This window comes from Streptomyces sp. NPDC037100 (assembly GCF_055606225.1).
On the sequence record NZ_JBVJSX010000022.1, the window covers coordinates 1 to 51,813 of the forward strand.

Consider the following 51,813-nt stretch of genomic DNA (forward strand, 5'->3'; position numbering starts at 1 on the left):
CGGCTCGATCCGGTCCCACATCGCATCAGTGATCACTAATCGGACAGGCACATCAGATCAACTGATGAGCCCACCAAAGAGACACGCTCTAGACGCCCTGCGCAGTCTGACCGCCGTGGCCGACTGCGGCGGCTTCCACCGTGCCGCCCGGGCGCTGGCACTGAGCCAGTCGGCGGTGAGCCAGCACGTGCGCAAGCTGGAGAAGATCCTGGGGCGGCCGGTCGTCGAGCGTGAGGGGCGCGGCATGCGCTTCACCGCGGACGGCCACCGGCTGCTGGAACAGGCCCGGCGCATCCTCGCGGTGCACGACGAAGCCGTGCGCTCCCTGCTCGACGGCGACACCGGCACGGTCACCATCGGCGCGACCGAGCACGCCGCCGACCAGTTCCTGCCCCGGCTGACCGCCGCCGTCCAGGACGTGCGCCCCGGCTGCCGGGTCCGCTACCGCATCGACCGCTCCGCCCGACTCGTCGAGGCCGTGGACCGCGGCGGCGTCGACATCGCCGTCTACGTCACCGAGGCCGCGGCCACCGAGGGAACCCCCGTCGGCGGCCTGCCGCTGACCTGGTACGCGGTGCCCGGCTGGCAGCCGCCACCCGATCCGGCCCCCGTGCCGCTGATCGCCGTCGAGGACCCCTGCGCGATCCGCCGCCGGGCCATCGCGACGCTCGCCGCGCACGGCGTGCCCGCCCAGGTGGTGGGGGACGCCGGCTATCTCGCGGGCGTCCTCGACATCGCCCGCACCGGTCAGGGCGTGGCCCTGCTCGCGGCGGTCGGCTCCGCCCCCGACGGGCTCACCGCCTGTCCGTCACTGCCCCCGGTCACCCCCATACCGATGAGCGCCCTCGCCCGCTCCGGGGCGGACCCGGCGACCGTCGCGGCCGCGGTCGAGGCGGTGCGGGACCTGCTGCGACAGGACACCCCCGTGGAAGCGTGACGCTCCGGCCTGCCAGTCGGTGGGGCTGTCCCGCCCGGCGTGGGGGTGTGTCCGTCCCGCGGTGGGGCTGTCCCGCCCGGCGTGGGGGTGTGTCGGTCCCGCGGTGGGGCTGTCCCGCCCGGCGTGGGGGTGTGTCGGTCCCGCGGTGGGGCTGTCCCGCCCGGCGTGGGGGTGTGTCGGTCCCGTGGTCGGGCATGCGCTCGCCGTCGGGTTCTGTCCGCCTCGGGGTCGGTCATGCGTCCCCGTGTCGGGTTCTGTCCGTCCCGCGGTGGGGTTGTCCCCTTCCCGGCGTGGGGGTGTGTCGGTCCCGTGGTCGGGCATGCGCTCGCCGTCGGGTTCTGTCCGCCTCGGGGTCGGTCATGCGTCCCCGTGTCGGGTTCTGTCCGTCCCGCGGTGAGGTTGTCCCCTTCCCGGCGTCGGGGTGTGTCCGTCCCGTGGTCGGGCATGCGCCCGCCGTCGGGCTCTGTCCGCCTCGCGGTCGGCCATGCGCCCCGCGTCCAGGGCTATCGGTCGCGCGGTGGGGTTGTTTCGCCCAGCGCCCGGGTCAGCGCCGCCCGCTGCAGCGGCAGCACCTGCGCGTGCAGGTCACGGCCCTTGGGCGTGAGGGCGACCCATACGCCCCGCCGGTCCTCCGCGCACACCGACCGCGTCACCAGACCGTCCTTCTCCAGTCGGGCGATCAGCCGGGACAGCGCGCTCTGGCTGAGATGGACCCGCCCCACGAGGTTCTGCACCCGGCACTGCTCGCCCTCCTCGGGCGCCGCGGTCGCGAGGATGTCCAGGACCTCGAAGTCGGAGGCGCCGAGACCGTGCGGATGCAACGCCCGGTCGATCTCGCACATCGTGCGCGCGTGAGCGGAAAGGATGTCCCGCCACCGTTCCTCGAGCTGTCCACCAGCCGTTCTCGCCGCCATAGGGGAACGGTAACACCGGTGCAGGGTTCAATGACCGTGCATGGATCACGCCCGAGGGTCCCTACGCGGACTCCCGCTTCACCAGCTCCGTCGGCAGGATCACCGCCGCCGGATCCTCGCCCCCGATCTGCGCGAGCAACACCCGCACCATCTCGTTGCTGATGCGGTCCCAGGGCTGCCGGATGGTCGTCAGCCCGGGACTGGAGGCCACGGCCGCCGGCGAATCGTCGAAGCCGCCGAGCGCCACGTCCTGCGGCACCCGCCGCCCGGCCCGCCGCAGTGCCGTGAGCGCCCCCTGCGCCATGAGGTCGGAGGCCACGAACACCGCGTCGATGTCCGGGGCCTGCGCCAGCAGCCGCTCGGCTCCCGCCTCGCCGCTCGCCCTGCTGTAGTCACCGGAGACGACCAGCCGCTCGTCGAACTCCAGGCCCGCCTCCGCCAGCACCTCTTCGTAACCGGCGAGGCGCTCGACACCGCCGGGTGTGTCCAGCGGCCCGGTCACCGTGCCCACCCTGCGCCGCCCGAGCGACAGCAGGTGGCGCACCATGTCGCGGGCCCCGTCGCGGTCGTCGGCGGCCACGTAACTCACCTTGGAGGCCAGCCCGATCGGCTTCCCGCACGCGACCAGCGGCACCCCCGCCTCGCGCAGTCGCTCCGCCACGGGGTCGCCGGAGTGGCTGGAGACGAGCAGCACCCCGTCGACGTGCCCGGCGGTGATGTACCGCGTGATGCGGCGCCGTTCGTCGTCGGTGCCCGCCAGCATCAGCAGCAGCGGGATGTCGTGCGCCGCGAGCGCCTGGGTGCAGCCGCGCAGCAGGACGTTGAAGTTGGGGTCCTCGAAGAACCGCTCCTGCGGCTCGGTGAGCAGGAAGCCGATCGAGTCGGACCGCCCGGTGATCAGGGAGCGGGCGTGCCGGTTGACCACGTAACCCGTTCTGCGGATGGCCGCGTTGACCGCCTCCTGGGCGGCCGGGCTGACGTAGTGGCCGCCGTTGAGCACGCGCGAGACGGTGCCGCGTGAGACCCCCGCCTCGCGCGCCACGTCGTGGATCGTGGGCGGCCTGCGCCTGCCTCCCGCACCGTTCATGGTCATGACTTTACGGCTCCGGAGAGCAGATCCAGACTCCAGAAGCGCTGGATGACCAGGAAGAGGGCGACCAGCGGGAGCACCGCGAGGAACGCGCCCGTGATCACCAGGGTGTACAGCGCCGGGGTGTTCGCGCCCTGTTCCAGCAACGTGAACAGACCGAGCGTGATCGGGAACCTCTCGTCGTCGCTGAGCATGATGTACGGGAGCAGGAAGTTGTTCCAGATCGCCACGAACTGGAACAGGAACACCGTCACCATCCCGGGGATCATCATCGGCAGCGCGATCCGCGTGAAGATCCGCCATTCGCTCGCCCCGTCCATCCGCCCCGCCTCGACCACGTCGGCGGGCACCGCGGCGGCGGCGTAGATGCGCGCGAGGTAGACGCCGTACGGGAAGAGGACCTGCGGCAGCAGGACGGACAGGTACGAGTCGGTGAGGTCGGCCTTCGCCAGCAGCAGGTACTGCGGGATGGCCAGGATCACCGGCGGCATCAGCACACCCGCGAGCAGCACGTTGAAGATCGTCTCGCGGCCGCGGAAGCGGTAGACCGCCAGCGCGTAGCCGCTGCAGGCCGACACACACGTCGACAGCAGGGCCCCGAGACCGGCGTAGAGCGCGGAGTTGCCCATCCACTGCCAATAGACGCCGTCACGGTAGGCGCTCAGCTCCCGGACGTTGGCGGCGAAGCCCGTGCCCGGCAGGAAGGTGAACGTCGAGAACAGCTCACGCCCGGACTTGGTGGCTGCGATGACCACCCAGGCGACCGGAAGCAGGCAGTAGAGCGCACCCAGCAGCAGGGTGACCGTGGGGATCAGGGAGATCCGGCGGCGCAGCGGAGGGCGGCGGTCCTGGGCGGTGCCGGGCCTGCTGTCCGCCCTCGGCTCGGCCTGGGGGACGGCGAGGGAGCTCATCGGGCGGTCTCCTGCTTCTGACGACGGTTCGCGGCCCGCAGGAAGCCGAAGGAGAGAAGGAGCGTGGCGAAGGCGATGATCACGGCCTGCGCCGCGGCCCCGTGGATGTCTCCCTCACCGAAGGCGTCCCGGTACACCTTCATCAGCGGGCTCCACGTGGTGGACACGGAGTTGGTGAGCGGTTTGAGGGTGGTCGGCTCGTTGAAGACCTGGATCGTCGCGATGATCGAGAAGAAGAAGGTCAGCACCAGCGAGGGCGCCACCATCGGGATCTTGATCCGCAGCGCGATCTGCAGCGGTGTGGCGCCGTCCAGCTTCGCGGCCTCGTACACCTCCGCGGGGATCGCCTGGAGCGAGGTGTAGATGACGATCATGTTGAAGCCGGTGCCGCCCCACACCGCGATGTTCGACAGGGCCAGATACAGCGGCCCGCCGTCCAGCAGGTCCGGCTGCGGCATCCCGAGCTTGCCGAGCACGAAGTAGAAGGGGCTGACGTCCGGCAGATAGAGGAAACCCCACAGCAGGGCGGCCACCACACCGGGGATGGCGTACGGCAGGAAGATCGCGAGCCGGGTGAAGGGAGCGAGCCGCACCTTGTCCGAGTCGAGCATCAGCGCGAACAGCAGGGCCAGGCCGAGCATGACGGGCACGACGATGCACCCGTAGCCGAGCACGCGCAGGGTGCCGTTGAGCAGCTCGCTGTCGGAGAGGGCGTCGGTGTAGTTCTCCAGGCCGGCCCAGACCTCCTTGCGGGCGCCGGAGCCGAGGCCCAGGCCGGACACCTTCACCTTGCGGAAGCTGAGCCAGAGCGCGTAGCCGATGGGCAGGGCGAAGAACAGCGCGAACAGGACCGTCGCGGGGACAAGGAAGAGATAGGGGGCGCTTCGCGCTCGTCTGAGGGTGGTGGGGGGTGACGGGTGGGCGTACGGGGCGCCCTTCACCCCGTACACCCGCCGGCGTGCCGTGCTTTTCACCGAGCGACCCCGAAGCCCTGCTTCTTCATGTCGGCGACGGTGTCGTCCTGCATCTTCTTCAGAGCGGCGCCGAAGTCGGACTTGTTCTTCGCGGCGGCGCCGAAGGCGTCCTTGAAGGTGGTGTAGGCGACGTTCACGTTCGGGCCCCAGGCGGACGGTGCGGTGGTCTCCGCGATGTCGGCGGCCTTGGAGTAGAAGTCGGCCTGGTTGGAGAAGTAGGCGGGCGGCTTGAGGAAGGCGCCGCTGATCTGGGCGTTGCTGGCGGCCGGGTAGATGCCGCTCTCCTTGGCCAGCGCGTTCAGGGCGTCGCTGTCGGTGTTCAGCCAGGCGGCGAACTTCGCGGCGGCGGCCCGGTGCTCGGAGTCGGTGGTCACGGCGGTGGAGGAGCCACCCCAGCTGCCGGTGCTGTTCTCGCTCGCGGACCACTGGGGGAGCGGGGCCATGGCCCACTTGCCCTTGGTGTCGGGAGCGGCGGTGGTGAGCGTGCCCGGTGCCCACACGGCGCTGACCCAGGCGATCTGCTTGCCGGTGTTGAGCGCCTTGTTCCAGGCCGGGGTGTACATCGGCTGGTTGTCGATGGCACCCTCCTTGACCAGGCCGCCCCAGAACTTCGCGACCTTCTGCGTCGCCGCGTCGTCGATGGCGACCTTCCACTGGTCGCCGGAGGTGGTCCACCACTTGGCACCGGCCTGCTGGGCGAGGCCCGCGAAGAGTCCGGAGTCGTTGGCGGAGAAGGTGGTGAGGTCCTTGCCGGGGGCCGCCTTCTTCAGCTTGCGGGCGGTCTCCGCGAACTCGTCCCAGGTCGTCGGCACCGTGAGGCCGTACTGCTTGAAGAGGTCCTCGCGGTAGTAGAACATCATCGGCCCGATGTCCTGCGGGACCGCGTAGACCGCGTCGGTGCCGAGCGTCGTCTGCTGCCAGACTCCGTCGGCGAACTCGTCCTTCACCTCGCCCACGTTCTCCGCTATGTCGGCGAGCGCGTCGTTGCTGACCAGTGTGGGCAGCGCCTGGTACTCCGCCTGTACGAGGTCGGGGGCCTTGCCCGCCTTGTGCGCGGTGAGGATCTTGGTGACGAGCGTGTCACCGGAGGCCTGCTTCTTCACCGTGACGGTGATCCGGTCCTTCTTGCCCGGCCCCTTGTTCCACAGGTCCACGACCTTGTCCATGCCGGGCGTCCAGGTCCAGTACGTCAGCGACGCCGGACCCGACTCGGTCCCACTGTCCGAGGACTCCGTGCCGCAGGCGGCGAGAGTGGTGGCGCCGAGGGCGACGGCGACGGCGGTTCTCACGAGGCGGCGGCGCTTCGTGTACGGCATGGATCTCTCCCCTGACCTGGGGTCCTCGCCTGCTGCGAGAACCTGCCATGCTTCTGTGAGCGTTCACAGTAGAGAAACATCCCGGACCCTTGTCAATGGTTGTTGCTGTGCGGTTATGTTGGGCTTCGCGGCGCCGCCGCTGTGTGTGCACGTTCCCAATTGATCGATCGACCGGGAGACCTTCCATGCCGGAGACCACCCCCAGGGGCCTCACCAGGCTCGCCTTCGGTGGGGACTACAACCCCGAGCAGTGGCCGGAGGGCGTCTGGCAGGAGGACGTCCGGCTCATGCGGGAGGCCGGCGTCACGATGGTGAGCGTCGGGATCTTCTCCTGGGCGCTGCTGGAACCCTCACCCGGCCGTTACGACTTCGGCTGGCTGGACCGGCTCCTGGACCTGCTGCACGAGCACGGCGTCCGCGTCGACCTCGGCACCCCCACCGTCGTACCGCCCGTCTGGTTCTACCGGGCCCACCCCGAAGCGCTGCCGGTGACCGCCGAGGGCGTGCGCTACGCCTTCGGCTCCCGGGCGGCCATCTGCCACAGCAACGCCGACTACCGCCGGGCCGCGGCCTCCATCACGCGGAAACTCGCCGAGCGCTACGGCGACCACCCGGCGCTGGCGATGTGGCACGTCCACAACGAGTACGGCGTCCCCGTCTCCGCCTGCTACTGCGAGTCCTGCGCCGCCCACTTCCGCCGCTGGCTGGAGACCACGTACGGCACCGTCGACGCGGTCAACGAGGCCTGGGGCACGGCCTTCTGGGGCCAGCGCTACGGCGGCTTCGAGGACATCAGCCCGCCCCGGCTCACCCCCGCGGCCGTCAACCCCGGCCAGGCGCTCGACTACAAGCGGTTCGCCGACGCCACCATGCGCGAGAACTTCGTCGCGGAGCGGGACATCCTGCACCGCCTCTCGCCGGGCGTCCCGGTCACCACCAACTTCATGACGGCGCTGAGCCAGTGCGACTCCGTCGACTACTGGGCCTGGGGCCGCGAGGTCGACCTCGTCACCAACGACCACTACCTGATCACCGACGGCCGCCGCACCCACGTCAACCTGGCGATGGCCGCGGACCTCACCCGGTCCGTCGCGGGCGGCGCCCCCTGGCTGCTGCTGGAGCACTCCACCTCGGGCGTCAACTGGCAGCCCCGCAACCCGGCCAAGGCTCCCGGCCAGATGGCCCGCAACTCCCTCGCCCATGTGGCGCGCGGCTCCGAGGGCGCCCTGTTCTTCCAGTGGCGCCAGTCCCGGCGCGGCGCCGAGAAGTTCCACTCGGCGATGGTCCCGCACGGCGGCACCGACACCCGTGTATGGCGCGAGGTCGTCGAACTCGGGGCCTCCGTCGATGCGTTGAGCGAGATCCGCGGCACCCGCACCGAGGCCGACGTGGCCGTGCTGTGGGACTGGCACTCCTGGTGGGCGCAGAACCTGGACTGGCGTCCCAGCATCGACCACGAGGCCCGTGAGCGCGCCGATGCCTTCTACGAGGTCCTCTACGACCGTCACCTCACCGTCGACTTCGCCCACCCGGAAGCCGACTTGTCGAGATATCCCCTTGTCGTCGTACCGGCCCTGTACCTGATGACGGAGGCGGCAGGACGCAACCTCACGGCGTACGTCGAGAACGGCGGCACGCTCGTCGTGTCGTACTTCTCCGGCATCGTCGACGAGCACGACGCCGTCCACGAGGGCGCCTACCCGGGCCCGCTGCGGGATGTCCTCGGTCTCACCGTCGAAGAGTTCTCCCCGCTGCTGCCCGGCGAACGGGTGCGCGTCACGGGCCCCGACGGGAGCGAACTGACCGCCGACGTGTGGACGGAGTTCGTGGTGCCGCGCGGCGCCGAGACCGTCCTGACCTACGCCGACGGTCTCACCGCCGGTCTGCCCGCCGTCACCCGGCACCGCCTCGGCGAGGGCACCGCCTGGTACGTCTCCACCCGGCTCGCCGCCGACGGCCTCGACGCGCTGCTCGGCTTGGCGGGCGAGGACGCGCGGCTCGCCCCGCGCACCGACCTGCCCCGGGACGTCGAAGTCGTCCGCCGCACCGGCGCGTCGGGCACCTACCTGTTCGCCCTCAACCACACCGGCTCGGACACCAAGGTGCCACTGGAGGTCCCCGGCACCGAACTGCTGACAGGAGACCGCGCCGCCGGACGCCTGGCGGTCCCGGCCGGAGCCGTCCGGGTCGTCCGGCTCGACGGCTGAACCGACTCCCTCCGCCCGCGCGAGCCACGAGCCGCGGGCGGAGGGACCACACCCGCCTCCTCCGCGAGCGAGGCACTCCCCGGCACTCCCCAACCCCCACGTCGAAGGGACGACGGACGACGATGTTCCATCCCAGACGGACCCTCAGGGCCCTGCTGCTCCCGCTCACCGCGGGCCTCGCCCTCACCGCCCTGCCCGCCACCCCGGCACACGCCGCGAGCACGCTGACCAACGGCGGTTTCGAGGCCGGCGGCGCGGGCGCCGCGACCCCGAGCGGCTGGTCCGAGTACGGCGACACCGGCGCCTCGTTCACCGAGTCCGGCGGCCACGGCGGCAGCTACCGCCTCAGCCACTGGTCCGCGTCGGCCTACAAGGTAGAGACGTACCAGTACCTGTCCGGACTCACCGACGGGAACTACCTGCTCACCGCCTGGGTGCGCTCCGGAGGCGGGCAGAAGTCCGCCTACCTGGCGCTGAGGAACTGCGGCGGAACCGAGCAGCGCACCGACCTGCCGGTCTCGGCCGGCGGGTGGATCCGGATCGTCGTGCCGGTCAGGGTGACCGGCAGCCAGTGCACGATCAGCGTCAACAGCGACGCGAACGCCGGCAACTGGATCAACGTCGACGACCTGACCTTCACCCCCGGCACGTCCGGTACGCCGATCAAGGGGGCCGACATCTCGTCGCTGGCCAAGAGCGAGGCCAAGGGCGGTGTCTACCGCAACGGCTCGGGGACCGTCGCCGACCCCCTGGCCGTCCTCAAGTCCAACGGCATGAACTACGCCCGCCTCAAGGTCTGGGTGAACCCGGCCGACGGCTACAACGACAAGGCCCGTGTCCTGGCCACGGCCAAGCGCGTCAAGGCGCAGGGCATGAAGCTGCTGGTCGACTTCCACTACTCGGACTTCTGGGCCGACCCCGGACGCCAGGACAAGCCCGCCGCCTGGGCCGGACACTCGTACGGCCAACTCAAGACGGACGTGTACCACCACACGTACGACGTGCTCAACGCCCTGAAGGAGCAGGGCACCACCGCCGACATGGTCCAGGTCGGCAACGAGATCAACGGCGGCATGCTGTGGAACGAGGGGTCCACCTCCAACTGGACGCAGCTGGCCGGTCTGCTCAACTCCGGCTACGACGCGGTCAAGGCGGTCAGCTCCTCCACGGCAGTGGCCCTGCACCTCGCCGAGGGCGGTGACCTGGAGGGCACCCGCTGGTGGTTCGACAGCGCACGCTCCCACGGCGTGAGGTTCGACGCGATCGGCCTGTCCTTCTACGGCTACTGGCACGGCACCCTGGCCGACTTCCAGACGACCCTCGACGACGCGGCCACCCGCCACGGCAAGCCGGTCTTCGTCGCCGAGACCGCCTACCCGTTCCGCCTCGACAGCGAGGACGCCCACGAGAACATCATCAACACCGCGGACGAGCTGGTCTCCGGCTACCCGGCGAGCGTGGCCGGCCAGACGCGGTGGATGAACGACATGACGAGCATCGTGGAGGCCGTCCCGAACGGCCGGGGCCTGGGCCTCTTCTACTGGGAGGCGACCTGGACCGCGGTGGGCGGCAACGGCTGGGACCCGACCGACGCGGCCTCCGGCAACGCCTGGGAGAACCAGGCGCTGTTCGGATACGACGACCGGGCCCTGTCGTCGATGTCCTGGTTCCGGCACCGCTGAGCCCGGGGGAGGGGCCTGTCTTCCGGGCCCCTCCCTCCCTTCACCTGCCCATTCGAACTCCGCCCTTGGATACGGCGGTTCGGTATCGGACAACGACGCCGAGCGCCGGACAGGGCGGCGTCGACTGCGAGACAGTGGGAAGGCGCGGTGAGAGGGCGAAGCCGCGAGGCAGGGGCACGACATGCTGAGGACTCCCACGGACGAGACGCGGCTGCGCATCCTGGCCTGGCTGAAGGAGCCGGGTCCCTCGGCGGACGGTGTCACCGCGGACGCCGTCGCCGAGCGGTTCTCGATACCGCGCCCGGTCGCCGTCACCCACCTCCGGCTGCTGGAGGCCACCGGCATGCTGCGCACCAGCAGGTCCGCGGGTCGTGTGCGCTACCACCGCGACGACATGCGGATGGCCGAGGTCGCCCGGATGTTTGAGAAGGGCTGGTAGGTGACCCGGTACCTCCGTATCGCCCCCGATGGTGAAGGACACACGCGCAATGGACCGTCCCACGGCACTGGTCCCCCGCCACTACATCGCGGTGGGCCCCGGCCCCGAGGACGTGGTCGCCGACCCGCGCGGCCGCGTCCTCACCGGCGTGGCGGACGGCCGCATCCTGCGGCTGGACGCCCTCGCCGATCCGGTCGCGGCCCGCGTCGAGGTGCTCGCCGAGACCGGTGGCCGGCCGCTCGGACTCGAACTCCTCCCCGACGGCGACCTGTTGGTGTGCGACGCCGAACGCGGACTGCTGCGGGTCGGCACCGGCGACGGCACGGTCCGGATCCTCGCCGACTCGTTGGCGGGAGAGCCGCTGCGGTTCTGCAGCAACGTCGTGTCCCTCTCCGACGGAAGCGTCTACTTCACCGTCTCCAGCCGTCGGTACCCCCTGGAGCACTGGATCGGCGACATCGTCGAACACACCGGGACGGGACGGCTGCTGCGGCTCGCCCCCGGCGCTGACGCACCCGAGGTGGTGCTGGACGGCCTGCAGTTCGCCAACGGGGTCGCCGTCGGCGCGGACGAGTCCTTCCTCGTCGTCGCCGAGACCGGCGCCTGCCGGCTCCAGCGCCACTGGCTCACCGGGCCGCGGGCCGGGCGGAGCGAACCGTTCGCAGAGAACCTCCCGGGCATGCCCGACAACCTCTGGCGCGGCGCGCCCGGGGGACCGATCTGGGTCGCGCTCGCCGGGCCCCGTGTCCCGGCCCTCGACCTGCTCCACCGCGGCGCGCCCGGTGTCCGGGCCGCCGCCGCGCGCCTGGCCGTACGCGCCCCGTTCCGGCCCACCGGCACGATCGCCCTCCAGGCCTTCGACGACGAGGGGCGCGTCGTCCACCACCTCGCCCGCCGCCGCTCCGGCTACCGGATGCCCACGAGCGTCTGCGAAGCGGGCGGGCACCTGGTCCTCGGCAGCATCTGGGAACGAGGCGTGGCGGTCTGCGAGCCACCAGCCCCGAAGTGACCTGCATCGTCCGCTCCGAAGCGACCTGCGCCGCCCGCGCCGAAGTGACCTGCACCTCTCGCCTCCGAAGTGGCCTGCATCGCCCGCTCCGATGTGAGCTGCATCGTCCGCACCCAAGCGACCTGCGCCGCCCGCGCCGAAGCGGCCTTGCACCTCTCGCTTCCGAAGTGATCTGCCCGCCTGCGCCGCCCGCGCCGAAGTGACCTGCGCATCTCGCCTCCGAAGTGATCTGCCCGCCCGCCTCCGAGTGACCCCACCCCGTCCCCGGGGTTAATCTGAACTCCGGCCGCGACCCCTGTCGCGGCGCGGCGGTGGGGCCCGCCGTACCCGAACCGCGGCAAGGACGCCGCCAACGGTCCCTACTTGCGACGGCACGCGCCCGCACGACCCCGGGCTCCCGGCGAGTAGGAGACACATTCCCATGACATCCCCCGAGAGCCTCCGCATGCGGGCCTCCACCCCGCGACAGGCTTCCTGGCGCACCCAGGCGCCCGTCGTCGCCGTCGTGGCACTCGGCGGGGGAGCGGGGGCGACCGCCCGCTATGCCGCCTCCCTCTGGTGGCCCACTCCCGCGGGCGGCTTTCCCTGGACGACCCTCTGGGTCAACATCGCCGGCTGCGCCGTGATCGGCGTGTTCATGGTGATCATCACCGAGGTCCGCACCGCACACCCCCTCGTCCGCCCCTTCTTCGGCACCGGCGTCCTCGGCGGCTTCACCACCTTCTCGACGTACGCCGTCGACATCCGAAGACTCCTCGACGCCGGCCAGGCCGGCCCCGGCCTGGCCTATCTCGCCGCGACCCCGCTCGCGGCGCTCACGGCGGTGTGGCTCGCGGCCGGGACGACCCGCCGCGTCCTGAAAGGCAGGCGACGATGACGAGGCTGACCGGCAGGGCCCTGCGCCTGACCGTCTTCATCGGTGAGAACGACACCTGGCACCACAAGCCCCTCTACTCGGAGATCGTCCACCGGGCCCACGCGGCGGGCCTCGCGGGCGCCAGCGTCTTTCGCGGCATCGAGGGCTTCGGCGCCTCCTCCCTGATCCACACCTCGCGGTTGCTCTCCCTGAGCGAGGACCTGCCGGTCGCCGTGGTGATCGTCGACACCGAACCGCGCGTGCGCGCCTTCCTTCCGCAACTCGACGACATCGTCACCGAGGGGCTCGTGACCCTCGACGACTGCGAGGTGATCCGGTACGCCGGACGCGGAGACGATCCCGGCACAGCGGACGCGAAGGGTAAGAAGTCGTCGTGAACTGGCTGCTGGTCGTCTGCGGCGCGATGGTGGGCGCCCCACTGCGCTACTTCACCGACCGGGCGGTCCAGGCGCGCCACGACTCGGTCTTCCCCTGGGGCACCTTCACGGTCAACGTCACCGGCTCGCTGATCCTCGGCCTGCTCACCGGAGCCGCCACCCACCTCCAGCTGCTGCTCGGCACCGGCCTGTGCGGGGCCCTGACGACCTACTCGACGTTCTCCTACGAGACGCTGCGGCTGGCGGAGACCGGGGCTCGTCTCCAGGCCGCGCACAACGTCGGCGTCACCGTGGCGGCCGGACTTGCCGCGGCTTTCGCGGGGGCGGCGCTGACGCGTATGTGAGACGCGTCCATGAGCTCCGTTCTCGTCCGGGTGTAGTAAGACGGTCCCCTCCGCTACCGCCCCGAGCAGAACTGGATCCCATGAGCGTCATCAGCGTCGGTCAGGCCCTCGTCCTCGGAGCCGTCGAGGGGGTCACCGAGTTCCTGCCCGTCTCCTCCACCGGGCATCTGAAGATCGTCGAGGGGCTCATGGGCATCCCCGTCGACGACGACGCCGTGGTCGGGTTCTCGGCCGTCATCCAGGTCGGCGCGATCGCCGCGGTGCTCGTGTACTTCTTCAAGGACATCGTGCGGATCGTCTCCGCCTGGGGGAGGGGCCTGCGCGACCGCGAGGAGCGGTACCACCACGACTACAAGTTCGCCTGGTGGGTCATCTGCGCGACGATCCCGATCGTCGCCGTCGGACTCGCCGCCAAGCCGCTCATCGAGGGCCCGCTCGCCTCGCTGTGGGTGGTCGCCGGCTCGCTGATCGTCGGCAGCGGCGTGATGTGGGCGGCGGACCAGATGGGCCGGCACAAGCGCGGCGAGGACGACACCTCCTTCAAGGACGCGATGCTGGTCGGCAGCTCCCAGATCCTCGCCCTGCTCTTCCCCGGCTTCTCCCGCTCCGGCGCGACCATGTCCACCGCGCTGATCCTCGACCTGGACCGCGTCGCCGCCACCCGGCTCTCCTTCTTCCTCGGCATCCCCGCGCTGACCGGCGCGGGCCTCTACGAGCTCAAGGACGCCCTGGGCACCGGGGTGGGCGCGGCGCCGCTGGCCGTCGGCACGGTCGTCTCCTTCGTCGTGGCGTACGCCTCCATCGCCTGGCTGCTCAAGTTCGTCGCCAAGCACTCCTTCAACGCCTTCGTGATCTACCGGATCGTCGTGGGTGTGCTGCTGTTCGGCCTGCTCGGAGCCGGTGTGCTCAGCAGCTGAGCGTTCCGCCGGGGGCGCGGTCGTCCGTCTGCGGAGCCGTGGGGGCCGGTCGCGCCGTTCCCCGCGCCCCTTTCGGGCACCCCCTTGACAGCCACCTCCCGTCGCCCGGAGTATCTCCCCCGTGAACCTGTCAGACAGCCGGACAGCCGGACAGCCTGTGCGTCGCGTCAGTGCCATGGAAGCGGTGCTGGCGTACTTGCGTGGCGCCATCGAGCGGGGCGAGTACGCCATCGGCGACAAGCTCCCCTCCGAGGCGGAACTGTGCCGCACCCTCGAGGTCTCGCGGCCGGTACTGCGCGAGGCGCTGCGGGCACTGCAGACCATGGGTCTGACCGTGTCCCGGACCGGCAAGGGCACCTTCGTCGTCGCCAGCACCGTCGAGGACCCCACCTTCGGCGACTACGCGGCCAGCGACCTGCTGGAGGTGCGCCGCCACGTCGAGATCCCGGTCGCCGGGTACGCGGCCCGGCGCCGCACCCCCGAGAACCTCGACCACCTGGCCCACCTCCTGGACCGGATGGAGCGGGAGACGGACACCACCGCGTGGGTCGCCATGGACACGCTGTTCCATCTCGCCGTGGCCGAGGCCGCCCAGAACCCGGTCTTCCGCCGGGTCATCGAGGAGATCCGGGACGCGCTGGCCCGCCAGTCCGCCTTCCTCAACGAACTGGGCGGCCGCCGCGAGCAGTCCAACCGCGAGCACCGGGCGATCGTCGAGGCCCTGACCGACGGTTCCGAAACCGACGCGGTGGAGGCCATGGCCCACCACCTCGACCGCGTCGAAACCACCCTCACCGACATCGTGCGCTCCTCGCGCACGGACACCTCCACGGAAGGCGGAACCGAGGCGTGAGCGAGCAGTCCCTGCACGACGATGTGCAGAAACGTTCCATCCATGTCGATGCCGGAGACGCGGGCTACAGCAAGTCCCTGAAGTCCCGGCACGTCAACATGATCGCCATCGGCGGAGCCATCGGCACCGGCCTGTTCCTCGGCGCGGGCGGCCGTCTCGCCGACGCCGGCCCGTCGCTCTTCATCGCCTACGCGGTCTGCGGCCTCTTCGCCTTCCTCGTCGTGCGCGCCCTCGGCGAACTGGTGCTGTACCGGCCCTCCTCCGGCGCGTTCGTCTCCTACGCCCGCGAGTTCATGGGGGAGAAGGGCGCCTACACCGCCGGCTGGATGTACTTCCTCAACTGGGCGACGACCGGCATCGCCGACATCACCGCCGTCGCCACCTACACCCACTACTGGGGCATGTTCTCCGACATCCCGCAGTGGGTGATCGCGCTGATCGCGCTGGCCGTGGTGCTCACGGTGAACCTGATCTCGGTGAAGATCTTCGGGGAGCTGGAGTTCTGGTTCGCGATCATCAAGGTCGGCGCGCTCGTCGTCTTCATGTGCATCGGCATCTTCCTGCTGGTCACCCAGCACCCCGTCGACGGCCACACCCCCGGCCCGTCCCTCATAGGCGACAGCGGCGGCGTCTTCCCGCACGGCCTGCTGCCCATGCTGCTGATCATCCAGGGCGTCGTCTTCGCCTACGCCTCCGTCGAACTGGTCGGCGTCGCGGCCGGCGAGACCGAGAACCCCGAGAAGATCATGCCGAAGGCGATCAACTCGATCATGTGGCGCGTCGGCGTCTTCTACGTCGGCTCGGTCGTGCTGCTGTCGATGCTGCTCCCGTGGAACAAGTACACCGCCGGCGAGAGCCCCTTCGTGACGGTGCTGTCCAACATCGGCATCCCGGCGGCCGGCGGCGTGATGAACCTCGTCGTCCTCACCGCCGCCATGTCCTCCCTCAACTCCGGCCTCTACTCCACCGGCCGCATCCTGCGCTCCATGGCCATGTCCGGATCCGCGCCCGGGTTCACCTCCGTGATGAGCCGCAGCCAGGTCCCCTACGGCGGCATCCTGCTCACCAGCGGCATCTGCGTGCTGGGCGTCGGCCTCAACTTCGTCGTGCCCGCCGAGGCGTTCGAGATCGTGCTGAACTTCGCCGCGATCGGCATCCTCGCCACCTGGGGCATGATCATGATCTGTCACCTCCTCTTCTGGCAGAAGACCCAGAAGGGCGAGCTGACCCGCCCGGGCTACCGGCTCCCGGGCTCCCCCTGGACCGAGATCGTGACGCTGGCGTTCCTCGCCTCCGTCCTGGTCCTCATGTACGCCGACGGCGGCGCGGGCCGCACCACCGTGCTGTGCCTGCCGCTGATCGTCGGAGCCCTGGTCGTCGGATGGTTCGGCATCCGCGGCCGTATCGCACGCAAGTCCACCACCGGAGCCGACGCGTGAGGAACGCGTCGCTCCCCGAGAAACAGGCAGTGATGTTCAGCAGTTCTCTCGCGGACGCACCCCTTGTCCGTGAACCCCTCCACGCTCCCGTCGCCCACCTCGTCCGCGGCGGAATCGTCGAAGGCATCCACTACGGCTCCGTCGTCGTCCTCGACGCCGACGGGGAGGTCCGGCTCCAGATCGGAGACATCGAGGCCGCCTTCTACCCCCGCTCCGCGATCAAACCCGTGCAGGCCGTGGCCATGGCCCGGGCCGGGCTGCCGCTCGACGGCGAGCTGCTGTCGCTGACGGCCGCCAGCCACTCCGGCGAGGAACGCCACCTCGCCGGGGCCCGGCGCATCCTCGAACTCGCCGGGCTCACCGAGGACCACCTGCGCAACGTCCCGGACCTGCCGTTCGACCCGGTCGTCCGGGACGCCTGGGTGCGAGAGGGCCGACTGCCCTCACGGCTCGCCCAGAACTGCTCCGGCAAGCACGCGGCCATGCTCTACACCTGCACCCTCAACGGCTGGCCCCTGGAGGACTACCTCGACCCCGGCCACCCGTTGCAGCAGGCCATCGCCGAGATCGTCGAGGACCTCACCGGGCAGCGCATCGCCGGCGTCACCGTCGACGGCTGCGGCGCGCCCCTGTTCTCCCTCTCCCTGCACGGTCTGGCCCGGGCCGCCGCCCGGATCACCGCCGCCGCGCCGGGCACGCCCGAGGCCCGGGTCGCCGACGCGATGCGCGAACACGCCGAGATGGCCTCCGGCTCCGGCCGGGACGTCGCCGCGCTGATGCGGGCCGTGCCGGGGCTCCTCACCAAGGACGGCTTCGAGGGCGTCCAGGTCGCCGCCCTGCCCGACGGCCGGGCCGTCGCCGTGAAGATCGCCGACGGCGCGAACCGGGCGCGGGTGCCGGTGGCTGCCGCCGCGCTGGCCCGGGCGGGCGTCGACCCGGAGCTGCTCGCCGAGTTCGCGGGTGAGCCGCTGCTGGGCGGTGGGCGGGAGGTCGGGCGTGTGCGGCCCGTTCGCTCGCTGCAGCCGGTCGCCGGTGCTGCCCGCGCCTGACGACGTGCCGGATTCCGCCGTCCGGCGGCTGCCCGGCGCATGTGGCCGGTCGCGCAGTTCCCCGCGCCCCTGACGGGGCGCGTGTCCACCCTCAATTCCCTCAGAAAGAGGACCCTCACCGTCATGACCGCCGCCACCCGCTCCGAGCACGATCTGCTCGGTGACCGTGACGTTCCCGCCGAGGCGTACTGGGGTGTGCACACCCTGCGGGCCACGGAGAACTTCCCCATCACGGGCATGCCCATCTCCGCCTACCCGCACCTGATCGACGCCCTGGCCGCCGTCAAGGAGGCCGCCGCCCTCGCCAACGAGGAACTCGGCCTGCTGGAGGCGAAGAAGGCCGCGGCCATCGTCGAGGCCTGCCGTGAGATCCGCGACGGCAAGCTGCACGACCAGTTCGTCGTGGACGTCGTGCAGGGCGGCGCCGGCACCTCCACCAACATGAACGCCAACGAGGTCGTGGCGAACCGGGCGCTGGAACTGATGGGCCACGCCAAGGGCGAGTACGGGTTCCTGCACCCGAACGAGGACGTCAACCTCGGCCAGTCCACCAACGACGTCTACCCCACCGCCGTCAAGATCGCGACGGTGTTCGCGGTGCGCGGGCTGCTCGACGCCATGTCCGTCCTGCAGGACACGTTCGCCCACAAGGCCGTCGAGTTCCGCGAGGTGCTCAAGATGGGCCGTACGCAGCTGCAGGACGCGGTGCCCATGACGCTGGGCCAGGAGTTCTCCGCCTATGCCGTCATGCTGGACGAGGACCGGTCGCGTCTCGCCGAGGCCGTCCAGCTGATCCACGAGATCAACCTGGGCGCGACCGCGATCGGCACCGGCCTCAACGCCCCCGCCGGGTACGCCGAAGCGGCCCGCCGCCACCTCGCGGCCATCACCGGACTGCCTCTGGTGACGGCGGCCAACCTGGTCGAGGCGACCCAGGACTGCGGCGCCTTCGTCCAGATGTCCGGGGTGCTCAAGCGCATCGCGGTCAAGCTGTCCAAGAGCTGCAACGACCTGCGGCTGCTGTCCTCCGGCCCGCGCGCCGGCCTCGGCGAGATCAACCTGCCGCCGGTGCAGGCCGGTTCGTCCATCATGCCCGGCAAGGTCAACCCGGTCATACCCGAGGTCGTCAACCAGGTCGCCTTCGAGGTCATCGGCAACGACGTCACCATCACCATGGCCGCCGAGGCCGGGCAGCTCCAGCTCAACGCCTTCGAGCCGATCATCCTGCACTCCCTGTCGGAGTCCATCACGCATCTGCAGAGCGCCTGCCTGACCCTGGCCGAGCGGTGCGTGTCCGGCATCACCGCCAACACCGAGGCACTGCGGGCGAGCGTGGAGAACTCCATCGGCCTGGTCACCGCCCTCAACCCGCACATCGGCTACACGGCCGCCACCGACATCGCCAAGGAGGCCCTCGCCACCGGCCGGGGCGTGGCCGAACTCGTCCTGGAGAAGGGCCTGCTCCCCGCCGAGACCCTCGCCGGCCTGCTGCGCCCCGAGGTCCTCGCCGGCAGCGGCCAGGCCCCGGCCTGACCTGCCGGAGCGCACCGGGACCGGCGGAGGGACAATACCGATCATGACGTTGTCGACGACCTTCCAGCCGGTCCTGGAGCGCATCGCCGAGGAGATCGAGCGGACCCCCGGGCGCGGCCGGCCCGCCGACTACATCCCGGCGCTCGCCGCCTGCGACCCGCGCAGCTTCGGCATGGCAGTCGCCGAGCCGGACGGCACCGTGTACGGGGTGGGGGACTGGCGGCAGCCGTTCTCCGCGCAGTCCCTCACCAAGGTGTTCACCCTCGCCCTCGACCTGGCCCGCGAGGGCGACGCCCTGTGGGAGCACGTGGGCCGCGAGCCCTCCGGCAACCCCTTCAACTCCCTCGTCCAGCTGGAGTACGAGAACGGCATCCCGCGCAACCCGTTCATCAACGCGGGCGCCCTCGTCGTCACCGACCGGCTGCACACCCGCACCGGGGACGCGTCGGGTGAACTGCTGGCGTTCCTGAGGGCGGAGAGCGGCAACCCCGGCCTGAGCTTCGACCAGGAGGTCGCCGCGTCCGAGACCGCCCACGGCGACCGCAACGCCGCTCTCGGCCACTTCATGGCGTCCTACGGCAACATCGACAACCCCGTGCCGACGCTCCTGGAGCAGTACTTCCGGCAGTGCTCGATCGCCGCGTCCTGCGCCGACCTGGCACTCGCCACGAGCTTCCTCGCCCGGCACGGCATCCGCGCCGACGGCACCCGCCTGCTCACCCGCAGCCAGGCCAAGCAGATCAACGCCATCATGCTGACCTGCGGAACGTACGACGCGGCCGGCGACTTCGCCTACCGCGTGGGCCTGCCCGGCAAGAGCGGAGTGGGCGGCGGCATCATCGCGGTCGTACCCGGCCGCTGCACCCTGTGCGTGTGGAGTCCGGGCCTGGACGAGCGGGGCAACTCGGTGGCGGGCGTGGCCGCGCTCGACCGGTTCACGACCCTGACCGGCCTGTCGGTGTTCTGACCGGCGGCCCCACCTCGCCCGCGAGCCCTCAGCCGAGGAACTCCTCCAGCATCGGCAGCAGCAGCTCCGTGCGGCGCATGAGCGCCATGTGGGTGGTGTCCGGGAGCACCGCCAGCCGGGCGTCGGGGATCAGGTCGCGCATCTCGGCGGCGTGCTCGACGCGCAGGAAATCCGTGTCGCGGAGCACCAGGAGCGTGGGTGCGGCCAGAGCGCGCAGGTCGTCCGCGGTCCAGGGCAGCGGGGCGTGCGCCGCCGTCCCGCACTTGGCCATGAAGTCGGCGAAGTGCCCGGGGTCCGGCGCGACGGCCGCGTAGGCGTAGGCCATCTCCTGGAAGTCGGCCTGACTCGGCAGCCGCGGCGAGGCGTACTCCGGGTCCCGTACCTCCTCGTAGTAGCCGTCCTGCCGGTAGTGGGTGGCGGCGAGAACCAGTCGTCCCACACGCTCGGGGTGGCGCACGCCCACGTCGAGGGCGGTCAGGCCGCCGAGGCTGAAGCCCAGGAAATCCGCCCGGTCGATGCCCAGCTCGTCCAGCAGGGCGACCACGTCCGAGGCGAGGTCCGGCACACTCATCTCCCGCTCGATGTCGGCCGTGTGGCCGTGGCCCTGCAACTCGGGAGCCACGACCCGGCGCGTGGCCGCGAGGGCCGGCAGGACGGCCCCGAAGGACAGGCCGATCGTGAGCACCCCGCCGTGCAGCAGCACCAGGGGCCGTTTCCCGCTGTCGGCGCCGTGCAGCTCGTAGTACATCTCCAGGCCGTTGACCGTCGCGTAGGCCGAGGTGCCGGTCATGGGATCACGTCCGTTCATCGGTGTGCTGATGCCGGTAGAACTCCCGCCCCGGCGGGAAACTCATCGGTCGGAGATCACCGGCCGGTCACCGCGGGGCCGTCCTCCGGAGAGGGGGACGTCCCCTTTCGGCCACCCGCCGTTGACACGCTGCCCGAGTGTTGGCCATGGCTTTCCCCGTCGATCTCCGCCGCTGCCAGATGCTCGGTCTGGCCGGTACCGCCTGCCTGGCCCTGGGCGGTGAGACGGCCGGCGCCCTGCCCGTGGAGGACCTTCTTCACCCGGCCTCCGCTCGCGCCGCTCTCGGCCTGGTCAGCGCGTACTTCGGCGTCGTCCTGCTGATCGCGGCCTGGGCGCTGCTGGGCCGGCTCGTCCGGGGGCCGAGACCACCCGTGCCGCGCGCCCTTCTGTTCGTGCTCGCGACATGGGCGGCCCCGCTGCTGCTCGCTCCGCCGCTGTTCAGCCGGGACGTCTACAGCTACCTCGCCCAGGGAGCGATGGTCGAGGCGCACCTGGACGTCTACGCGCACGGGCCGTCCCTGCTCGGCGGTCCGCTCGCCGACGAGGTCGCCCCGCTCTGGCGGCACACGGGCGCCCCGTACGGGCCGGTGTTCCTCGCTGTGGCAGCGGCCCTGTCGGGCCTGACCCGCGGCCAACTGCCCGCCGGACTGCTCGGGATGCGGCTCGTCGCCCTCGCCGGCGTCGCCTTGATGGCGGCCGCGCTGCCCCGCCTCGCCCGCCACAACGGCGCCGACCCGTCCGCCGCGCTGTGGCTGGGGGCCCTCAACCCGCTCGTCCTGCTGCACCTGGTCGCGGGAGCCCACAACGACGCCGTCATGCTCGGCCTGCTCGGCGTCGGCCTGGTGGCCGCAGGCGGCCGGTGGCCGGTCCTCGGCGCCGTCCTGGTGACCCTCGCCGCTCTGGTCAAGGCACCCGCCGTGCTCGGTCTCGCCGCCGTCGTGGTCCTCCAGGTCCGCGCCGGCCGCGGGCTGCCGAAGGCCGTCGTGACCACCACCGTGGCGGCCGCGGGGACCACCGTCGCCGCGACGGCCGTGGCCGGCACCGGATACGGCTGGGTCGGCGCCCTGAACACCCCGGCCTCTCCCCAGAACTGGGCCCTGACCACCCTCCTCGGCCGCGCCACCCGGGCCCTGCTCACGCACCTCGGCAGCGACCTCGCGCCCTTCGCCGTCCCCGCCTGGAACGCGCTGGGCATCGTGACCGCCGGGACAGCGATCGTGCTGATCTGGCGGCGGCTGCGCCTGCGGCCGGTGTACGCGCTCGGCCTGTCCCTGGCGGCGGTGGCCGCGCTCGGCCCGGCGATCCGTCCCTGGTACGCCCTGTGGGGCCTGTTCCTCATCGCCGCCGCCGCACCCAGCACCTCCGTACGCCACCGCACGGCGGCGGTGACCGGCGTGCTCGCGCTGTCCGTCCTGCCCAGCGGCGGCCCGGCGGACTCGGGGCAACTCGTGCTGGCCGTCTGTGGCGCAGCACTCGCGGTCGTCGTGCTGTGCCAGGCCCACCAGGCCGAACTCGCCCCGGCGCCGGGACGCGCGGCATGACCCCGGCCCTGCCGCGCACCGACCGGGGCCGGCTGCTGCTGGTGCTGGCCCTCGCCGCACTGGTGACGGTCTTCACCGCGACCGTGCCGCTGCTGCGCGACTGGTTCGACCTGCGTGTCTACTACGGCAGCATCGACAGCTGGGTCCACCACGACGGCCGGGTGTACGACTACCGGGTGCCCGGGACGACGTACGGCTTCACCTACCCGCCGTTCGCCGCGGTCGCCATGCTGCCGATGGCCCTGCTCGACCTGCGCACCGCCATCGTCGCCGCCCTGCTGCTCAACCTCGCTGCCCTCGCCGTGGTCCTGCGCCTGCTCGCGGGGCCGGACCGGCGGCGCCACGGCTGGTTCGGCTGGGCCCTGATCGCCTGTCTGCTCGCCCTCTTCGAACCACTGCGCGACACCTTCAGCTTCGGTCAGGTCAACCTGCTGCTGCTGGCACTCGTCCTCGCCGACGCGACGCTGCTCGCCACCGGACGCGGACGCATGGCGGGTGCCGGCATCGGGCTCGCGGCGGCGGTCAAACTCACACCCGCGCTGTTCATCGGTCTGCTGCTGGTGGCCAGGCGGTGGCACGCGGCGGCGGTCGCGACGGCCGTCGCCCTCGGGGCAACGGCCCTGGCGGCCTGGGTGGACCCGGACGCCTCGCGCTTCTACTGGACCGAGGCACTGTGGGACACCGGCCGCGTGGGGCGCCTCGACTACGTCTCGAACCAGTCGGTGCAGGGCATCCTGGCCCGGCTCGGTGAAGCGGACCGCGCCGTGTGGGCGGTGGTGGTCCTGTCGGTCCTCGGCGTATGGGTGCTGCGGACGCGCCGCGCGGTGGCCGCGGGGGACTGGACGGCGGCGTTCGCTCTGACCGGCCTCGCCGCCTGTCTCGTCAGTCCGATCACGTGGGTGCACCATCTGGTGTGGCTGCTCCCGTCCTTCGCCGTGCTGGTCCGGGCGGGGCGCCCCCGGATCGCGGGCGCCCTGTACGCGGTGCTGTGCACCAGCGTGGTGTGGCTGTGGTTCGACGACGCTTCCGGTGTCGACGGGTTCGTGGGCAGCAACACCTACGCCTGGATCACCCTGGGGCTGCTGCTGTGGCTGCCGGTCGGTCAGCTCCGGCCCGGTCTGCGGACCGGGAGCCGCAGTACCAGCACCACGACCGCCGCGCCCGTCCCGGCGGCACCCGCGATCAGCCCCGCCTCCGTCCAGGCGGAGGTGTGCTCCTCCGGTACGGCCGCCGCGACCGCGGGCGTCGTCGTCGGCGGCGGCGTGGACGTGGGCGGCGCGCCGAGCGCGCCCACCGCCTCGACCTTCCCGGCCGACCTGAAGCCCCAGTCGAGCAGCGAGCGGGCCTCCTCGTACACGGCGGACCCACCGCCGTCCTGAGGGTTCATCACCGTCACGACCAGGGTGCGCCCGTCCCGGCGCGCCGCCGCGACGAGGGTGTTGCCGGCCTTGCTGGTGTAGCCGTTCTTGATGCCGATCAGCCCGGGGTACGGCTTCACGCCCTTGGCGCCGCTCAGCAGCCGGTTGGTGTTGAGGATCGGGTACGACGACGTGCCGCCGCCGGGGAACGTGGCCGCGACGGTGGCGCAGTACCGGGCGAAGTCCGGGTTGCGCAGCCCCACCCGGCCGAACACCGCCAGGTCGTACGCCGACGACACCTGGCCGGGTGCGTCGTAGCCGTCGGGTGACACCACGTGGGTGTCGAGGGCGCCGAGGGAGCGGGCCTTGGCCTGCATCCGCTCGGCCGTGAGCCGCCAGCCGCCGTTGAGCTCGGCGAGGACGCGCACGGCGTCGTTGCCCGAGTTGAGGAAGACACCGCGCCACAGGTCGGCGATCCGGTACGAGCGGCCTTCGGCGACCCCGACCAGGCTGCTGCCGGCACCGATACCCCGCAACTCCCGCTCGCGGACCGTGTGCCGGACGCCGGCCGGCAGCCCGGGCAGCACGGTGAGGGCGAACAGGGTCTTCAGCGTGCTGGCCGGGGGCAGCCTGCGGTGGGCGTTGTGGGCGGCGAGCACCTCACCACTGCGGGCGTCGGCCACCAGCCAGGACAGCGCGGAGACCTTCGGGACGCGAGACGCCCCGGCGCGCAGGCGTACCTGGGTGCCGGGACGGTACAGCAGCGAGGGGTGCGGGGCCGCGGCCCTCGGCCCGCCCGGTGGCGTGGGCTCCGAGCCACCGGGGCCGGCCGCCGCCGCGGGCGTCAGCGCCAGGAGCCCCGCCACGCAGAGCGCACCGGCCGACACAGCCACCCGGGAAGAGAATCCGATGATCATATGATCAACGTAGGAACGGACCTGCTTCGCACGGCGACGGCGGGGCCGCATTCCGCGCACTGGCACCCGGATGGATGATCTGCCCGGGTCAGCCCGAGGGCAGGGTCGGCTGGATGCGCCGCAGAAACGTCGCGTTGTCCGGTGTCTCGCGCATGCGCTCCAGGAGGGTCTCCAGACCGCCCTGCCCGTCCCTGCCCCGCAGCACGCGCCGCAGACCGTGGACGGCCGCCAACTCCGGCCGGCTCAGCAGGAGTTCTTCGCGGCGCGTGCCCGAGGGCGTGATGTCGACCGCCGGGAACACCCGGCGGGACGCCGGGTCCCGGCTCAGGCGGAGCTCCATGTTGCCGGTGCTCTTCAACTCCTCGAAGTAGAAGTCGTCGGCCCGGGAACCGGTCTCCACCAGGGCGGTCGCGAGGATCGTGAGGGACCCGCCCTCCTCGGCCGGCCGGGCGGCGCCGAAGAATCGCTTGGGTCCGGTCAGCGCGGACGCGTCGACGCCCCCGGTGAGGATGCGGCCACCGGAAGCGGCCGCGTTGTTGTGAGCACGGCACAGGCGGGTCAGCGAGTCGAGGAGGAGGACGACGTCCTCGCCGTCCTCGACGTGCCGCTTGGCGCGCTCGATCACGAGGTCGGCGAGCGCGATGTGCTGCTGGGCGCTGCGGTCGAAGGTCGAGGCGTACACCTCGCCCCGTACGCAGCGCCGCATGTCGGTGACCTCCTCGGGCCGCTCGTCGAGGAGCAGCATCATCAGCCGGCACTCGGGATGGTTGCCGGTGACGGCGGCTGCGAGCTGCTGGAGGAGGACGGTCTTGCCGGTCTTGGGCGGGGCCACGACGAGCCCGCGCTGGCCCTTGCCGACCGGTGCGATCAGGTCGACGACGCGGCCGGCGAGGCCGGCGGCCGGGTGCTCGAGCCGCAGCCGCTCGTGCGGATGCAACGGCGTCAGGTCCCGGAAGTGGCGCCGGCCGCGCAGGTCACCGAGCCCATGGCCGGCGACGTGTGCGACGTCGGTCAGGGCGCGCCGGTCTCCGGTCACGCCCTCGACGAGGTCGCCCTTGCGCAGGCCGTACCGGCGGATCAGCGCGGGGGAGACCGTCGCGTCGGCGGGCGAGGGCAGGCAGTGCTCGGCGCGCAGGTGCCCCTTCCCGTCGGCGTCGATGTCGAGGACACCGGACACCGTCCGGGCCGGGGACTGCTGCCGCACGGGTGGGTTGTCGAGTGTGGTGGTCATGGTGGTGTGTGTCCTTTCACGGACGTCGGACATGGGACGTGCCGAGGGAAGGGGGAGAGAGCCGCGAGGGAAGGGCCGGTGGCACGCCTCCGGGCGGCGGGGGAACAGCGCTTCGGATACGACGAACACGTCGTGGCGCTGGAAAGGAAGGTGAGAGATAAGAAACGGCACCGGCGCCCGCAAAGAGGGGCGTGCACGAGTGCTGCTCGCAATGTACCACCGGCAGCGGTGGAGGGTAAGTGGTTACCTCAACGCATGGCCAGCAGCCCGTACAGCAACGGGATCCGCGGCTCGGGCAGCCGCCACCAGCCGGACTCCGTGCGGACCATCTGCGGCCAGCGCGGCCAGGGAAGCTCGTCGCCCTCCCGCAGTCGCCGCACGGTGAGCCCCGCATGCGTCAACGCGTTCACGACCTCGCCCATTCCGTGCATCCACTCGTAGCTGTCCGTGGCGCCTTGGACAGCCGGACCGTCCGTGTAGGTGTGGGTCCCGTCGCGGTGCACCGGGCAGCCGCCGCCCAGGTAGTCGTGGCGCAGCAGCAGCTCGGGCCCCTCGCCCGGAGCGGGCTTCGGGCCGAGCGAGTTGAGCAAGGGGTGGAATTCGACCACGTACAACAGGCCGCCGGGACGCAGGAGCCGGGCGATGACTCCCGCCCACCGGTCCAGGTCGGGGAGGTAGCACAGGGCGCCCTTGCCGGTGTAGACGACGTCGAACCGCCGCCCATCCAGGGCCTCGACGGCGTCGTACACATTCGCCCGGACGTAACTCACGTCCGCGCCGGCCTTCGCCGCGATGTTCTGGGCTGCCGCCACCGACGCCCCGGAGAAGTCGAGGCCGACGGCCCGGGCCCCGCGCCGCGCGAAGGCGATCGTCTCCGTACCGAGGTGACACTGCAGATGCAGCACGTCACGCCCGGAGAGCTCGCCGAGATCCTCCCACTCGAACGGCGCGAACCAGCGCTCGGGTTCGAGGTCCTGGTCGAGACCGTAGAAGCGGCTGGCGAGATGGACCGGCGTACGGGCGTCCCAGTTCGCCTGGTTGGCCCTCATCAGCCGGTCGTGCTCGACGGACGTCATGAGGACATGAAACCGCGAACCGGCCGCGGACGCCGGGAGAACGCGGGAACGGAAGGCAGCACGTGTCGCTCAGACCGAGCGGGTCCTTGCCTCCTCGGCGATCCGCTCGAACTGCTCGCCCATGGCCGCCGCGAGTGCCTGGGCCGCCGACAACGGGCGCACCATCACCGTGAATTCGTCGATGAGGCCGTCCTCGTCGACGTGGATGAAGTCGCAGCCGCTGATCTCCCGGTCGCCCACGCGCGCGGCGAAGACCAGGGCGTGGTCGCTGCCGTTCACGTCGTTGATCTCGCGCACGTAGCGGAAGTCCTGGAAGACCCCGGAGACGGCACGCAGGATCGCCGCCGTGATCGCCTTGCCGGCGTACGGCTTGAACACGACGGGGCTGGTGAAGACGACGTCGGGCGCCAGCAGCGCCTCGGCGGCGTCGAGGTCGAGCTTCTCGATCGCCTCACGGAATGCACGCATCGAACCCGCCTTGGTCAATTTGTTGAGTAGGTGCGGAGTAGAATAATCACGGGTTGATACGGTGTCCACATGTCTCTCAAGTACGCCGTTCTGGCGGCCCTCCTGGAGGGCGAGGCCTCGGGGTACGAGCTGTCCAAGGTGTTCGACGTGTCGCTGGCCAACTTCTGGGCCTCGACCCCGCAGCAGCTCTACCGGGAACTGGAGCGCCTCGCGCGGGACGGACTGATCGAGGCCAGGGTGGTGCGCCAGGAACGGCGGCCCGACAAGCGCATGTTCACGCTGGCCGAAGCCGGCCGGCAGGAGCTGGGCACCTTCGCCGCCACGCCGCCCCGGCGGCCCACCACCATCCGCGACGAACTCCTCATCAAGATCCAGGCCATGGACGGCGTGGACCCGGCGGCGACGCGTGCGCTGGTCGAGGAGCGCGAGGCGTGGGCCCGCGGCAAGCTCGCCCGCTACCGTCGCGTGCGCGAGCGCCTCCTGGCCGGCCGCGGCGAGGAGGAGTACCTCCGTGAGGCCGACCGTGTCGGCCCCTACCTCACCCTGATGGGAGGCATCGCCTTCGAGGAGGAGAACATCCGCTGGTGCGAGCGCGTACGCACCGTCCTGCAGCAGCGTGCTCACCTAGGCTGAGCCGATGTTCAGCCCCGAAGGCCCCAGTGTGCGCGAACTCGCCGTCCAGGCGCTGTCGTCCGTCGAGCGCGGCTACGACCTCCTCGCGCCGAAGTTCGACCACACGCCCTTCCGGACACCCGACGCGATCCTCGACGCCGTGGGCTCGGCCCTGCGGTCGGCCGGGCCCTTCGACGCCGGACTCGACCTGTGCTGCGGTACGGGAGCGGGCGTCGGTGTGCTGGCAGGGGTGTGCCGGGAGAGGGTCACCGGCATCGACTTCAGCGAGGGCATGCTCGACGTCGCACGCGAGCGGGTCGGGCCGACGGGCCCGCCGGTCTCCTGGGTCCGCGCCGACGCCCGCGCGCTGCCCTTCGCGCCCGCCTTCGACCTGGTGGTCAGCTTCGGAGCCTTCGGGCACTTCCTGCCCCGCGAACTGCCCGGGCTGTTCGCGCAGGTCCGCTCCGTCCTGCGACCGGGCGGCTGCTTCGCCTTCCCGCTGGTCGCCCCGCCCCGCCCGGGCTCACTCGGCTACTGGAAGCTGCTCGGCTTCGACACCGTCATGCGGGTGCGCAACGCCCTCTGGCGGCCTCCGTTCGTCATGTACTACCGCGCGTTCCGCCTGGCGGACGTACAGCGCGAACCCGCGCGGGCCGGCTTCCGGGTGGAGCTGCGCACGCTGCCGGAGTTCGGCCGGCGACCGGACGGCAGCCCCCGGGTGCGTCTCGTCATGGCCCGGCTGCCGGACGAGGCCCGGCAGCCGCGGTGAGGGTCAGCCGCGCAGGAAGTTCAGCAGATCGTCGTTGAAGGCCTTCTCGAAGTCTCCGACCAGGCCGTGCGGGGCGCCCGGGTACACCTTCAAGGTCGCGTCCTTGACCAGCCGCGAGGTGCGGTGTGCCGAGGCGGCGATGGGCACGATCTGGTCGTCGTCCCCGTGCGCGACGAGCGTCGGCACGTCGATGCGCCGCAGATCCTCCGTGAAGTCGGTCTCGGAGAACTGCGCGACGCAGTCGTAGGCGCCCTTCAGACCGGCCTGCATGCTCCACCTCCAAAACGCCCGCCGCATGCCCTCCGACACGGCCGCGCCCGGCCGGTTGAAACCGTAGAAGCTCTCGCTCAGGTCCCAGTAGAACTGCGAGCGGTCCGCCGCCACACCGGCCCGGATCCCGTCGAAGACCTCCATCGGTGCGCCCTGCGGATTGGCCTCCGTCCGCAGCATCAGCGGCGGCACCGCACCCAGCAGCACGGCCTTCGCGACCCGCGCACTCCCGTGCCGCCCGAGGTAGCGGGCCACCTCGCCGCCGCCGGTCGAATGGCCCACCAGGACCGCGTCCCGCAGGTCCAGCGCCTCGATCAGCTCGGCGAGGTCGTCGGCGTACCGGTCCATGTGGTTGCCCCGCCAGGGCTGGCCCGAGCGGCCGTGACCGCGGCGGTCGTGCGCGATCGCCCTGAACCCGTGCTCGGCGACCAGCCGGGCCTGCCCGTCCCACGCGTCCGCGTTGAGAGGCCAGCCGTGGCTGAACACCACGGGCTGCCCCTCGCCCCAGTCCTTGTAGAAGAGCTCGGTTCCGTCGGAGGTCGTGAACGTGGTCATGGGGGATCCTCTCGGGACTCGCCTGGGGACACCGTGCCGTCTCTCGATGATGTCCGTCACCTCCGCGAACCCGCGTCGGAAGCCCGCCGAACGGGTGACCGACGGCGTTCGGGCGCGGGCGGCGCTGCCCGGCCCGGCAGGGTGAACTCGTAGACCAGCGCGTCCTGTCGGGCGTCCACCACGAGGTCGGTGATCTCCAGCGGGCGCGCGTACTGGTCGTGCACCCGCCGCGTGACGCGCACGGACGGCGTGCTTGCGAGCGGGGTGATGGCATCGCGGTGGTGCAGGGTCAGACCGGCCCGGCGCATCCAGTCGTAGGCCCGCCGCAGCTGCGCGGCGGCGGTGCCGTCGGCGCGGTCCCGGTACCGGGCCAGCTCCTCGACCTCCGCCAGCGCCACGGCGGAGAACGAGGTCACGGCGGTCCGCAGGCCCCGGCCGTCGGCGGTCGCGCACCGGTAGCGGTGGACCAGGGTCGGGTGGCCGGGAGGCAGACCCAGGGCCTCGGCGTGGTCCACCGGGGGCGCCTCCCACGTGACGGTGGCGCGGGCGACGCCGCCCGGGGTCTCCGTCCGGGCGCCCAGCGGGAACGCGAGCGACGCCGGGGCCTCGACCGGCAGGCCGGGCAGGGTGGCGTGGCTGCCGCGCCGGTCGGTGGCGACGAGCCCGTCGCGGCGCAGCAGCTCCAGGGCCTGCCGTACCGTCTCCCGGCTGACCCCGAAGTGACCGGCCAGATGCCGTTCCCCCGGCAGCCGTTCACCGGGCGGGACGGTGCCGTCGCGCAGTTCGCCGAGCAACGCGGTCGCGATCCGCCGGTAGAGGGGCTCACCCTCGGCCGGCTGGTGGACGTGCGGGGTGGTGCGGGCCATGCCGCCCCTCCTGTGGGTGACGTTCGGTAGCCGTACGGGCTCGGTGCGCCACCAGGTCTAGCATTGGTCTAAACCACCAGGGAAGGGCGGCCCGGGCGGTTCGGCCGAAACCGGCCCGCCCGCGCCCGCCCTCACAGCGCGTCGTACAGGGCGTCGATCAGGGCCGTCTTTCGCGGGTCGTCGGCGATACGGGAACCCATCCGGTTCATCACATAGCCCAGGGACACTCCCGCTTCCGGGTCGGCGAGCCCGCAGGAGCCGCCGAAGCCGTCGTGTCCGAAAGCGCGCGGGTTGGGGCCGTACGAGCCGCCCGGGCCGCTGAGCCAGAGTCCGAGACCGACCTCCGTCTCGTGCTCGAAGCCGGCGCCGAGCACCAGGTCCCGGCAGCTGCCCTGCCCCTCGCGCACCCGCTCGGCCGCCTCGGGGGACAGCACGCGGTGGCCCCCTCGGGAGCCGCGGCCCGCGAAGAGGCCGTACAGCCCGGCGACGGCACGCGCGGTGCCGTGGCCGTTCGCCGCCGGGATTTCGGCGGCCCGCCACCGCGGGGTGTTCGCCGCGGCGGCGGACACCGCCGGGTTGGTCAGCGCGGCGATGGCCGCCGGCGCCAACTGCGCGAAGACCGCCGCCTGTTCACTGTTCGCCGTGGTCGGCGCCTGAACCAGCTCGGCCGTCCGGCCGGCGTCTTCCTCCGGCAGGCCGATGCGGAAGTCGATGCCGAGCGGGCCGGTCACCTCTCGCGCCAGGAAGGCCCCGGGCGACAGCCCCGACACCCGGCGCACGACCTCGCCGACCAGGTGGCCGTAGGTCAGCGCGTGATAGCCGGACCGGGTGCCCGGTTCCCACCAGGGTTCGGTCGCCGCGAGCCGCTGCGTGGTGAGCTCCCAGTCGCAGAGCTGCTCCAGCGAGTGCGGCTCACGCAGCCCGGGCAGACCGGCGCGGTGCGACAGCAGATGCCGGACGAGGACCTTCTCCTTGCCGGCGGCGGCGAACTCGGGCCAGTACCGGGCCACCGGCGCGTCCAGGTCGAGCAGACCGCGATCGGCGAGGATGTGCGCGCACAACGCCACCGGCCCCTTGGAGGTGGACCACACATTGACCAGGGTGTCCCGGTCCCACGGCCGGGAGCGCGCCGCGTCGGCCCAGCCGCCCCACAGGTCCACCACGGTCCGGCCGCCGACGGTGACCGCCACCGCGGCGCCCAGTTCGCCGCGCTCCCGGAAGTTCTCCTCGAACGCCCGGCGGACCGCGGTGAACGCCGCGTCGCAGTGACCGTGCACCTGTGTCCCGATCTCGGACATGAACCCCTCCGCCGATCGCCCGCCCCGGGCCCGGACCGTCGCTTCGCGGCCCGGGCGCGATGAACGTACCGACTGGTCGGACCGAGCGGAAGCCCGGCGGAGGTGAACGGCCGGATCAGATGTACGACCGCATCCAGCGCAGCTGGGCCGCCTCCTGGAAGGGGCCCCCGCCCTCGTGGTCGTTGAAGTCGTAGACCTCGATCGTCTTGTCCTCGTGGCTCCAGGCGTTGAAGGCCGCGAAGACGGTCGAGGGCGGGCAGGTCTGGTCCTCCAGAGCGGCCGAGAAGAGCGCCGGGGCCCGGCCGCGGGCGGCGAAGTGGACGCCGTCGAAGTAGGACACCGTGCGCAGCGCGTCCTCGGTGCGGCCACGGTGGGTCTTGAGATAGAGGCCGATCTCCCGGTACGGGCGCCGGTCCGTGATCGTCGCCGCGCGCGGGAAGTCGCACAGGAACGGCACGTCCGGCGCGATGCCCGCCAGGTCCGGGACGAGGCCGCCGACCGCGATCGTGATGCCGCCGCCCTGGCTGGAACCGACGGCCACCGTGCGCGCCGGGTCGGTGAGGGGGTGGGAGCGGGCCGCCTCCACGGCACGCACCGCGTCCGTGTAGACCCGGCGGTAGTAGTAGTTCTCCGGGGCGTCGATGCCGCGTGTCATGAAGCCGGGGTACGCGGGCGCGCCGCCCACCGGGTCCGCCGTGCCGCCGCCACCGCCCCAGGCGCTGCCCTGCCCGCGGGTGTCCATCACGAAGTGCGCCCGGCCCGAGGACGCCCACAGCAGGTGCTCGTGCGGGAGCCCGCGCCCACCGCCGTAGCCGACGAACTCCACCACGAGCGGCAGCGGGCCGTCCGCGCCGGCCGGGAGCGTCAGCCAGCCCTTCACCGGGTGGCCGCCGAAACCGGCGAAGGTCACATCGAGAACCTGGACGGTGGACAGGCCCGTGTCGACCGGTTCGAAGCGGGCGTCCAGGTCGTGCAGACGAGCTTCCCGGAGGGTCTTGGACCAGAAGGCGTCGAAGTCCTCGGGCTCGGTGGCCGCGCTGCGGTACTCGCGGAGCTCGTCGAGGGGAAGGTCGAACAGGGCCATGCGGGACCGCCTTGGGTGAGAAGCAGCTACAGGGGCAGCGGATGATCACACTACGTGCGTGGCCGGAGGACTGACCAGGAGTTTGTTCGGATGTTCCGGGGTCCCGCGCCTTCACGCGTTGCGATGCGTCCACTCCGGTTCGATCCGGGCCCACGCCCGGTCCCACTCGGCCAGCCGGCGGCGCAAGGCCACCCGTCGCACGAGGAAGTGACCGAAGAGCACCACGGCCACCGCGCCGCCCGTGGCGCAGACGCCGATGGTGACGGTGTGCTGCCAGACCGCCGTTTCGTCCACCGGCGGCATCACACTGTGCCCCTGGCGGTCGAACCAGACGTCCACCCTCTCGCCGCTCCGGGTGTCCGCGGGAACCCGGGCCGTCGCGGTGCGCGTGGCTCCGCCCGGTTCCGTCCAGCGCACCGTGGCCCGGTACGCGTGCCGCCCGCCGGCCCGCACCGAGGGCAGCGAGTCGTTCCCGCCGACCACCTCGGCCCGGACCCGATGCCGCTCGGCCCGCTGCTCCACCGACAGCGACCGCGCCTCGCCATGGGCCCACCGGGCGGCGCCCGCCCCGGCCAGGGGCGCGCCCACCAGGACGAGGACGGCGACGACCAGCGCCGTCCACGCTTCGACGACATCCGACCGGCGCCGCAGCGGACTGCGCCGCCCGCGCCAAAGTCGCATCGCGGTGCGCATGCCCACCTCCTCGCCCTCACCGCAGGGAGCGCCGGACCGGCCGTGCGGTGCGCCGCCGCTCCCCGCGCATCACCTCACGCGTACCGTGCGGCAGGTCACGCGTACGTGTGCCCTCACAGATGGGATACCCCCTGCGGCGCCCATCGATCGCTCCACGGCCGTACGCACAGCGGCGGCGGGCTGCCGCAACCCTCCGGCTGGGTGCCCGGCGCGAGCGGGACGAAACGCCCGGGTCAGCCGAAGCGCTCGATGCGGATCCGGTCCACCGGCTGACCTGCCGTCACCAGCAGGCGCGAGGCGTGCTCGGCGAAGGAGTTGGAGCCGCACACATAGGCCTCCCACCCACCGGAAGGCTGCTCGGCCAGGAGCGGCACCACATGTGCGGCCGCCATACGTCCGACCGCCACACCCTCCGGCGCGCTCCGGGTGAAGACGGTGGTGGTCTCCGCACCCAACTCACGGGCGTAGAGAAGCTCCTCGGGACTGCGCGCGGACACCACCAACCGCAGCGGCACGGTCAGGTTCCGTGCCCGGTGGTGACGGATCATCGACATCAGCGGCACGACGCCGGAGCCTGCGCCGACCAGCAGCGCGGGGCGGTCGCCGGGCCAGGCGAAGAAGCCGCTCACCGGGCCCCGCACCTCGACCCGGTCACCGGGCCGGGCGACGGTGTGGAACCAACCCGAGACCTCGCCGCCCTCGACGTGATCCAGGGTCAGCTCGACCTGCCCGGAGTCGTCGGGCGCGGATGCGATCGAGTAGTGCCGCTGGGCGGCGTAGCCGTCCTCGGCGGTCAGCCGCACCATCAGGTGCTGGCCGGGCAGGTGCCCCGGCCAGCCCGGCACGGCGAGCCGGAAGGTGGACACGCGCGGGGTCTCGCGGCGGATCCCGACGACAGTGGCGGTCTGCCACTCGGACGCGGCCTGCTCGGGCACGGCGATGCGCCCGGGCACGGCGAACCGGGTGGGCGGCACGAAGGTCTCAGTCACCGGAGTACCTCTGCTCCTCCCAGGGGTTGCCCCGCTCGTGATACCCGTTGCGCTCCCAGAAGCCCGGCTCGTCGTGGTCGAGGATCCGCAGACCCGCGATCCACTTGGCGCTCTTCCAGAAGTACAGGTGCGGCACCAGCAGCCGGGCCGGGCCGCCGTGCTCGGGGGCGAGCGGTCGCCCGTCGTACTCCCAGGCGATCCAGGCGCGCCCGCCGGTCAGGTCGGCGAGCGGGAGGCTGGCCGTGTAGCCGGTGTGCGAGTAGGCAACGGCATGGGTGGCCGACGCATGGGGCCTCACCACGTCCAGGAACGCGTCCAGGGACGCGCCCGCGAACCGCACCCCGAACTTCGACCAGCTCGTCACGCAGTGGATGGCACCCTCGTACGCCGACGGCGGCAGCCGGTGCGCCGCATCCCAGTCCCAGGTGCGGGGCTCGGCCACCAGCCCGTCGACGCGGAAGGTCCAGTCGGCGGCCGCCAGCTCGGGAGTGACCTCGGCCGACAGGACGGGCCAGTCCTCGCCCGCGTCGTACTGGCCGGGCGGCAGGCCGGGGTCGGCGACGCGTGGGCGTCCGGTGAAGCCTCGGGTGATGTGCATGCGGTGGTGCCTCCGGGCCGGTCCGGCGGCGCCCCGCCGGACCCGGTGTGCTCAGTGTTTGCGTATTCAACCGTACGGGCGGGGTGTCCTAGTCCTGCCGGCCGGGACCGGGCGACGCGTTGTAACGCACGAGGTAGTCCGCGAACCGGCTCAGGTCCTCCGCGGGCCAGTCGGCCAGACGCTCCCGGAAGGCCGTGCGGCGGTTCTCGGTGACCTGGGCCAGGATGTGCCGCCCGGCCCCGGTCAGGTGCAGCACCTGGACGCGTTGGTCCGCCGCGTCGGGGCGGCGCTCGACGAGTCCGGCGCGCTCCAGCCCCGCCACCTGGCGGCTGACGGTCGATTTGTCCAGCGCGTAGTGGACGGCCAGGTCGGTGGCCCGGCACCCGCCGCTCTCCTCCAGATGTCCGAGCAGCGTGTACGACACCAGCGACAGCTCGGGGTGCATCCGGCCCGCCGCGGCCCTGGCCCGGCGGGCGAAGACCGTCATCTCCCGCTGGATGGTCTCCACGGCGTCTGCGGTGTGCACGGGCCCTCCCTCACCACGGTGCTGCTCGGCTCCCTCCATGGTTGCACAACCCAACCACCTGGCCGGGCGCCGTCGCGATCGCCGTGTCGACGGGCGGGCCGGTCGGGTAGGGTTGCCGTCCGGCCGGTCAGGACCCGGCCGTCGGAAGCCGAGGAGGTGAGACCCATTACCGCTGTGTCAGCTCGGGTGCTCTCCTCTCGACGTCGCGCGGATCGCCGGTCGTAGGCGATCGCCGGAGCGCCCTTCGGTTCCCGAAAGGCTCTGGGCTTCCATGCCGTCTGTGTCCGCTGTACCCCCTTCCGCGCCGCCCTCCCGTGACCGCGTCGTCCTCGCCCTGCGCGCCGCGGGCTGTGTCTTCGCCGAGGACGAGGCCGAGTTGATCCTCTCCGCCGCCCGCACCCCGGCCGAGGCCGCCGCCATGGTCGAGCGTCGCGTCGCCGGCCTGCCGCTCGAACTCGTCGTCGGCTGGGCCGAGTTCCGGGGCCTGCGCATCGCGGTCGCCCCGGGCGTCTTCGTGCCGCGCCGGCGCACCGAGTTCTTGGTGGAGCAGGCTCTTGCTCGGGCGTCCGGTGCCGCCGTCGTCGTGGACCTGTGCTGCGGCTCGGGTGCCGTGGGAGCGGCGCTGGCCGCCGCCCTCGGCCGCGTCGAACTGCACGCCGCCGACATCGACCCGGCCGCCGTGCGATGCGCCCGCGGCAACATCGCCGCCGCCGGCGGCCGTGTCCACGAGGGCGATCTGTTCGAGGCGCTGCCCCGCGCGCTGCGGGGCCGCGTCGGCATCCTCGCGGCCAACGTGCCGTACGTGCCGAGCGACGAGATCGGGCTGCTGCCGCAGGAGGCCCGGGACCACGAGCCGCTGGTCGCCCTCGACGGCGGCACGGACGGCCTCGACGTCCTGCGCCGGGTCGCCGCACAGGCGCCCGGCTGGCTCGCCCCCGGGGGCTGCGTCCTGGTGGAGACGAGCCGGCACCAGGCACCGGCCGCCGTCGAGGCCTTCGAGCGCAGTGGCCTCACGACCCACCTGGCCGTGTCGGAGGAGCTGTACGCCCATGTAGTGATCGGCGTCGGACCGTAGCGCTCTCAGTCCGGTGCGGTCGCCCGCGCGATGAGCAGGGCCACGTCGTCGAAGTTGTCCGGCTCGTGCAGCGTGCGCAGCAGCAGGTCGCAGACGTCCTCCAGCGGCAGATCGGGCCCGTCGAGCAGGGACAGCAGTGTCTCGAGCCGTTCGTCGATCGGGTCGCGCCGGGTCTCGACGAGGCCGTCGGTGTAGAACACCAGCCGGTCGCCGGGCTCGAGTTCGACGGTGGTCGTGGAGAAGGCGACACCGCCCACCCCGAGCGGCACCCCGGTCGGCAGGGCGAGCAGCTCCGGCGGCCGCCCGGCCCGGACCCGCACCGGCGGCAGGTGCCCGGCGTTGGCGATCCGGCACTGCCGCAGATGCGGGTCATGGACGGCGTAGACACAGGTGGCGATGGCCTGTTCGAGACCCGCGGTGATCTTGTCGAGGTGCTCCAGGAGCACGTTCGGATCGAGGCCGAGGGAGGCGAGGGTGTGGGTCGCCGTGCGCAGCCGCCCCATCGCCGCGGCCGCGGGGATTCCGCTGCCCATGACATCGCCCACGACGAGTGCCGTCCTGCCGCCGTCCAGCGGGATCACGTCGAACCAGTCGCCGCCCACCTCGCTCGTGGCCCCGGCCGGCTGGTAGCGGGAGGCGACCTCGAGCCCGCCCGTGACCGGCGGGTGGCTGGGCAGCAGACTGCGCTGGAGGGTGAGCGCGGTCTCACGGGCGCTCTGGTACCAGCGGGCGTTGTCGATCTGCACGGCGGCCCGGGCGGCCAGCTCGCGCGCCAGCAGCAGGTCGTCCTCACTGAACGGCAGCGGATTGCGGGTGCGTTTGAGGTCCAGGGCCCCCAGCACCTCGCCGCGCGCGATCAGTGGTACCGCCAGATACGAGTGCACCCCGGCCCGGCCCAGCAGCTCGGCGGCTTCCGGGGAACGGGCGATGTGCACCAGGTCCTCGTCCTTGACCTCCGGCAGCATCACCGGGCTCGCCGTGCGCACGCACCGGGTGACGAGCCGGTCGGGCGCGTACCGGGCGACCTGCCCGGGAGTGTCGGCCGCCTCCAGCGCCTCGGCGGAGTCGTACCCCTGGACCGCCAGCGCGCGGATCACGGCCGACTCGGCGGGGCCCAGGCTGGTGCGCCGCCCCTGCACCACCGCGTCCAGCAGGTCTACGGCCGCGATGTCGGCGAGTTCCGGCACGGCCACGTCGGCCAGCTCGCGGGCCGTGCGGTCCAGGTCCAGCGTGGTGCCGATCCGCCCCGAGGCGTCGGCGATCAGGGCCAGGCGCCGGCGCGCCGCCTCGGCCTCGATGCCCGCCCGGTACTGCTCGGTGACGTCGACGATCGAGACGGCCACGCCCAGCACGGTGCCGAAGGCGTTCTCCAGCCGGTACAGCGAGATCGACCAGGCGTGGTCCTGGTGCGGATCGGCCGGGGTGCGGCCGATCGTGGACTGGTCGACGACCGGCGTGCCCGTCTCCAGCACCCGGCGCGTCGCGGATTCCAGGGCGTCCACGTCCATCCGGGGCACCACCTCGCGAGGGGTGCGGCCGATGTGCTCCTCGGCCGGTACGCCGTTGATCTCCTCCAGCGCCTTGTTGACCGAGACGTACCGCAGCTCGGTGTCCAGCACGGCCAGCCCGGTCGGGGACTGCGCGATCATCCGCGTCGACAGCGCCACCTCGCGCTCCAGCCGGCGCACGGTGCTCTGGTCGGCGCACAGCCCCAGCGCGTAGACGTCGCCCTGGTCGTCCAGCAGCCGCATGTTGCGGAACTCCACGAGCCGGGTGCTGCCGTCCTTGCGGCGGACCGGGAAGGCTCCCGCCCAGCTCTGACCGGTGCCCATGACGTCGGCGAACAACTTGACCACGAGGTCGACGTGCTCCTCGTGGACCATGATCCGGGCGGCGTACTGCCCGAGTGCCTCCTGGGCGTCGTACCCGAACAGCTCCTCGGCCTGCGGGCTCCACAGCACGATGCGGCCCTCGGCGTCCAGGACCACCGAGGCCACGCGCAGCACGTCCAGCAACCCGCTCGGACGCGCCGGCCCGCGCACCGGACCGTCGCCTGCGGATTCGGGAGACCCGGCTGCACTCATCCCACGCCCCGCCTTCGCCGTCCTCGCGGCACGCCGTCGTGTGCCGACACCCCATGTTCTACCGCGCGGAGCCGTTCCTCGAAGGCCCCTTCCGTCACCTTCCACCATCTCCCAACCCGGCGCGGACCGCCCCGCAAAACGTCACCGGGAGAACGGCACCGCCGGTAGTGCTCACCGGAAGGTGGTGCTTTGCTGGGGTAGGGGCGGATACGGCAGCCGGTGGCCTCGACAGGAGCGATCACGATGGCGATGAACCACGAGCGACCGCACCCCCACTCCGTCTCGGTGGAGATCAGCGGGTGCAGCAAGCACGACGCCAGGACGGTGTTCGACGCACTGTGCTCCTGCTTCGAGTCCGACCGCTCTGCCGACGACGTGCCCGAGGAACTGCACGAGACCCGCCCGACCGTGTGGCTCGGCACCTTCGACGTCGCCGACGAGCACGAGGGCGCGCGGCCGGTTCACCTGTCGTCGTCCGTCGACGCCGACCTGCAGGGCGGTTACTGGGCCATCGAACGGTTTCGTACGACCCTGGACTCGCTGTTCGACGTGCACGATCTCAGCACGGTCTCCGGCGACCAGGAGAAGGAACTGCACGTGCGTCTGCAGAGCCGCTGACCGCCTCCTGACTCCTCACCCCGTGAGCAGGTCGAGGACCGCCCGCCGGTAGACGGCGTGCACCATGGGCAGATCCGCCGGCTGCACCCGTTCGTCCACATCGTGCAGCCCCTCGCAGGGCAGGCCGAAGCCGGCCGTGGCCGGGGTGCCCTCGGCCGCCGGGAGATTGCCGCCAGGTGCACCCGTGCGTCCACGCCGTGCAGCCCCTCGCGGGGCAGGCCGAAGCCGGCCGTGGCCGGGGTGCCCTCGGCCGCCGGGAGATTGCCGATGGGGAACCCGCCGCTCACGCCGGGCAGCGGACTCGCGTCCAGCAGCCGCACGAGGTGGGCCGCCCCGCGACACGCGCCGATCACCACCCGGCGCGGCCCGGAGTGCCCTGATGTCCCGTGCACGGTGATCTGGGCCCGCCACAGCCCGCCCCCGCCGACCACGACCTCGTCAAGGCCCGGGCAGCCGATCATCACCCCGGCCGGGCGGACCGCTTCCGGGTCGGCGAGGTACGCCCGGGCGCCCCCGAAACCGTCGGTGTGCTCGTCGGCGTCGAGCAGCACCGCGAGCCCGCCGCGCAGCTCGCCCGCGAGGTCCACCACGGCGGTCAGGTCCCAAGGTCTCTGGTCATGGCCCTACTGTGCCCTTCATCACCTTGTGCAACTAGTTGCATAAACAGTCGGTAGTCCTCTACAACTACAGGCACGACACCGCGCACGGAGGGCCCGATGAGCCGTTACCCGCACCTGCTGACCCCCCTCGACCTGGGCTTCACGACCCTGCCCAACCGGGTCCTCATGGGCTCGATGCACGTCGGTCTGGAGGAGGCCGAGGGCGGGTTCGCGCGCATGGCCGCCTTCTACGCCGCCCGCGCCCGCGGGGGAGTGGGCCTGATCGTCACCGGCGGCATCGCCCCCAACGACGAGGGGCGGCCCTCCGAGGGCGGCGCCAAGCTCACCACCGAGGAAGAGGCCGAGCAGCATCGGGTCATCACCGACGCCGTGCACCGCGAGGGCGGGCGGATCGCGATGCAGATCCTGCACTTCGGCCGGTACGCCTACCACAAGGACCTCGTCGCCCCGAGCCCGGTCCAGGCACCGATCAGCCCCTTCCCGCCCCGCGAGCTCACCGACGCGGACATCGAGCGGACCATCGACGACTACGCCCGCGCCGCCCGCCTCGCCCGGCAGGCCGGCTACGACGGTGTCGAGATCATGGGCTCCGAGGGCTACCTCATCAACGAGTTCATCGCGCAGCAGACCAACCACCGCACCGACGGATGGGGCGGCTCCTACGAGAACCGCACACGCTTCCCCCTGGAGATCGTGCGCCGGGTCCGCGAGGCCGTCGGTGAGGACTTCATCGTCATCTACCGGCTGTCCATGCTGGACCTCGTCCCGGGCGGCTCGACGCTCGACGAGGTCATCGCCCTCGCCAAGGCCGTCGAGGCCGCCGGGGCGACGATCATCAACACCGGCATCGGCTGGCACGAGGCCCGCATCCCCACCATCGCGACCTCCGTGCCGCGCGGCGCCTACACCTGGGTGACCAAGCGGCTGATGGGTGAGGTGTCCGTCCCGCTCGTCACCACCAACCGCATCAACACCCCCGAACTCGCCGAGGAACTGCTCGCCGAGGGCGCCGCCGACATGGTGTCGATGGCCCGCCCGATGCTCGCCGACCCCGACTTCGTCACCAAGGCCGCCGCCGGCCGTCCCGAGGCGATCAACACCTGCATCGGCTGCAACCAGGCCTGCCTCGACCACACCTTCAGCGGCCTGATCACGTCCTGCCTGGTCAATCCGCGCGCCTGCCACGAGACCGAGCTGGTGCTCTCCCCGACCCGGCTGCGCAAGCGCGTCGCGGTCGTCGGCGCCGGCCCGGCCGGCCTCGCCTGTGCGGTCTCAGCCGCCGAACGCGGACACGACGTGACGCTGTTCGACGCGGCGAGCGAGATCGGCGGCCAGCTCAACGTCGCCCGCAAGGTCCCCGGCAAGCAGGAGTTCGACGAGACGCTCCGTTACTTCCGCACCCAGCTCGACTGGCACGGTGTCGACATCCGGCTGAACACCCAGGTCACGGCCGCCGACGTCGACGGGTTCGACGAGGTCGTCGTCGCCACCGGCGTCACCCCGCGCACCCCCGAGATCCCGGGTGTGGACCACCCGAGCGTGGTCGGCTACCTGGACGTCCTGCGCGACGGCGCCCCCGTCGGCGACCGGGTCGCGATCCTCGGCGCGGGCGGTATCGGCTTCGACGTCGCCGAGTTCCTCACCGACGGCGGCGACAAGGCCCACGAGGACCCGGCGACGTACTTCCGCCAGTGGGGCGTCGACATGGACTACCGCGGCCCGGGCGGACTCGCCGCGCCCGAGCGGCCCGCCCCGCCGCGCACCGTCCACCTGCTCCAGCGCAAGACCTCCAAGGTCGGCGCCGGCCTCGGCAAGACCACCGGCTGGATCCACCGCACCGAGCTCAAGCACCGCGGCGTCACCATGGTCCCGGGCGTGCGCTACGACCGGATCGACGACGCCGGACTCCACATCACCGTCGGCGAGGAGAGCACGGTCCTCGAAGTCGACACGATCGTGCTCTGCACGGGCCAGGAGCCGCGCCGCGGCCTGTACGAGGAGCTGCTCGCCGCCGGGCGCAGCACGCACCTCATCGGCGGTGCCGACGTGGCCGCCGAGCTGGACGCCAAGCGCGCCATCAAGCAGGGCACGGAGCTCGCAGCCGCCCTGTAGTGCGGATACGCGTCCCTAGGATGAGGCCATGTCACTCCCGCACGCGATCCTGACCGCCCTGCTCGAGAAGCCGTCATCGGGCCTGGAGCTGACCCGCCGCTTCGACCGGTCCATCGGCTACTTCTGGTCGGCGACGCACCAGCAGATCTATCGCGAGCTCGGGAAACTCGAGGCCGAAGGTTTCATCAGGGCCCTGCCGTCAGAGCAGCCGGCCCGCGGGCAGAAGAAGAGCTACGAGGTCCTGCCCGCGGGCCGCGCCGAACTGGCCCGCTGGACCTCCGCCTCCCAGGACCCCAAGCCGCACCGCGACGCGCTGCTGCTGCGGCTCAGGGCGGCGGCCGTGGTCGGCACGGCGGGTCTGGAGGCCGACCTGCGGCGCCATCTGGAGCTGCACGAGCGGCAGCTGGCGGAGTACGAGGAGATCGAGAAGCGCGACTTCCCGCCGGGCCGGGGCGGCACCGAGGACCGGCTGCGGCATCTCGTGCTGCGGGCCGGCATCGACCTGGAGACCTTCTGGACCCAGTGGCTCAGGCGCGCCCTGGCGGACGTCGCCGAACTCCCGGACGGCCCACCCACCTGACCGACCTGACCACCTGACCACCTGACCGACCCGGCCGACCCGGCCGACCCGGCCGACCCGGCCGACCCGGCCGACCCGGCCGACCCGGCCGACCCGGACACGACATGACGGCGGCCCGCCCGCCCGGAGCGCTTCGGGGGAGCGGGCCGCCGTCCGCACCGGATCAGAGCCGGTACGGCTTGTTGCGCCGGCGCAGGTACCAGGCCGTCCCGATGAGGCCCGCTCCGACCAGCGTGCCGCCCGCCACCAGCGTGACGGTCCCGTAATCCGTCGTGCTGCCGCCGACCCCGCCCATCACACCGCGGGACGGCGAGACCGAGGGGGACGCGGACCGCGAGGGGGAGGGGGCGGTGGAGACCACGACGGACTGCGTGCCCGCGGTGGTGCCGTCCGAGCAGACGACGATGACCGTGTACGTGCCCGGGGAGACGTTCGACCAGGCCGCGGACTGACTCAGGGACGTCCCCGACAGCGTCACCTGGCGGCCCTGGGCGAAGCTGCCCTGACTGCTGGTGAGGAGCGAGGCGGTACCCCAGCTGCCGTTGATCTGGGTGCACGAGCTGGTCGTGACCGACACCGTGGACCCCGTGGTGCTCACGGAGATGCCCGGGCCCGCGACGGCGGGCACCGCGGCCAGGGCGAGGGGCAGCGCGGCGACTGCCACGGTCAGGCCGGAGCGGAGAACTGACGATGAGTTGCGCATGTGGACTGCCCTCCGGCGGCACGGTCGGCGGTACATCCCTGGCGCCGCCGAGGGTCGGGGAACGCCCGTGCTGCCTCGGGGTCAGCCAAAGCGCCCCCGGCCACGGCCGCACTCCGAGCGCCCCCGTGCAGGTGACGGGTTCCTCCTCCCGGCCGATGCCGCGCAGGACGTCAGGGCCCCGTCGTCACCGTCCGCTCCGCCGAGAGACCTCCCCAGGTGCCGTCCGGCAGCATCGCCCTGATACGGACCCGGTGGGTGACACCGGCTCTCCGCCCCACGTAGAAGCTGTACGTGGCCCGGTCACGCGGGGCGCTGCCGCCGAACACCAGGGACGTGGCGGGCCGGCCGTCCAGCTGGATCCGGTACTCGGTGACCTCACCGTCCACGCGGGGCGGCACCCAGCTCAGGTCCAGGTGGTACGCCCCGTCCGCACGGTGGCTCGTCACCCGGAACCCGGTGGGGGCGGTGGCCCGGCCGTCGCCGGTGCCCGGGGTGGTGAGGCGGACGGTGGGTGCGGCGGGGGAGAGGTTCCCGGCCGCGTCCCGGGCCCGGACGGTGAACGCGTAGCGCGTGCCCGGCCGCAGCCCCGTGAGTACGGTGGCCGTCTGGTCTCCGCCCACACTGTGGATCTTGGTGCCTCCTTGGTGGATGTCGTACGACACCACACCCCGGTCGTCCGTCGAGGCCGACCAGGACAGCTGGACCGCCCGGCTTCCCACCGCCCGGCCGTGGGGCGCCGACGGGCGGGTCGGCGCGGAGCGGTCGTCCGCCACGGCCGCGGGCGTCTTCGCCCGCACCCGGCGGCTGGGTGGCCCGAGCCGCCCGTCGGCGTCCCGCGCCCGCACGGAGAAGACGTACAGCGTGGAGGGCCGGAGTCTGGTGACATCCACCATGTGCTGCGAACCTGGTACTTCCTTGACCTTCGTGGTGCCGCGATACACCTCGTAGACATCGGCCCGGTCGGTCGTGTTCCACATGACGTGCACGCTCGTCGCGCTGCCCGACGCGGCGGTGACACCCGTCGGCGCACCGGGCGCACGGCCGCCGTCCCCCTCCTCCGCCCCGGCCGGGCCGCAGGAGGTGACCAGCGCGAGAGTTCCGCAGAGCGCCAGGTGGCGGAGGAGGGCTGAGGGAGTGGGACGTCCTCGCACGACACTGCCTCCGCGGGGTGGTCGGCCGGCCGGTACACGGGAATGGTCCGGACCAATATGACGCCGTTGGCGGGACCGCATCAAGAGGGCGTCCGGTCGAACAGGGATGTTCTGGCCGCAAGGGGCGCGCCCCGGCCGTGCGTGACCTCCCGGGAGCCTTGCGTATGCTGAAGGCCTCACGGTCGAACTCCGGCTCCACGAAGAGGAGTTCGTCCCTGTCGCGCGGACCGCTGTCGTCGCAGAAGCCGCGCCGGCCCGGGCGGCCGGGGGGCCGGAGTCTTACGCGGGCTCAGGCCCCCGGCCCCCGTCGGGGGTTGAGGACGTGCGCCGTCCGGCCCCCCATCGGTGGCCGGGTGATCGTCGCGGGAACAGATTGGGCTGAGTGCCCGTCAGGTCCCCCATGAGAGGCTCCCGTATCGTGCGTGTCCAGTCGCTCACCCTGGCCGCGGCCAGCGCCGTCCTGCTCGCCCCGACGACACCCCCCGCCGCCCACCCCCGGCCCGACGTCCTGCTCGCCCCGACGACACCCCCCGCCACCCACCCCCAGCCCACGGTATGGCGCGAGAGCACTGTGAGCGCCACCGACCTGCTCGCCGAGGTGCGCGACTGCACCCCCGTCTCCCGGGGCCGCTACCGCAGTGACTACGGCGCACCCGCGACCATCCCCGTCTGCGGCACCCGCGACGTCGTGTTCTGGAAGGCCGACATGGACATCGACTGCGACGGCCGGCCCGGCCCCCGCTGCAACGTCCGCACCGACCCGTACTTCGCCGCGAGCACGGCCTACCCCCAGTCGGACGGCCGCCCGCTGAGCGCCGAACGCCTGCCCTTCATCGTCGTACCCGCGCCGAGCCGCCGCTGGGACTACCGGGACCACGGCATCGGCGGCGGTTCGGTGGTGGCCGTCGTGTACCGCGACCGCGTGCAGTACGCGGTGGTCGGCGACGCGGGCCCGCGGGGCATCATCGGAGAGGCGTCCTACGCGACCGCCAAGGCTCTCGGCATCCGCGCCGACCCGCACGGCGGCGGCGTACGCTCCGGCGTCACCTACATCGTCTTCAAGAACACCAAGGTGTCGCCCGTCGAGGACCACGCAGCCGCCGTGGCGAAGGGGGAGCGGGTGGCGAAACGGCTCGCGACCGGGAGCCGGGCGTACGGGGGCTGAGCGGCTGACGGCACCTCACCAGTACGCCTGCGGCCGGGCACACCGCCTTTTCGCGTGCCCGGCCGCGGCGCCTCACACCTTCCGGTAGGTGTACGCCTCCGTGGCGGCCGCCTCCACCGCCGCCAGGTCCGCCCCGGTGGACGCCGTGACGACCGCGGCCACGGCCCCCTCCACGAACGGGGCGTCCACCAGGCGTGTGCGCTCGGGGAGTTCGTCGCCCTCCGCCAGCAGCGCCTTCACCGTGAGCACCGCGCTGCCCAGGTCGGTCAGCACGGCGACTCCGGCACCGCGATCGACGGACGCGGCCGCCGCGGCGATCAGCTCGGAGCTGGTGCCGAGCCCGCCGCCCTCGGTACCGCCCGCCGGAGCGACGGGTACCGCCGGGCCGCCGCCCGCGAGCCCCTTCGCCAGCTCGGCGACCGACGCGGCCACCTCCGCGCTGTGCGACACCAGCACGATTCCCACCAGCTGCTCGTCATTCACCGGCGGCCTCCGCGAGTGCGGCGATCAGCAGCGCCGAGGATGTGGCGCCCGGGTCCTGGTGCCCGATGCTGCGCTCGCCCACATAGCTCGCCCGGCCCTTGCGGGCCTGCAGGGGCGTCGTCGCCACGGCGCCCTCCTCGGCGGCGGTCCGGGCCGCCGCGAACGAGTCGCCGAGCGCGTCCACCGCGGGCACCAGCGCGTCGATCATGGTCGCGTCGCCCGGGGCGGCACCGCCGAGCGTCATGACCGCGTCCACCCCCGCACGGAAGGCCTCGGCCAGCTGCTCCGCACTGACTTCGCCGGCATCGCCCAGCGCCTTCCCGGTACGGCGCAGCAGCGTCCCGTACAGCGGCCCCGACGCGCCGCCGACCGTCGAGATCAGCTGGCGTCCGGCCAACGTCAGGACCCCGCCGGGCGTGTCGGGGGCCTCCTTCTCCAGGACGCTCACGACGGCCGTGAACCCGCGCTGGAGGTTGCTGCCGTGGTCGGCGTCCCCGATGGGGGAGTCGAGGGCGGTCAGCCGTTCCGCCTCCCGGTCGACGGACGCGGCGGTCGCCGTCATCCAACGGCGGAAGAAATCGGCGTCGAGCACTGGGTCTCCTTGCCTGGTAGGTATGTGGTGATCCGCTACCCCCTGGGGGTCACACGCCCCAGCGCAGGCCCGGGGTCTTGACCGGCGCGTCGTACAGCCGCAGCAGCTCCTCGTCGACCTGGCACAGGGTGAGCGAGGCGCCCGCCATGTCCAGGGAGGTGACGTAGTTGCCCACGAGGACGCGGGCCACGGGGACGCCGCGCTGGGCGAGCACCCGGTGCACCTCGGCGTTGAAGCCGTACAGCTCCAGCAGCGGTGTCGCGCCCATGCCGTTGACCAGGACCAGCACCGGGTTGCGCGGCTGGAGGTCCTCCACCACCGCCTCGACGGCGGCCTCGGCGATCTCGCCGGAGGTCATCATGGCGCGCCGCTCCCGGCCGGGTTCGCCGTGGATGCCGATGCCCAACTCCAGCTCGCCGGGCGGGAGATCGAAGGTGGGGCTGCCCTTGGCGGGGGTGCTGCAGGCGCTCAGCGCGATTCCGAAGCTGCGGGAGCTCTCGTTCACCTGCCGGGCGATGGCCTCGACCCGCTCCAGAGGCATTCCCTCGGCTGCGGCGGCGCCCGCGATCTTCTCCACGAACAGGGTCGCGCCCGTACCGCGACGGCCCGCCGTGTACAGACTGTCCGTCACCGCCACGTCATCGTTGACCAGCACCTTCGCGACCCGGATGCCCTCGTCCTCGGCCATCTCGGCGGCCATGTCGAAGTTGAGTACGTCCCCGGTGTAGTTCTTCACGATGAACAGCACGCCGGCCCCGCTGTCCACGGCGGCGGCCGCGCGCAGCATCTGGTCGGGCACGGGGGAGGTGAAGACCTCGCCCGGACAGGCCGCCGACAGCATGCCGGGGCCCACGAAACCGCCGTGCAACGGCTCGTGCCCCGAGCCCCCGCCCGAGACCAGCCCCACCTGTCCGGTGACGGGAGCGTCCCGCCGCACGATCACCCGGTTCTCCACGTCCACGGTCAGCTCCGGGTGGGCAGCCGCCAGACCGCGCAGCGCATCCGCGACCACGTTCTCCGGGACGTTGATCAGCATCTTCACGGGTACCTCCTAGACAACCTAGTAGATGAGCCCTCGAACTCCAGCTTCGCAGCTCACATCACGTTTGACCAGTTGTCGATCTTGGCTTCTCGTATCGGTCCCTCTCGGACCGCAACGTCCTGCGGGCCGAGGTCGACCGCACCCGTGAAGGACGCGGACGGCCTCGGCCCTGGTGCCGGATCAGCCAAGCACGGAACGCAGGAAGTGCCCGAACGGCCTGGGATCAGTAGCCGTAGATCATCTTGTAGGCGACCTCGGGGAGGAACTGCCCGGCCGAGGAGCCGCCTCCCACGCCGCAGTTGCCGTCCGACTCGCCGGGAACCTTGATCCACAGAAGCATCTCGGCGCCTCCGCCCAGCCGGGTGGGGGTGCCGATACGGCGGCCCGACGGGTTGCACCACTGGCCGTTCGAGCCGTTGCCGTTGCGGCTGGTGTCCACGACGAACGGCTTGGTGTAGCCGTACCGGGCGCTGAGTTCCCTGTTGACGGCGTCGGCGTACGCGGTGTTCTCGCCCGTGGTGAGGTAGTTGGAGACGTTGAGCGAGAAACCGTGAGCCTGCCGGACACCGGCTTCGTGAAGACGCCGGGCCATGGTCGCCGCGCTCGCCCAGGCCGGGTTGCCGGCGTCGAGGTAGACCCAGGTGTGGGGAGCTCGGCGGCTGAACTCGGCGAGCGCACCGGTCAGCATGCTCTCACGTTCGTCGATCTGCGCCTGGCTCATGCAGCCGTAGTCCCCGAGGGAGTCCGGTTCGAGGACGACGACGGCCGGGCGGTCGGCGATCCCGCCCGCGAACTGGGCGATCCAGTTCGCGTAGGCGGACGGCGACGAGGCTCCGCCCGCGGAGTGTCCGCCGCAGTAGTCACGGTTGTAGATGTTGTAGGCGACGAGGAGGGGCAGCTTGTCCCGGGCGTCCGCGGCCCCCGCGTACGCGCCGGTGGCGGTGCCGATGCTGCCGCTCCAGGAGCCGAACCAGCGGGCCGTCGGGGTATTGGCGATGGAGGCGTTGATCGCGGAGGCCCGGCCGTCGCCGGGGTTGGCGGCGACCCACCGTTTCGCGCTGGAGTCGGGGTCCACGTAGAACCCGTTGGTCATGGTCGTCGGGTCGGCCGCGTGAGCGGTCGGGGCGGCGGCGAGCGCCAGCGGCAGTGAGGAGAGCGCTGCCACCAGGGCGAGGAGCCTGCGGTGCATGACGGGTACCTCGGCTTTCCGGCAGGGGGCGGGTGAAGGTCGGGGGCGGGCCGGGAATGGGGAGCGCTCCCACGGAAGCGCTCCCCACGGCACGGTCGGTCAGCAGGACGAGTTGGTCTGGGTGAGCAGGCCGAGCCGCCACGGGAGCAGGTTGTAGTCGCCGCCCGCGTTGGGGTTCATGCCCTGGTAGAGGTACTGGAGCCGGCAGGCCGGAATGGTCAGTGTCTGGTCGTGGCCGGCCCGGATCATCTCGCCGTGGCTGATGTCCCGGGTCCAGCCGCCCGAGGGGAAGGAGACGTTGTTGGCCCGTGCGAAGGGGTTGCTCTCGGACGAGGCCAGGGGCGTCCAGGAACCGGCCAGACTGCCCGAGGTCCAGGACCGGAAGTAGCGTCGGCCGTCCGATCCGATGGCTTCGACGAGCAGCAGATACTGGTTACTGCCCTGCACCTTGTACACGTTGCTCGCCTCGAACAACGCGTACTTGGAGTCCTTGGCCGCGATGACGGTGTTGGTGAACCCGTTCGGGAACTGACCGGTGGTCGTCTGCGAGCGGTACAGGTGTCCGTTGTCGTCGGAGGAGAACAGGTAGCAGTTGCCGCTGTCGCAGATCACCCACATGTCGACCCAGTGACCGTTGCCGATGTTCTGCCGGATGATGTCCGGCATCGACGAGTAGAAGTTGCGCGGCGCGCTCCATCCGTTCGGGTTGCCGATGTCGGGGTTGGTGGAGTATGAGGCGTTGCCGGTCTGGTACACGAGGTACCACAGGCGTTGCGGCGCGTAGTAGAAGACCTGCGGCGCGGCCCGGTACCCGCGACCGATGGCGGTGCGGTCGAGATAGTGGTGCGTGGCCGAGCCGGCCTGGGACCAGTCGCTGAAATTCAGGTAGACCAGGTTGTAGCCGGAGGAACCGGCGGTGCTGGCGAACATGTGGTACTTGCCGTTGTACTGGACGACCGTCGGGTCCTTGATCCCGGCGATGTTGTGGGTCGAGTCCGGCTTCGGGGAGATCAGCGGGCCGCTGGAGCTCCACGAGTAGCGGTTGGGCAGAGCGGCGGCGTCGGTGGCGCCGCGTGAGCCGGCGGGCGTGCCGCTGGTGACGTCCGGCGTGCCGCGGCCGGTGGTGGAGGTGCCTCGGGAGGCAGGAGGCGTACTACGGGCCGCGGTGGGCGTGCCGCCCATCGTCGACAGTGTCGCGTTGTACGCCGGCTTCTTGTTGCCGTTGCGGTCGAACAGCAGCGGGTTCTCGCCGCTGCGCCAGGAGTCGCTGTCGCGGATGCCCCAGACCGTGATGCCGGTGCAGCGCGCGACGTTCATGCAGGCTCGCACCGTGTTCGCGTAGGCCGTCGTCGATGCCTGTGCGATGTCCAGCTCGGTGATCTGGACGTCCACCCCGAGGGCGGCGAAGCTCGACAGCGTCGTCTGGAAGCTGCCGGGCGGGCCGCCGGCGCCGAAGTGGGCCTGGAGGCCGACGCAGTCGATGGGCACCCCGCGCGCCTTGAAGTCGCGCACCATGCGGTAGACGCCCTGCGTCTTGGCGTCGCTCCAGTTCTCGATGTTGTAGTCGTTGTAGCAGAGCTTGGCCGCCGGGTCCGCGGATCGCGCCGTGCGGAAGGCCTGCTCGATGAAGCCGGTGCCCAGCACGTCCCGGAAGACCGAGCTGCGCATCTGGCCGCTGCCGCCGTCCGCGAAGGCCTCGTTGACCACGTCCCACGAGTGGATCCGGCCCTTGTAGCGGTTCATGACGGTGGTGATGTGGTTGTTCATCACGCCGCGCAGTGTGTTCGCGTCCCTGATGGAGCTGACCCAGCCGGGCAGTTGGGAGTGCCAGACCAGGGTGTGGCCGCGCAGGCGCTGACCGCGGGCCTGCGCGCGATCGGCGATCTGGTCGGCGCGGCTGAAGGTGAACGAGCCGCGGGACGGCTCGGTCGCGTCCCACTTCATCTCGTTCTCGGGGGTGACCGAGTTGAACTCACGGTCCAGGATGCCGGTGTACGTGCCGTCGCCGAGCCGTCCGGCAGCCACGGCGGTTCCGAAGTACCGTCCGGACTGGGCCGCCTGGGCGCCCAGGGTGGAGGCCTGCACGGCGTCGGGCGCACCGGTCGCCGTCCCCGGTGTCACCAGGACGGTGGCGGCCAGCAGGCCCAGGACGGAGGCTCGGCGACAGCCGAGCCGTTTCAGTGGGTTCATGGTTTTCCTTGTGGAGGGGGTGGGGGGTTGCGTGGTGCGAGTGCGATCAGGTCGCTTCAGGGCGCGGACAGCGAACGCCTGCGTGGCGTGGTGAAGAAGGGCGAATCGGTAGCCCGTGACCCTGGAGGTGCCTTGCCTCGTACGGGGTGGAGCACTACTTGGTTCGGTATGCCGAACATGCTTCGACGTGTCGAGCACCCTGGATGATAGGAGGCTCTCGAATCCCGTCAATCCTTCTCGCATTATTCGACTCTCGCCTCGAAACATTCGAAGCCTTCGTAGTCAAATCTCCGCAGGTACATCGCTATCCCCGTACGGATGCTCGCGCAGTTGACATGTTCGGGCCTCCGTCTACCATCCCTGGCATCACGAGTTTCGGAATGGCATGCGAAATTTCGAACCGACGGGATGTCATGAACGTGACAGTCACGGCGTCACCCGCTCACGGCACCCGTCCGGCTGAGGAGGCACCGGTGCCCAGACGATCAGGCGGACGACTGCTCCGCCTTCTCGCGACCACCGTGCTGACGGTCACCACGTCCCTGGTGGCCTCCGCACACTCCACCGCAGCGGCTGCGCCGGGCAGCCCGGCGCTCACCCCGCCGCTCGGCTGGAACAGTTGGAACAGTTTCGGATGCGGGATCACCGAGGCGCAGGTCCGCCAGGCCGCCGACTCGATGGTGTCCTCGGGGATGCGGGACGCCGGATACCGGTA

At 71.8% G+C, this 51,813-nt stretch carries 48 protein-coding genes and 2 pseudogenes; 24 read left to right on the top strand and 26 right to left on the bottom strand.

All coding sequences use genetic code 11. The features are described from left to right. Positions 1–64: 64 nt before the first annotated feature. Positions 65–937 carry a LysR family transcriptional regulator gene (locus tag ACZ7EG_RS38935; protein ID WP_471089416.1) on the top strand — a complete coding sequence of 291 codons (873 nt, stop codon included), beginning with the start codon at positions 65–67 and terminating at the stop codon, positions 935–937. A gap of 503 nt (positions 938–1,440) precedes the next feature. On the opposite strand, the gene ACZ7EG_RS38940 is transcribed toward ACZ7EG_RS38935, so the two are convergent. The 5 genes from ACZ7EG_RS38940 to ACZ7EG_RS38960 form a co-directional block, all read right to left on the bottom strand. Continuing rightward, positions 1,441–1,851, bottom strand: a complete 411-nt coding sequence (locus ACZ7EG_RS38940) for a MarR family winged helix-turn-helix transcriptional regulator (RefSeq protein WP_471089418.1) — start codon at positions 1,849–1,851, stop codon at positions 1,441–1,443. 61 nt (positions 1,852–1,912) lie between these two features. After that, positions 1,913–2,944, bottom strand: coding sequence for a LacI family DNA-binding transcriptional regulator (locus ACZ7EG_RS38945; protein WP_471089420.1), 1,032 nt, complete (start codon positions 2,942–2,944; stop codon positions 1,913–1,915). Continuing rightward, complete coding sequence (locus ACZ7EG_RS38950) at positions 2,941–3,852, bottom strand: carbohydrate ABC transporter permease (RefSeq protein ID WP_471089421.1); 912 nt, start codon at positions 3,850–3,852, stop codon at positions 2,941–2,943. Before ACZ7EG_RS38950 ends, ACZ7EG_RS38945 begins: the two co-directional genes overlap by 4 nt. Continuing rightward, positions 3,849–4,826, bottom strand: coding sequence for a carbohydrate ABC transporter permease (locus ACZ7EG_RS38955; protein ID WP_471089423.1), 978 nt, complete (start codon positions 4,824–4,826; stop codon positions 3,849–3,851). Before ACZ7EG_RS38955 ends, ACZ7EG_RS38950 begins: the two co-directional genes overlap by 4 nt. Continuing rightward, positions 4,823–6,142, bottom strand: coding sequence for an ABC transporter substrate-binding protein (locus ACZ7EG_RS38960; RefSeq protein ID WP_471089425.1), 1,320 nt, complete (start codon positions 6,140–6,142; stop codon positions 4,823–4,825). Before ACZ7EG_RS38960 ends, ACZ7EG_RS38955 begins: the two co-directional genes overlap by 4 nt. Positions 6,143–6,327: 185 nt before the next feature. On the opposite strand from ACZ7EG_RS38960, the gene ACZ7EG_RS38965 reads away from it, so the two are divergent. The 13 genes from ACZ7EG_RS38965 to ACZ7EG_RS39025 all read left to right on the top strand — a co-directional run bounded on the left by ACZ7EG_RS38965 (position 6,328) and on the right by ACZ7EG_RS39025 (position 19,835). Further along, positions 6,328–8,349 (top strand): beta-galactosidase, encoded by a 2,022-nt coding sequence (locus ACZ7EG_RS38965; protein WP_471089427.1) that lies wholly within the window; start codon positions 6,328–6,330, stop codon positions 8,347–8,349. Between the two features lie 122 nt (positions 8,350–8,471). Further along, on the top strand, positions 8,472–10,031 hold the full coding sequence (locus tag ACZ7EG_RS38970) for a glycoside hydrolase family 53 protein (RefSeq protein WP_471089429.1): 1,560 nt from the start codon (positions 8,472–8,474) through the stop codon (positions 10,029–10,031). 181 nt (positions 10,032–10,212) lie between these two features. Further along, positions 10,213–10,470, top strand: a complete 258-nt coding sequence (locus ACZ7EG_RS38975) for an ArsR/SmtB family transcription factor (protein ID WP_471089432.1) — start codon at positions 10,213–10,215, stop codon at positions 10,468–10,470. Positions 10,471–10,519: 49 nt separating this feature from the next. Beyond that, entirely contained in the window at positions 10,520–11,479 is a 960-nt protein-coding gene (locus tag ACZ7EG_RS38980; RefSeq protein WP_471089434.1) for an SMP-30/gluconolactonase/LRE family protein, read from the top strand. A 421-nt stretch (positions 11,480–11,900) separates the two neighbouring features. Further along, positions 11,901–12,356 carry a fluoride efflux transporter CrcB gene (gene crcB / locus ACZ7EG_RS38985; RefSeq protein WP_471089436.1) on the top strand — a complete coding sequence of 152 codons (456 nt, stop codon included), beginning with the start codon at positions 11,901–11,903 and terminating at the stop codon, positions 12,354–12,356. Next, positions 12,353–12,733: a DUF190 domain-containing protein gene (locus tag ACZ7EG_RS38990; RefSeq protein ID WP_471089438.1), complete on the top strand. Its 381-nt coding sequence runs from the start codon at positions 12,353–12,355 to the stop codon at positions 12,731–12,733. Before crcB (ACZ7EG_RS38985) ends, ACZ7EG_RS38990 begins: the two co-directional genes overlap by 4 nt. Then, positions 12,730–13,077: a fluoride efflux transporter CrcB gene (gene crcB, locus ACZ7EG_RS38995; RefSeq protein ID WP_471089440.1), complete on the top strand. Its 348-nt coding sequence runs from the start codon at positions 12,730–12,732 to the stop codon at positions 13,075–13,077. The genes ACZ7EG_RS38990 and crcB (ACZ7EG_RS38995) overlap by 4 nt, the downstream gene beginning before the upstream one ends. Before the next feature lie 80 nt (positions 13,078–13,157). Next, entirely contained in the window at positions 13,158–13,994 is an 837-nt protein-coding gene (locus ACZ7EG_RS39000) for an undecaprenyl-diphosphate phosphatase (protein WP_471089442.1), read from the top strand. A gap of 175 nt (positions 13,995–14,169) precedes the next feature. Then, positions 14,170–14,847, top strand: coding sequence for a FadR/GntR family transcriptional regulator (locus ACZ7EG_RS39005; protein ID WP_471089444.1), 678 nt, complete (start codon positions 14,170–14,172; stop codon positions 14,845–14,847). Further along, entirely contained in the window at positions 14,844–16,286 is a 1,443-nt protein-coding gene (locus ACZ7EG_RS39010) for an amino acid permease (RefSeq protein ID WP_471089446.1), read from the top strand. Before ACZ7EG_RS39005 ends, ACZ7EG_RS39010 begins: the two co-directional genes overlap by 4 nt. A 32-nt stretch (positions 16,287–16,318) precedes the next feature. Then, the gene (locus ACZ7EG_RS39015) at positions 16,319–17,335 is read left to right on the top strand and encodes an asparaginase (protein ID WP_471089448.1); all 1,017 of its coding nucleotides are present in this window, start codon (positions 16,319–16,321) and stop codon (positions 17,333–17,335) included. A 123-nt stretch (positions 17,336–17,458) separates the two neighbouring features. Continuing rightward, positions 17,459–18,868 (top strand): aspartate ammonia-lyase, encoded by a 1,410-nt coding sequence (gene aspA, locus ACZ7EG_RS39020; RefSeq protein ID WP_471089450.1) that lies wholly within the window; start codon positions 17,459–17,461, stop codon positions 18,866–18,868. Between the two features lie 43 nt (positions 18,869–18,911). After that, a complete protein-coding gene (locus ACZ7EG_RS39025) occupies positions 18,912–19,835 on the top strand; it encodes a glutaminase (RefSeq protein WP_471089452.1) in 924 nt (307 codons plus the stop codon). 28 nt (positions 19,836–19,863) lie between these two features. Here ACZ7EG_RS39025 and ACZ7EG_RS39030 read toward each other — a convergent pair whose 3' ends face one another. Then, complete coding sequence (locus ACZ7EG_RS39030) at positions 19,864–20,625, bottom strand: alpha/beta fold hydrolase (RefSeq protein ID WP_471089454.1); 762 nt, start codon at positions 20,623–20,625, stop codon at positions 19,864–19,866. Between the two features lie 164 nt (positions 20,626–20,789). On the opposite strand from ACZ7EG_RS39030, the gene mptB reads away from it, so the two are divergent. Then, positions 20,790–22,184: a polyprenol phosphomannose-dependent alpha 1,6 mannosyltransferase MptB gene (gene mptB, locus ACZ7EG_RS39035; RefSeq protein ID WP_471089456.1), complete on the top strand. Its 1,395-nt coding sequence runs from the start codon at positions 20,790–20,792 to the stop codon at positions 22,182–22,184. Then, a complete protein-coding gene (locus ACZ7EG_RS39040; protein ID WP_471089458.1) occupies positions 22,181–23,563 on the top strand; it encodes a glycosyltransferase 87 family protein in 1,383 nt (460 codons plus the stop codon). The genes mptB and ACZ7EG_RS39040 overlap by 4 nt, the downstream gene beginning before the upstream one ends. 59 nt (positions 23,564–23,622) lie before the next feature. On the opposite strand, the pseudogene ACZ7EG_RS39045 reads toward ACZ7EG_RS39040, so the two are convergent. From ACZ7EG_RS39045 to ACZ7EG_RS39060, 4 genes and pseudogenes are all read right to left on the bottom strand, one after another. Further along, positions 23,623–24,510, bottom strand: a pseudogene (locus ACZ7EG_RS39045) (D-alanyl-D-alanine carboxypeptidase family protein); the annotation flags it as partial. A gap of 37 nt (positions 24,511–24,547) precedes the next feature. Then, a complete protein-coding gene (gene rho, locus ACZ7EG_RS39050; protein ID WP_471089461.1) occupies positions 24,548–25,690 on the bottom strand; it encodes a transcription termination factor Rho in 1,143 nt (380 codons plus the stop codon). Positions 25,691–25,938: 248 nt separating this feature from the next. Next, complete coding sequence (locus ACZ7EG_RS39055) at positions 25,939–26,766, bottom strand: class I SAM-dependent methyltransferase (RefSeq protein ID WP_471089464.1); 828 nt, start codon at positions 26,764–26,766, stop codon at positions 25,939–25,941. Between the two features lie 69 nt (positions 26,767–26,835). Beyond that, the gene (locus ACZ7EG_RS39060; protein WP_471089467.1) at positions 26,836–27,234 is read right to left on the bottom strand and encodes a nuclear transport factor 2 family protein; all 399 of its coding nucleotides are present in this window, start codon (positions 27,232–27,234) and stop codon (positions 26,836–26,838) included. A 69-nt stretch (positions 27,235–27,303) separates the two neighbouring features. Here ACZ7EG_RS39060 and ACZ7EG_RS39065 point away from each other — a divergent pair, with 69 nt between their 5' ends. Both ACZ7EG_RS39065 and ACZ7EG_RS39070 read left to right on the top strand, forming a co-directional pair. Then, positions 27,304–27,867, top strand: coding sequence for a PadR family transcriptional regulator (locus ACZ7EG_RS39065; protein ID WP_471089470.1), 564 nt, complete (start codon positions 27,304–27,306; stop codon positions 27,865–27,867). Between the two features lie 4 nt (positions 27,868–27,871). After that, on the top strand, positions 27,872–28,615 hold the full coding sequence (locus ACZ7EG_RS39070) for a class I SAM-dependent methyltransferase (RefSeq protein ID WP_471089474.1): 744 nt from the start codon (positions 27,872–27,874) through the stop codon (positions 28,613–28,615). A 3-nt stretch (positions 28,616–28,618) separates the two neighbouring features. Here the strand turns inward: ACZ7EG_RS39070 and ACZ7EG_RS39075 are convergent, their stop codons facing one another. The 8 genes from ACZ7EG_RS39075 to ACZ7EG_RS39110 form a co-directional block, all read right to left on the bottom strand. Beyond that, positions 28,619–29,440: an alpha/beta fold hydrolase gene (locus ACZ7EG_RS39075; RefSeq protein WP_471089476.1), complete on the bottom strand. Its 822-nt coding sequence runs from the start codon at positions 29,438–29,440 to the stop codon at positions 28,619–28,621. A gap of 56 nt (positions 29,441–29,496) precedes the next feature. Beyond that, positions 29,497–30,306: a GntR family transcriptional regulator gene (locus ACZ7EG_RS39080; protein WP_471089479.1), complete on the bottom strand. Its 810-nt coding sequence runs from the start codon at positions 30,304–30,306 to the stop codon at positions 29,497–29,499. A 131-nt stretch (positions 30,307–30,437) separates the two neighbouring features. Further along, positions 30,438–31,604: a serine hydrolase domain-containing protein gene (locus ACZ7EG_RS39085; RefSeq protein WP_471089482.1), complete on the bottom strand. Its 1,167-nt coding sequence runs from the start codon at positions 31,602–31,604 to the stop codon at positions 30,438–30,440. 115 nt (positions 31,605–31,719) lie between these two features. After that, entirely contained in the window at positions 31,720–32,688 is a 969-nt protein-coding gene (locus tag ACZ7EG_RS39090) for an acetylxylan esterase (protein ID WP_471089485.1), read from the bottom strand. 111 nt (positions 32,689–32,799) lie between these two features. Next, positions 32,800–33,381, bottom strand: a complete 582-nt coding sequence (locus ACZ7EG_RS39095) for an Rv1733c family protein (RefSeq protein ID WP_471089488.1) — start codon at positions 33,379–33,381, stop codon at positions 32,800–32,802. 233 nt (positions 33,382–33,614) lie between these two features. Further along, positions 33,615–34,370, bottom strand: a complete 756-nt coding sequence (locus ACZ7EG_RS39100) for a ferredoxin reductase (RefSeq protein WP_471089491.1) — start codon at positions 34,368–34,370, stop codon at positions 33,615–33,617. Continuing rightward, positions 34,363–34,968: a sulfite oxidase-like oxidoreductase gene (locus ACZ7EG_RS39105; RefSeq protein WP_471089494.1), complete on the bottom strand. Its 606-nt coding sequence runs from the start codon at positions 34,966–34,968 to the stop codon at positions 34,363–34,365. The genes ACZ7EG_RS39100 and ACZ7EG_RS39105 overlap by 8 nt, the downstream gene beginning before the upstream one ends. Before the next feature lie 88 nt (positions 34,969–35,056). Next, positions 35,057–35,533: a MarR family winged helix-turn-helix transcriptional regulator gene (locus tag ACZ7EG_RS39110; RefSeq protein ID WP_471089497.1), complete on the bottom strand. Its 477-nt coding sequence runs from the start codon at positions 35,531–35,533 to the stop codon at positions 35,057–35,059. A gap of 232 nt (positions 35,534–35,765) precedes the next feature. Here ACZ7EG_RS39110 and ACZ7EG_RS39115 point away from each other — a divergent pair, with 232 nt between their 5' ends. Further along, positions 35,766–36,569 carry a putative protein N(5)-glutamine methyltransferase gene (locus ACZ7EG_RS39115; RefSeq protein ID WP_471089501.1) on the top strand — a complete coding sequence of 268 codons (804 nt, stop codon included), beginning with the start codon at positions 35,766–35,768 and terminating at the stop codon, positions 36,567–36,569. Between the two features lie 5 nt (positions 36,570–36,574). Here ACZ7EG_RS39115 and ACZ7EG_RS39120 read toward each other — a convergent pair whose 3' ends face one another. Next, the gene (locus ACZ7EG_RS39120; protein WP_471089504.1) at positions 36,575–38,653 is read right to left on the bottom strand and encodes a SpoIIE family protein phosphatase; all 2,079 of its coding nucleotides are present in this window, start codon (positions 38,651–38,653) and stop codon (positions 36,575–36,577) included. Between the two features lie 249 nt (positions 38,654–38,902). Here ACZ7EG_RS39120 and ACZ7EG_RS39125 point away from each other — a divergent pair, with 249 nt between their 5' ends. The 3 genes from ACZ7EG_RS39125 (at position 38,903) to ACZ7EG_RS39135 (ending at position 42,583) form a co-directional block, all read left to right on the top strand. After that, the gene (locus ACZ7EG_RS39125; RefSeq protein ID WP_471089537.1) at positions 38,903–39,271 is read left to right on the top strand and encodes a hypothetical protein; all 369 of its coding nucleotides are present in this window, start codon (positions 38,903–38,905) and stop codon (positions 39,269–39,271) included. 716 nt (positions 39,272–39,987) lie between these two features. Then, positions 39,988–42,003: an FAD-dependent oxidoreductase gene (locus ACZ7EG_RS39130; protein ID WP_471089507.1), complete on the top strand. Its 2,016-nt coding sequence runs from the start codon at positions 39,988–39,990 to the stop codon at positions 42,001–42,003. 28 nt (positions 42,004–42,031) lie between these two features. Continuing rightward, positions 42,032–42,583: a PadR family transcriptional regulator gene (locus tag ACZ7EG_RS39135; protein ID WP_471089510.1), complete on the top strand. Its 552-nt coding sequence runs from the start codon at positions 42,032–42,034 to the stop codon at positions 42,581–42,583. Between the two features lie 163 nt (positions 42,584–42,746). Here the strand turns inward: ACZ7EG_RS39135 and ACZ7EG_RS39140 are convergent, their stop codons facing one another. Continuing rightward, positions 42,747–43,286, bottom strand: a complete 540-nt coding sequence (locus tag ACZ7EG_RS39140) for a hypothetical protein (RefSeq protein ID WP_471089513.1) — start codon at positions 43,284–43,286, stop codon at positions 42,747–42,749. 170 nt (positions 43,287–43,456) lie between these two features. Beyond that, positions 43,457–44,437, bottom strand: a complete 981-nt coding sequence (locus ACZ7EG_RS39145; RefSeq protein WP_471089516.1) for a fibronectin type III domain-containing protein — start codon at positions 44,435–44,437, stop codon at positions 43,457–43,459. 418 nt (positions 44,438–44,855) lie between these two features. Between ACZ7EG_RS39145 and ACZ7EG_RS39150 the strand changes: the two genes are divergently transcribed. Beyond that, on the top strand, positions 44,856–45,602 hold the full coding sequence (locus tag ACZ7EG_RS39150) for a glycoside hydrolase family 75 protein (protein ID WP_471089519.1): 747 nt from the start codon (positions 44,856–44,858) through the stop codon (positions 45,600–45,602). Positions 45,603–45,674: 72 nt separating this feature from the next. On the opposite strand, the gene ACZ7EG_RS39155 is transcribed toward ACZ7EG_RS39150, so the two are convergent. The 5 genes from ACZ7EG_RS39155 to ACZ7EG_RS39175 form a co-directional block, all read right to left on the bottom strand. After that, positions 45,675–46,085 (bottom strand): PTS-dependent dihydroxyacetone kinase phosphotransferase subunit DhaM, encoded by a 411-nt coding sequence (locus ACZ7EG_RS39155; protein WP_471089522.1) that lies wholly within the window; start codon positions 46,083–46,085, stop codon positions 45,675–45,677. Next, positions 46,078–46,677 (bottom strand): dihydroxyacetone kinase subunit DhaL, encoded by a 600-nt coding sequence (dhaL, locus tag ACZ7EG_RS39160; protein WP_471089525.1) that lies wholly within the window; start codon positions 46,675–46,677, stop codon positions 46,078–46,080. Before dhaL ends, ACZ7EG_RS39155 begins: the two co-directional genes overlap by 8 nt. A gap of 49 nt (positions 46,678–46,726) precedes the next feature. After that, positions 46,727–47,719 (bottom strand): dihydroxyacetone kinase subunit DhaK, encoded by a 993-nt coding sequence (gene dhaK / locus ACZ7EG_RS39165; RefSeq protein WP_471089528.1) that lies wholly within the window; start codon positions 47,717–47,719, stop codon positions 46,727–46,729. A gap of 223 nt (positions 47,720–47,942) precedes the next feature. Beyond that, entirely contained in the window at positions 47,943–48,908 is a 966-nt protein-coding gene (locus ACZ7EG_RS39170) for a glycoside hydrolase family 6 protein (protein ID WP_471089531.1), read from the bottom strand. A gap of 99 nt (positions 48,909–49,007) precedes the next feature. After that, positions 49,008–51,098, bottom strand: coding sequence for a glycoside hydrolase (locus ACZ7EG_RS39175; protein ID WP_471089534.1), 2,091 nt, complete (start codon positions 51,096–51,098; stop codon positions 49,008–49,010). 473 nt (positions 51,099–51,571) lie between these two features. Here ACZ7EG_RS39175 and ACZ7EG_RS39180 point away from each other — a divergent pair. After that, positions 51,572–51,813: pseudogene (locus tag ACZ7EG_RS39180) on the top strand (alpha-galactosidase); the annotation flags it as partial.

Excerpts from the sequence above, each read along its gene's own strand:
- ACZ7EG_RS39015 (WP_471089448.1), top strand. The coding sequence starts at position 16,319 with ATGTTCAGCAGTTCTCTCGCGGACGCACCCCTTGTCCGTGAACCCCTC.
- ACZ7EG_RS39075 (WP_471089476.1), bottom strand. The coding sequence starts at position 29,440 with ATGACCACGTTCACGACCTCCGACGGAACCGAGCTCTTCTACAAGGAC.
- ACZ7EG_RS39090 (WP_471089485.1), bottom strand. The coding sequence starts at position 32,688 with ATGGCCCTGTTCGACCTTCCCCTCGACGAGCTCCGCGAGTACCGCAGC.
- ACZ7EG_RS38990 (WP_471089438.1), top strand. The coding sequence starts at position 12,353 with ATGACGAGGCTGACCGGCAGGGCCCTGCGCCTGACCGTCTTCATCGGT.
- ACZ7EG_RS39115 (WP_471089501.1), top strand. The coding sequence starts at position 35,766 with ATGCCGTCTGTGTCCGCTGTACCCCCTTCCGCGCCGCCCTCCCGTGAC.
- ACZ7EG_RS39085 (WP_471089482.1), bottom strand. The coding sequence starts at position 31,604 with ATGTCCGAGATCGGGACACAGGTGCACGGTCACTGCGACGCGGCGTTC.
- ACZ7EG_RS38960 (WP_471089425.1), bottom strand. The coding sequence starts at position 6,142 with ATGCCGTACACGAAGCGCCGCCGCCTCGTGAGAACCGCCGTCGCCGTC.
- crcB (WP_471089436.1), top strand. The coding sequence starts at position 11,901 with ATGACATCCCCCGAGAGCCTCCGCATGCGGGCCTCCACCCCGCGACAG.
- ACZ7EG_RS39120 (WP_471089504.1), bottom strand. The coding sequence starts at position 38,653 with ATGAGTGCAGCCGGGTCTCCCGAATCCGCAGGCGACGGTCCGGTGCGC.
- mptB (WP_471089456.1), top strand. The coding sequence starts at position 20,790 with ATGGCTTTCCCCGTCGATCTCCGCCGCTGCCAGATGCTCGGTCTGGCC.
- ACZ7EG_RS39005 (WP_471089444.1), top strand. The coding sequence starts at position 14,170 with ATGGAAGCGGTGCTGGCGTACTTGCGTGGCGCCATCGAGCGGGGCGAG.
- ACZ7EG_RS39065 (WP_471089470.1), top strand. The coding sequence starts at position 27,304 with ATGTCTCTCAAGTACGCCGTTCTGGCGGCCCTCCTGGAGGGCGAGGCC.
- ACZ7EG_RS39110 (WP_471089497.1), bottom strand. The coding sequence starts at position 35,533 with ATGGAGGGAGCCGAGCAGCACCGTGGTGAGGGAGGGCCCGTGCACACC.
- ACZ7EG_RS39130 (WP_471089507.1), top strand. The coding sequence starts at position 39,988 with ATGAGCCGTTACCCGCACCTGCTGACCCCCCTCGACCTGGGCTTCACG.
- ACZ7EG_RS38935 (WP_471089416.1), top strand. The coding sequence starts at position 65 with ATGAGCCCACCAAAGAGACACGCTCTAGACGCCCTGCGCAGTCTGACC.
- ACZ7EG_RS38975 (WP_471089432.1), top strand. The coding sequence starts at position 10,213 with ATGCTGAGGACTCCCACGGACGAGACGCGGCTGCGCATCCTGGCCTGG.
- ACZ7EG_RS39040 (WP_471089458.1), top strand. The coding sequence starts at position 22,181 with ATGACCCCGGCCCTGCCGCGCACCGACCGGGGCCGGCTGCTGCTGGTG.
- ACZ7EG_RS39025 (WP_471089452.1), top strand. The coding sequence starts at position 18,912 with ATGACGTTGTCGACGACCTTCCAGCCGGTCCTGGAGCGCATCGCCGAG.
- ACZ7EG_RS39070 (WP_471089474.1), top strand. The coding sequence starts at position 27,872 with ATGTTCAGCCCCGAAGGCCCCAGTGTGCGCGAACTCGCCGTCCAGGCG.
- ACZ7EG_RS38945 (WP_471089420.1), bottom strand. The coding sequence starts at position 2,944 with ATGACCATGAACGGTGCGGGAGGCAGGCGCAGGCCGCCCACGATCCAC.
- ACZ7EG_RS38965 (WP_471089427.1), top strand. The coding sequence starts at position 6,328 with ATGCCGGAGACCACCCCCAGGGGCCTCACCAGGCTCGCCTTCGGTGGG.
- ACZ7EG_RS39170 (WP_471089531.1), bottom strand. The coding sequence starts at position 48,908 with ATGCACCGCAGGCTCCTCGCCCTGGTGGCAGCGCTCTCCTCACTGCCG.
- ACZ7EG_RS39030 (WP_471089454.1), bottom strand. The coding sequence starts at position 20,625 with ATGACCGGCACCTCGGCCTACGCGACGGTCAACGGCCTGGAGATGTAC.
- ACZ7EG_RS38970 (WP_471089429.1), top strand. The coding sequence starts at position 8,472 with ATGTTCCATCCCAGACGGACCCTCAGGGCCCTGCTGCTCCCGCTCACC.
- ACZ7EG_RS39060 (WP_471089467.1), bottom strand. The coding sequence starts at position 27,234 with ATGCGTGCATTCCGTGAGGCGATCGAGAAGCTCGACCTCGACGCCGCC.
- ACZ7EG_RS39095 (WP_471089488.1), bottom strand. The coding sequence starts at position 33,381 with ATGCGCACCGCGATGCGACTTTGGCGCGGGCGGCGCAGTCCGCTGCGG.
- ACZ7EG_RS39125 (WP_471089537.1), top strand. The coding sequence starts at position 38,903 with ATGAACCACGAGCGACCGCACCCCCACTCCGTCTCGGTGGAGATCAGC.
- ACZ7EG_RS39105 (WP_471089494.1), bottom strand. The coding sequence starts at position 34,968 with ATGCACATCACCCGAGGCTTCACCGGACGCCCACGCGTCGCCGACCCC.
- ACZ7EG_RS39140 (WP_471089513.1), bottom strand. The coding sequence starts at position 43,286 with ATGCGCAACTCATCGTCAGTTCTCCGCTCCGGCCTGACCGTGGCAGTC.
- ACZ7EG_RS38950 (WP_471089421.1), bottom strand. The coding sequence starts at position 3,852 with ATGAGCTCCCTCGCCGTCCCCCAGGCCGAGCCGAGGGCGGACAGCAGG.
- ACZ7EG_RS39175 (WP_471089534.1), bottom strand. The coding sequence starts at position 51,098 with ATGAACCCACTGAAACGGCTCGGCTGTCGCCGAGCCTCCGTCCTGGGC.
- ACZ7EG_RS39000 (WP_471089442.1), top strand. The coding sequence starts at position 13,158 with ATGAGCGTCATCAGCGTCGGTCAGGCCCTCGTCCTCGGAGCCGTCGAG.
- ACZ7EG_RS39080 (WP_471089479.1), bottom strand. The coding sequence starts at position 30,306 with ATGGCCCGCACCACCCCGCACGTCCACCAGCCGGCCGAGGGTGAGCCC.
- ACZ7EG_RS39135 (WP_471089510.1), top strand. The coding sequence starts at position 42,032 with ATGTCACTCCCGCACGCGATCCTGACCGCCCTGCTCGAGAAGCCGTCA.
- ACZ7EG_RS39055 (WP_471089464.1), bottom strand. The coding sequence starts at position 26,766 with ATGACGTCCGTCGAGCACGACCGGCTGATGAGGGCCAACCAGGCGAAC.
- ACZ7EG_RS38940 (WP_471089418.1), bottom strand. The coding sequence starts at position 1,851 with ATGGCGGCGAGAACGGCTGGTGGACAGCTCGAGGAACGGTGGCGGGAC.
- ACZ7EG_RS38980 (WP_471089434.1), top strand. The coding sequence starts at position 10,520 with ATGGACCGTCCCACGGCACTGGTCCCCCGCCACTACATCGCGGTGGGC.
- aspA (WP_471089450.1), top strand. The coding sequence starts at position 17,459 with ATGACCGCCGCCACCCGCTCCGAGCACGATCTGCTCGGTGACCGTGAC.
- rho (WP_471089461.1), bottom strand. The coding sequence starts at position 25,690 with ATGACCACCACACTCGACAACCCACCCGTGCGGCAGCAGTCCCCGGCC.